Source organism: Proteus sp. G2674 (assembly GCF_009915195.1).
Classification (GTDB): domain Bacteria; phylum Pseudomonadota; class Gammaproteobacteria; order Enterobacterales; family Enterobacteriaceae; genus Proteus; species Proteus mirabilis.
Genome location: NZ_JAABLS010000043.1, coordinates 1 through 57,671 on the forward strand (window position 1 = coordinate 1; position 57,671 = coordinate 57,671).

Below are 57,671 nucleotides of genomic sequence, written 5' to 3' on the forward strand. Positions count from 1 at the left end.
TGCCGACTCACAGCTCTTGTGTGAACGTGATAACGAGGGTGATTGATTCTGTGGTCGGCATATACGAAAAAAGACCGCCTAAGCGATCTTTAAGAAATTTATAACAGATTAAGGTTGAACTTCCTTATCTACTCAGCATCATTTTCTTTAGTTAAACAATAACGCAAATTTTGTCTAATCGCTTCAATTGACCAGATCCAAAAAGCGGTTCCAACAAACTCAGAAATTAATGCTTGATAACCTGCTGTCCAAAGCCAGCCAGACAATCCTAGTAGAGGTACGACTAAACCATGAGCAAAAACAGAAACGCCAATACCAAAACAAATACCGTGTAATAATTTAACCTTTGGCAAGAATTCAGCAATAACACAATATGTCACAGCGATAACTATTGAGAATAATATATGAACACCATTACCGCCCCAATTAATACTATATCCCATCCAATGATAAGTCATAGTATCTATATTTAATCCAAGCTTTTCGAGTAAGACGACTGGCGGGGGTGTCGTTTCAAGTGTTCTCGGGGGAATTAGGTCTTCAAAACCAGATTTAACTAAAGCTGAAAAGATACCCGCTATAATACCAACATATATTGCTATACCAATATGCCTAGAACTTTTTTTCGTTAACTTAAACAAATCAATCATTATATATACTCGCTCTATAAATTGAATATTATGAGTATAGTAGAGATAAGAATACCTGTTTATTATTTTAATTATTAGTTAAACACTGCAGGTTTATTCTTATAGGATAACAATAAATTTCATCTTGAATATAAACAAACAATCAATGAAAACGAAAAACTTCCAACAAATTTTTTAATTAATAATTATAAATATATTTTAAAAAAAACAAAACCCCGCCGAAGCGAGGTTTGAAATACTTACATTTATAATATTATATAAATATTGCATTTAATTTATAGAAAAAAACGGAGTTTTGCAACTTTTTTAATCAGCTTAAAGCGCTAATTTTGAATAGCGAATCTCTATCTAATTGATAGCAACAATCTAATAAACAAATCCAATACAGTTTATAGCTCTTTCGCCAAGCATCAGCACTGACGCCCAACAATTCAGCGAGCTTAACATCCGTATATTTTTTTGCTGTTTGATTAATTTCTGCTTTTACCGCCTGAATGGCTAGTAAGGTAATAGATTGAAGTCGTTGCTTAACTTTTTTCGTTATCCTTTTTTTACTATTTAATCGCTGAAACTCATGCCAAATATAGGGAACAATGAGTATTTGCTCACGATAATATTGATAATCACCATAGCAATAGAGTAACCATAAGCGCATTTCGTTAGGCAATTGATGAATACCTCTGCGCCATGATGAAGTGCGATAAGTAACTTCATTAATTAATGGTTTTGATTTTCCTTTGGCATGTTTTTGCTTAATTTTGAGTGGATGTGAGGGGAGTCTGTATCGAGACTTTCTTTCACCCGCATAGCGTATTGGGTTTCTTTTAAACCTATCGGTTACAAGTATTGCTTGTTCCTCCATGGCACTTAACGGCCCATTTTCTATAATACAAACATTCATCAACGCTGTACTTACTCGCTCGCGTATCCACTCAATATTCACTATCGCACCTCTTGGATAATTATCTGCCCCCTTTTTCCCCACACTTTTGTTACCCGCCCATCCCATACACGTGAATCATCGTCAAAAATAGCATCAAGTAATGCTTTTTCGAGATTATCTTTATCCGGTTTTTGTTGATGGGGTTTACCGTTCATTTCGGAGCGTTTAGTTTTACTCCAACTCTTCGGCATGGGTAGAATGAATGTAATGTGGTAATGTGATTCAGGTAGGGTGATTTTGTTTAACTTTACTTCGTCCTTAAACGCAAAATACTTTAAAACTGGGGGACGTTTTTTCCATTTATCAGCCTGAGTCATCCTTGGTTTAGGTACTGGTTCGATATTAAAGACCTTCACACGTTCAACTTCCCTTCTTGGATCAATATGGCTTGCGTTCTCAAAACACCTTCTAGATGACATTGTTTTGCATACTCCATATCCGTAAATCGTGTTCGTCTATCAACTTCATCGTGACATGCACTACAAGCCCAAGCGCCAAATAAGTCATGCGATTTTATTCCGACGCCACAAAGACCTGACATTCTGTAATGGGCTAAAACAACCGTTTCAGAGTTACCATTACAAACTGAAGGTATTCTAATCTGACATTCACGCCCTTTTGCCTCATTGCGTAAATTCATCATGAGCCTCCTGATTACTATTTTTTATCACTTTAAAATAAAAACGATCATGTTATTAACTGAAATAATCATCACTATTTCCTATTCTTCTTGCTTTCTTTTCAAACTCATATATTCAGAGTTACGAGGAATGATGATCGGAATTCCCTTCTCAATGCACCATTGTTCATGTTTCTCCATCATGTAAAGCATCCTTGCTTTATCCATCTTGCTGGTTTCTTCACGCTCACCGTTTTCATTGCGCCCTAACCAGTGTCCAACGAAATATTCATGCGTTTCCTCATTAGTAATGGGCTTTGATAAAACGATTTCACCGACACCATTTTTAATATCGATAACAACGCCACGTGCACGTAACCACTCGCCTGTGGTTTCCATCCACATACGCCATGTTTTATTCATGGGTATGGTTCTTAAATCACGCCACTCGGTGATTTTGATGCGATAGCGTTTACCTGTTGTCACGATTTCGGAGAGCACTTTGAAAATACTGTTGAGATTGGATTTATGGAGACAGATATCATCTGTCACGAGGTCTCCTTTTTACTTTCATGAGTTAAAACGATTTTTCACAATACCTTTTAGGCTCTCGTTTCGGTTGAGCGCGATAAGCAGCCATATATTGATCAACTGGTGTAATACTCAATCCTTGTTGGTCAACATACACCGTGCCTGTTTTACCGTGCCGATTGAGCCTTAAAATCATCTCGGTCAGCGTTTCATCTGCATTATCGTGGTACACCGCATCACGATAAATGCCTAACCAATAATCACAATCTTGCTCGATTTGTCCTGTGTCTCTTGAATCACTTGGTACGGGGCGTTTATCAGCTCTGTTTTCCAATCCTCGATTCAGTTGTACAAGCAACACAACCACCGTATTGAGCTCTTTTGCTAATATTTTTAGCCCCTTAGTGATTTCACCATAGGCAATGTCATTACGGTCAGCTTTTCCCGCTTGCATCAGCGTGAGGTAATCGACACCAATGAACCCAATATCACCGACTTTGCGTTTAATTTTCCGACTTTCAGAGCGAATATGCTGTAAGGACATACCTGGTGTATCATCCACCCAAATATTGGGCTCATCTTTAAGGCGACCGATGGCATTGCAAAGCCTATCCCATTCATGCTCTTCTAACTTTTGGTAAAATTTATCTGAATTAATCTGGGTTTGTTGGGCTAGTGTCCGTTCAACAAGCTGTTTATCCGTCATTTCCATGCTGAACAGTAATACAGGCTTACCTTGTTGTGAGACATTTTTTGCCATTTCAGTGAGAACGGTTGTTTTTCCCATCTTTGGACGAGCACCAATCACGAACAGTGAGCCTATGACAATCTGTTTCGGGCTTAATAGACGGTCAAAATCTTTAAATCCCGTTTTTAATCCTCGATGTTTCTCTGGGTTATCTTGTCGATCACAAATGTCGGTAAAAACATCATCCAGCACATCATCAATTCGGCGTAACCCTGTTTTTCTCCCCATTTTTCCAAACGAAGTAGCTTCATCAAGCAAGCGTTGTGCTTGTTCAATTTTATCTGTAAAACCTAACTCACTTGGCGCCATCATGAGCTTTTGAATTTCAACCGTCTTTTCGATAACAAAACGCTGTGCGGAACACTCTCGGATTTTTTTCGCATAAGCCATAATGTTAGCAATACTCGGTGTTTCTCTTGCCATCTCAGCAAGATAGGCAAAACCACCTGATTGATTAATTCGGCCTTTTGACTCCAGACAATCCGTCACCGTCATGATGTCTATTGGCATACGTTGGGTATACATTTCTCGCAGGGTGAGATAAATAATTTGATGGTGTCGGGCATAAAAATCTTCAGGTTTTAGCAGTGAAAAAATTGATTGCGCATTATCACTTTGCGGGTCAAGCAGTAGTCCTCCAATAACATTTTGTTCCGCCATTAAATTATTCGGAACTTGGTTCATCACAGTGCTCCTTCCCTTGTTTTGAGTACCGTTTCAGGTCTGAGTAAATAATCAAAATTCGCTCGCCAACCCCGATTATTTTCGCCAAAATACCAAGCACTCGCCGTTTCCATAAAATAATCAAAATAATTTTTAGCTGATTCAACTGTGGGTTCTTTGAGCTCTTTCAGGAATTTGGATATTGCTCGTTTGCGTTTGTCATTCAGTGATTCGGCATTGGGTAATCTATCCCCTACCGATTCGTTGAAGGCTTGCATGATTTCCTGATAAGGAATTTTAGCTTGTCGATTAATTGAAATCTGCTTTGCAGGTTTCGAGTCGTCAGACGATAGTTTTTTAAGGTTAATTGACTGGTTAAAAGACTGACTGGTTCTGGGTAAAAATTTTTGACTACCCCCTAGTCCAACCGTTTGACTACCGTGGTCAAATTCTTTGACTACCTCTGGTACAGAATTTTGACTAGGTGGTACTGTATTTTGACTACCGTCATCAAGAGATTTAGCCTCCAAATCCAGAATATATAAATTGGAAGTATGCACCTTATCAGTTTTTCGCGTAACTTTACGAACAAACCCTTTTTTACATAAACTTTTAATGTGGTTTATCGCACTTTGACGGCTAATTTCGCAATGACGTGCAATAGTTTCATAAGAAGGAAAACACTCACCTTTATCATTGGCATTATCAGCAAGTTTCAGTAGCACCATTTTTTGTGCTGTACTCCCCACCTGTAATTGCATGGCTTTTGCCATGAGAAGCATACTCATTTTCGCTCTCCTAATAACTTATCCCGATGTGCTTTCCTTAATTTTGCGTCTTTCAATGCTTCCTTTAAACGCTGACAACCCAGTGGGGTTATTTCTTGTAACAACCTATTTTCCATGATGTTTTTATGCTCATCACAGCCATTAAATTCATGATTTATTCTTTGTCTCATGGTATAATTTCTCCATTCCAAAGCTGTATCAAAAAAGGGAAACCGAAGTTTCCCCTTGTGATAAAAACTGGATATTGATACAGTGTATTTGTACGTTAAATGGTGAATTCCATTGAACAACACGCCTCGTTTGTTGCCGCAATCGAGGCGTTTTCTTTTATTTTCATTTGAGAAAGTTCACCCATTTGTTTCCACAAAAATCGGTACTCTTCTTCTGAGATTTTTCGTTCTCCTTCCATCACAAAATCAATAATTCCCGATGCGACAAGCGTTTCGCATATTTCAGGATATTTTTCAGTTCGACGTAGGATAGTTGAATCATGAACACCTAACGTTCTAGCCACGGCAGACTGAGTTTTATTTCTCAATGCTTGTAATGCTGAAGCTATTAGGTGGTTAGAGATAAATTGATTGAATTGTTTGCGTGTATTTGCGCATTCCATTGTTTAAAGTCCTTATGAGTTAACTAAGGGACAATAATGATCCGTGACTCATTCCGTATGAGTTGATATTGGGGGAAGAGTTGTCGCTTTATCAGCGACTCCGTAGCAGTCAAGAACCCTGCGGTTGTTAAAGAACGTGGTGAAATCAAGCTACTTTTGGAGGGAAAACGTCGTCTAAAGAACAATTTGCCCCTAATTTTTGTAATGCTTCAACAATAGCTCGGCAGTCATTTAAGCTAGGAGTTCTAATGTTTAACTCATAGTTAGCAATTCGTGACTGCCCCCATCCTATTGATGAAGCTAAAACAGCTTGAGAAATTCCCAGTTTTTTTCGCTGTTCTGCGATATTGTTCATGTGTGTATCCTCCTTGTTTATTCCAATATTACACACAATATGTGATTAACTGTCAACCACAAAACGTTTAAATACATTTATCACGGTTTGTGTTAAAAGGTATACATGAAAAAAGTAAATGAAGTTATTGGCGAAAGGTTAAAATCCATTCGTGAATCAAGAGGGCTAAGTCAAGCTCAATTAGCTAAATTGTGCGGCTACTCTGCTGCGTCCAGAATAGGAAACTATGAGCTTGGAGAGCGCAAGATTAGCGCTGATGATGCGATTGTTATAAGTGAAGCTCTTGGTATATCACCTGCCGAATTAATGTTTGGCAGTCAAAGTGAGCAAGTGATCAAAAATTATGAATACCCTCTATTCACAAAGGTACAGGCCGGCGCTTTCTCAACAGAATTTAACTCATACACCCAGAAAGATGCTGTGTCGTGGATACCTACAGCTAAGAAAGCTAGTGAACGTTCTTTCTGGTTAGAAGTTGAAGGTCAATCAATGACAGCACCACCAGGAGGCAAGCCAAGCTTTCCAGAAGGAATGCTTATCTTGGTTGATCCAGAGGAAGAAGTTGAGTTCGGAGATTTTTGCGTCGCGCGTTTACTGAATGATGAATTCACATTCAAACGATTGATTAGAGATGGTGGAATTGAGTATCTAGAGCCATTAAACCCTCGCTTCGATCTGATCCCTATTAACGGGAATTGCACAATCATAGGTAAGGTAATCAAATCACAATGGCCTGACGACACGTTTTAGGAGGAAATATGGCGTTTAGTAATATTGAGATAGCAAATATTAGACGGTGTATGGAATTTTTCATGGAAAAGCGTCGCCCAGCAGAACACCTAAGGGATGAATTAGATTTACAGTATCGCATCGAGGACGACTCAGTAATTATCTTTGAAATTAGGCAACTAATATGGAGTGATGGCAGAGTAGAAGAACCTATAGCAAAAATCACACATAATAGATATTCGAATTCATGGTCTCTGCTTTGGATGGATAAAAATAGTAACTGGCACAACTACGATGAAATAATGCTAGGTAGTTTCTCTGACGCCATTAGGCTCGTTGAAGATGATGTGCGAGGTTGCTTTTTTGGGTGACGACACGTTTTAGAGTGTGGTTGGTGTGATGCACTTGGAATAATAGGTATAACCGAATTGATATTTTATTTAATCAAACACATACTTATCTTAATAACATAGCGAATAATACATCAAGGCATGCAATGGCTCAGGCATTTATAAACAATAATATACTTACATGGGCGAGATGCCGAGCATCTCTCTCTGTGGATTATATTGCTGAAAAATTCAAAAAGCCTGTCGATGCAATAATTGCTTGGGAAGAAGGTAAGGAACCAATTACTTTTGCCCAAGCTCAAAGGTATGCAAATATAACAAAAATACCATTTGGCTATTTATACCTAAATACACCTCCAGAGGAAAAACTACCTATTCCAGATAGAAGAACGGTAGGTAGCCGGAATAATGAGATAAGCGTAGCACTAAAAGACACTATTAGTGATGTGTTAATTAAACAAGACTGGTACAAAGACTACGCCTTGTCCAACGGCCTTCCTGAAGTAGAGTTGGTAGGAAAGCTTCCTCCTAATAGTAACCCCAAACAAATTGTAGCTACAATTAAAGAGCATATTGATATTCAAATTCCACCAACAAAAGGTAAGTGGAAGGATTTTTTCTCTGCATTAGTAAAAAAGATAGAATCTCAAGGGATCCTTGTGATGAGAAGCGGTGTTGTAAAAAACAATAATACAAGACCGATTAGCGTTGATGATTTTAGAGGGTTCTGTATAGCAGATAAGATAGCCCCTGTTATCTTCATTAACACTAATGATGCAAAGGCAGCTCAAATATTTACGCTGATTCATGAACTTGCTCATCTGGTTTTAGGTCAATCCGCTATATCCGATCTATCTATAAACTCCAGAGAGAAAGAGGAAATGATTTGTAATGCAGCTGCGGCAGAGTATTTAACTCCTGAAGTAATATTCTTAAAAAAATGGAACGAATCCTTATCTATTGAAGAGAACATTGATGATCTAAGAAGCATTTTCAGAGTAAGTAGTTGGGTGATAGTGCGACGAGCCTTAGACTTAAAACTAATATCCAAACATGAATATAGTCGGTACGTAAGTTTAATAAATGAGAAAAGCACCTCTAGTGGCGGTGATTATAATCGAAACCAGAAAGTTAGAAGTAGTGAGAGGCTAACTGTTGCTGTTGTGACTCAAGCATTGGAAGGAAAAATGCTTTTAAGAGAAGCTCAGAGCTTAACAGGAATACAACCTAATAAACTGTATGAATTTGCTCAGAAGGAGTTTGGGCTTTGAGCTATCTAATTGATGCAAACATATTTATTCAAGCGCAACAAGATTATTACTGCTTTGACTTATGCCCTGGATTTTGGGAGTTTATGGGGTCTAAATTCATGGACGGACAATTAATAAGCATTCGAAATGTCTTTGATGAATTACAAAAGCAGGACGATGAAATATGTACTTGGTCAAAAGGTATAATGCATTGTTTTCAAAGTGTTGATGATCAAGAAACTCAAATGAACTTTAGAGCTATAGCTAATTATGTTCAACAAGAATATGCCCCAAGACATAAAAATAGCCTACCACACATTCAAAAATTCTTATCAGTAGCAGACCCATGGATTATCGCTAAGGCAAAAACAACAAATGCCACCGTAGTTACTCACGAGGTTAGAGATAAAAACAATGGATGCAAACCTAAAATACCTGACATATGCGACTATTTTAATGTGAAAACTATCCGGACAAATGAGCTTTTAAGAGATTTTCAGGTTCAGTTTATTCTTTCACAACAGTAATTCCGTACCAGCCCTCCCCGCGAGGGCTTTTTTGTACCCTCTCCCCTCCAAAGAAGTGATCTCCATTCCAATCTTATGTGACAAACAACACATTCCGTGTTTATTTACCATTTATTTTATATTTCAAATCATCGACTTAATTTAAAAACAAATAAATAAACACATTTTGTGGTTGACATTAAAATCACAATTTGTGAATATACTATCCATCAACGGAACACAGCACGTTGATGTTCTTTAACAACGATGATGGCGAGCTGTGTATTAGCTATCAGAACGGTGACGCTGATAAAGCGTCAACCTTCTCAGAAGGTTTTGGGATTGGTGTAGAAGATGGCGTGACGTAGCCACTTTCGCATAGCGGATCATGATTAGTCACATGACTATGCCAATCACCAAAGCCAACTGTTTGGAGGATATATGGCAACTATTACAGTTAAAAAATCACGCAAGCCTGAGTTTTTACGTGGAGCATCTGCAAATAGACGTCACGCCAGACGGAAAGCAGAAGCTATTGCAAAAAAGAATATTGAGTTGAAATTAGAATCAGTATTTCCTCAGGAGAAAAGACTTACATCAGTAGAAAAAACACTGTCATTAAGTCACATACCAGTTACTAGAAGTATTGAACCTAAATACCAACCATCGGTAGATAACTGTTGCTTACCTAATGTAGCAGTATTTTCAGGAGTTAAAACAAAACAGCCGAGCAGTGGGTTCGGGGTTACGGCGAGATAGGATTAAACATGATTAACTTAAAAATGTATGAATATCTAAGAAATGACGGAGCAAGAATTTTCTTTAAGACAGAAAGTATTTCTTCAATAAAGGAAGAGACTTTGTCAGATGGGCAACCAATCACTAAATTAACTCTAAATTGCGGAACAACCATTATGGACTTAGTTCCGCTAGAAGAGTTTTTAAAAATGCATCACATAAAGATAGAGAAATTAAAGTCTTAGATTGTACTTTTTAGCAAAACCCCCATTGGAGGTGGAGTCTCTTTTTTGTATTGCTTTTCAGCCACTTCTAAACACTCAGGATAAAGCGATTCAATTTCAGCCATAAGTTGCTCAGGAGTTTTAATAGAATCCTGTTTAACGGCTAAAGCTAGCGCCATATCAAAAGCAACTCGTTTAACAGGGTTGTCATCAGAAATTACTTTAATACTCATTAGTTCAATCCTTTTCTTTGCATTGGGGTGATTAAATTATACACAAATTTCTTGCATTGGGGAATGTAAGGAACCACCTCGCCTGACGTGGTTAAAAGCAGGCACAGTTAACTAATTACAGTCCATCAAGGTGGGCTGTGGTGAGATAGCTTTTTTAGACCAATAAACCAAAGGCGATAAATCGGTCTCGCCATATTTACTAAGCACCGTTTGAATCGGAGGATTTATGTAAGCTGGCTTGCTAGCCTGAGCGCATCAGGTAATTAACCTACCGCACCAACACCAGAGAAACCAAATAACAATCGCTATCGCAAGATTAGCGCAGATTTCGCACATCCAGAGGTAAGCATGAATATTGATAAATACAAATTACGTGTAGCCCAAAGTAAAGCTGGAATTGCTTTATCTCTCACGGACGAGGACGGATGGAGCGAAGCAAACGAAACATTAAAAACAGCATACGGAGTACAGCATGAACGCAAAGCAGAAACACATAAAACATCAGATATTCGCACTATTGCGAGAGTCTGAAATGACAAATGAGCAAATCGACGACTTAGTTTTTCAATGGAAAATGAAAGTGTCTATGGAGCGCACAAACCTCATTCAGCATGAAATTAACACACGCAAGGAGCGCGCGTTTACCTAAGGAGGCTCTATGTTAACGAATACATACGGACTCAGAAACGACTGGTACGAACGCCAAATGGAACGAGAAGCGTTTGTTAATTCTCAGGAAGATAAAATATCAGTTGATGAGGTTATGGATAGCCTGCCCGAAGAACTACTGTGCATGGATTTGGCAAGGAAGTTAAATCCGGTATTTGAAATTAGCCCCCAAGCACTTGATGCAGTTTTAGATGGAATTAGAACAGCAATACAGATTGGGATAGATAAGGAGGTATTGTGAGCACGTCAATTATTGAGTTTGTGCAGCAACAAGAACCATTGTTTTGTAACGCACTGACAGATCAAACGATCACATGGGCTAAGGAAAGCCAGTTCGCAATCCAAGCGTTTCAACGAAATGATGAGCTAGCAAGAGTGGCTATGGAAAACCCCGCTAGCGCACAGAACGCCATTATTAACGTCGCAGCGATTGGGATCACATTGAATCCAGCAAGCAAACTGGCGTATTTAGTGCCAAGGAAAGGTTTTGTTTGCCTTGATATTAGCTACATGGGGCTTATGCACTTAGCTCAAGCGACTCAAGCTATCGAATGGGGTCAATGCAAGTTAGTGCATGAAAATGACGTTTATGAATCCAATGGTCTAGACACCCCACCAACCCACAAATATAACGCATTTAGTGACAGAGGTAGTGTTATTGGTGGTTATTGCACAGTGAAAACAGCAAGTGGTGACTATCTCACGGAAGAGATGAGGCTAGATGAGATAAAAGCTGTTGAAGCTACAAGTAAATCAAGAAATGGGCCATGGAAAACATGGTGGGATGAGATGGCTCGTAAAACAATCGTGAAAAGAGCAAGTAAATACTGGCCTCGTCGTGAAAGGTTAGATCAAGCCATTGATTATGTGAACACCGAGGCAGGCGAAGGCAATGATTTTGATGTGCCAGCAAATAAAGCAAAGGACATAACGCCAGCAAGTGAAGATCAATTAAAGGCTATCACGGACTTGATGCTTAAAGTTAATGGCGAGTGGAGTGATGCTTTTTTCACATTCATTAGTAAAAAATTCAACCATCAAATATCCCATCCAGAGCAATTAACCGCATTTGAAGCCAATACCATTATCGACATGCTAAGGAAAAAGGCAGAAGGGAAATGATTAGTAATGACATCATTCTAAGCAAAACAGGCATCGATTTAACCAAAATAGAGCAAGGAAGCGAAGAATGGATGTCTATCAGGCTCGGTGTTGTAACCGCCTCTGAGGCATGGAAAGTTATCTCTAAGCCAAAGTCAGGGAAAAAATGGACAGACACAAAGAAAACATATTTAAACACACTTATTGGTGAAGTCTGTACAGGAGTTTACAAGGAAGTATCAGCAAGGACGCTGGACTGGGGTAAAAACTACGAACTAGAAGCAAGGATGACATTCGAGTTTTACACCGGATTAACGGTAAAGGAAGTGCCAATAATATTTAAAGATGAGCAACTACGGATGGCTTGCTCACCAGACGGCATTTGCAGTGATGGCTCTGGATTAGAGCTTAAATGCCCTAATAACACGGACGTATTTATAGACTTGGCATTGAATGGAATCGATGCAATGAAAAAGGAATATGTGGCTCAAGTTCAATATTCCATGTGGGTTACAGGTAAGGATATCTGGCACTTTGCAAATTTTGACCCACGCATGCCGGCAGGGAAAGAAATCGCATATTTCCCTGTTGAGCGTGACGAAAAAATGATGAAAGAATTCGACGAGTTAGTACCTGAGTTCATTGAGGTAATGGATCAGGGGTTAAACAAGTTAGGCATTCAATTTGGCAATCAATGGAGTGTATATGGCAATTAACACAATAACGGCAAGTGGAAACTTAGGTAAAGATTGCGAACAGCGATGGACGCCAAATGGTAAAGCGGTTGCATCTTTTAGTTTGCCAGTGAAACAAGGTTACGGAGAGCACGAAAAAGTATCTTGGGTTATCTGTAAGATGTTTGGTTCTAAAGCTGAAAAGCTACCTGAATACTTAACCAAAGGAACAAAGGTTACGGTTACTGGTGAGTTCGTCATGGAAGAATGGACAAGCCAGAGTGGCGAGAAGAAATCAGCTCCAGTAATTGTCGTTAACCAATTGGATTTTGGCGGTAACGGTGGTAATCAGGCAGGAAGCCAGAAGTCACAGTCTCAAGGATGGGGACAACCACAGCAACCGCAAGCACAGAGTAGTCAGCCACCAATGGATTTCGATGACTCTGATATCCCGTTTTGACCACCCTACCCGTTTAACCAAAGAATATAACCATTACTCAGTGCAAGGATGCAAACAGGAGATAGATATGACAGATAAACTCAAAGAAGAAAATGAAAAGTTGAAAGAAGTGCTTTTTGCTGGCGCTTTCTTAATGGCTAAAGCGGTTCATAAATATGATTTCGGCGTTGGAATGGAAGAGCAAGCCACCGACTTTATGAAGGACGCAGAGGAACTTACAGGTAATAAGCTACCAAAGTTCGCATGATAATTTAACTCGCAGGGATGTAATGAAGAGGAATGAATATGAAAGACAGAATCAAGTTTAACGATGTAATGCTAAAGGCTGTCATAGATGGCAGAAAAACGCAGACACGCAGGCCGATTAAACCACAACCAAAAGTAACCGAAGATGGGTTACGCTATCTTAGCGCATGGCAAGGTGGTTACACACTATCAGAGCAAGTATGCGCAGCATGGCGGCATGGATTTGTTGATGTTGATTGCCCGTATGGTGAGATTGGCGACATTATCAACATTGCAAACAAGGACGGTAATATCAAAGGGAAAATTGAAATTACTGATATTTGGTTGCAGCAAGTAAATGATATCAGCGAAAGCGATGCCAAAGCCGAAGGACTCGATAGGAAATTGAACTCATGCACGTCTGAATTCGCCGCTGTATGGATTAGCATATACGGAATTGATAGCTGGATGAATAAAGATTGGGTATGGGTTATTGAGTTTCACTATATAAAAAAGTAAAGTCATGACAACGTAATCCTGAAAAATATTTATCAATATCATGGAAAATAAACATATAAAATCTTATCGAAAACTATTTTCACATACGCCTTATATGCGAAAAAAGATCGACCTACTTGCCGATGAAAATTATAGAAACAAGGAGTACAATTTTTATTTTATATCATCAGCATCCTTATCAATAATTTCAGCAACTTTTTTTATAGGAATGCTAAGTTTTAATTTTAAATCGGCTGGAGTAATTGAGTTAATAGAAATATATTTATCAATATTTTCATTTTCCATGTCTCTTTCATTAAATTCATTTTTTCTTTTCTCATTATTTATATCATCTAGTAATGAGCTTGATAAAGTAGAAACAATAATAATTTTCAAGTATAGAATTTTTGGTATGTTTAAATTTCTATCATTTACATTTCCGTTTATTGGAATGTTTTTTCTAATATCATATTTCAGTTTTTTAATTGCCTTTTTCTCATTGATAAGTTTTTTTGTTATGAATTATTGTTATGATAAATTAACAAAGAAGGCAAAAAGAAGAGCTAATGAAATTTAAAAATCATCACCCTGCACTAGCAGGGTTTTTTATACCTAAAATTCAGAGTAACAATTCATGCAAATAATTGAATATGTATTACTCATGCTAATACAGGGTTCTACTGTACCTGTAACGGAAGATATATACACGCAATCGGAATACAATAAACGTGCTGAATATTTAATGTCAGTAAGGAATGTTAAAGTTGTTTGTGGAGAGGTATGGAATGAAAGATAAATATTATGCTAGCTTAGAAAATTACAAAGATTGTATTGAGATTGAACCTACAACAAAAGATTGCTTTGTTTTAAATACTCCATCTTGGAATATAGATGTGTCAAAACAAGAGTTAATTGACATCAGAAATACTATTAATGAAATACTAGGAGATGATAATGAATAAATACACCGAACTCTCTGACTTCGAGATTAATAAAAAGGTCTCTGAATTGATATTCATTAGCGATGAGTACGAAGTGGAATCCAGCCTATTCGGGCATGTAACTGTCAATGATGAAATATACGACCCATGCAATAACCCATCAGACGCAATGCCGATTATTATTGAAAATAAAATAGGGTTATCACCAATGTACCATTCTAATAAATGGACAGCTGACTGCCTTGATTATGACTTCATGTCAGTAAATAAAACCCCATACCGTGGCGCTATGGAAGTTTTTTTAATGATGAAGGATACGGAGAATAATCAATGAAACGAATTACATTATCAGAATGGAATAATAAATATTTCGCCAAACCTAGAAGTCCACGGCAATTATCTCGCTATATAAAGGAAGGTAGGTTATACCCTGCTCCAGAAAAGGTTGGTAGAGAATATGAGTTAGAGCCGTGGACAATTCTAACAAATGACAAAATGGTAAGGGAACCGCAATATTTAATGGAGAAAATTAATGGGCAGAAGCAGAAGTGCAAAGAACAAGGGGCTACCGCCTAACTTGTATTTGCGTAAAGGGATTTACTATTACAGGGATGTAAGAACTAAAAAGGAATTTTCTGTTGGCTCAAACAAATCATTGGCAATAACCGAAGCCATACAAGCCAATTTAGCTATTTATAAACCTAAAGAGCCATTAGTTGACAGAATTAATAATGTTCACTGTGTAACATTGCATGAGTGGCTTGATACTTATAGGGGGAAGGTAAACAGCCGGGGGTTAAAAGAGAAGACGCTCTACGATTACGAATCAAGAATAAAGTTAATCAAATTACACTTTAATGACTGTCCAATTGAGAATGTAACACCAAGAGATGTAGCCACATTTATTTCAGAGTACCCTAAAAAGGCAATGGCAAAATTACTAAGGTCCACTATGCTAGATGCTTTTAATGAAGCCATTGCGGATGGTGTGATAAAGGAAAATCCCGTTTCCGTGACAAAGCCGCCAAAAACAAGCGTTCAGCGCTCAAGGTTATCGCTAGAAGAGTTTAAATACGCCTTGGAGCACACAAATGACAAATATAGGCATATGTTTCTACTAGCGGTCCTTACAGCTCAGCGCATTAGCGATATTATCAATATGAAGTGGGATGATATAAAAAATGATAGGCTGTATGTCACCCAAATAAAAACAGGTTCTAAAGTAGCAATACCACTCTCATTAAGACTTGAGTCTATTGGTTATTCTATTAAAGATGTTTTAAATCTCATGAATAGGAACTCAGATAAAATCTGTGGCAATACCACAGCAAAAACATTAAGAGGTAAGTTTATCGAAGCCCTACCTGAGTATTTGGAAAATAAACCAACATTTCATGAAATTAGAAGTTTATCTGCAAGATTATATGAAGAAGAAAAAAGTGCTGAGTTTGCAAAGAAAATACTTGGCCACAAATCTATGAGAATGACAGATAAATACCTTGATGATAGAGGTAATGGCTACGTTGAATTGTGAGTTAATAGTGAGTGATTGTGAGTATCGATATGTATGACATTGATTTATAATACAAAAAAATGAACACCACTATAATCCAATAAGCAGGTTTCATAAATACCCTAGCGAAAGAGAGCGCAGAGATATTTATCAAGATAGGGATAAAAAAACGGGAAGTAGACAACACTCCCCGTTTTATCGTCTTATTTAACCATCTCTTTATAGAGGATTAAATATCTATATGATATTTATTTTAATACTTTATAGATTATGGTGTTATTTGCCGTCACTTGACCGGATGCAATATCACTCACTTTATCAAAGTCATCGATATTACTGATGATAACCGGACTTATCATTGATTTAGCATTAGTGTTTAAATACTCAAGATCTAGCTCTAAGATAGGCTGACCAACTTTAACCTCTGTACCTTCTTCAACCAGACGTTTAAAGCCTTTTCCTCCTAATGCGACCGTATCAATCCCCATATGGACGATAATCTCAACACCGTTATCCGTTTCAATACAAAATGCGTGGTTAGTATCAAAGATTTTTACTACCGTACCGGCAGCAGGTGCCATCACAATATTTGATGTGGGTTTAATAGCAAGACCATCTCCCACAACACCGCTTGAGAAAGCTTCATCAGGCACATCTTTTAATGCAACCACTTCACCATCAAATGGCGCGACCATTTCAAGAATGACTTTGGCATCATTATTAGTCTGTTTTTCTGATGTTTTTTCTGTCGATACCGCGTTATCTGTATGTCTACCAGCATAAGCGGCAACTGGGCCTTGTGCTAATACATCACGCATGGCACTTGCAACAATTTCAGCCCGTGTCCCCACAATCACTTGAACACTTTGTTTATTTAAGCGAATAACCCCTGAAGCACCTAGGTGTTTTGCGTAAGCATCGTTGACTACACTGGCATCTTTTACATTTAAACGTAAACGAGTAATACAAGCATCAATACCACTTAAGTTATCTGAGCCACCAACCGCAGCGATATATTGACGTGCTTCTTGTTGCACTGCTTCTTTGCTATTAGTGGGTACGGCTTTGATATCTTCATCATAGCCGTCTGCGGTTTCATCACCCGCCACTTCATCTTCACGACCCGGTGTTTTCAGGTTAAATTTAGTAATAGTGAAACGGAAAATACCATAGTAAATGAAGAAGAATGCGATACCTTGCACAATCAACATATACCATTTAACCGCCAGAGGGTTGCGTGAAGATAAGAACATATCCACAAGGCCCGCACTAAAGCCAAAGCCTGAAATCCACTCCATACTTGCGGCAATATAAACAGAAATCGCCATTAAGAATGCGTGAATAACATAAAGCACTGGGGCAACAAACATAAAGGAGAATTCAAGTGGTTCAGTGATCCCCGTAAAGAATGCCGCAAATGCCCCAGCCATCATGATACCGGCAACTTTTGCTTTATGCTCTTTGCGCGCACAATGATAAATAGCCAGTGCGGCGCCTGGTAAACCAAACATCATAACGGGGAAGAAACCTGCTTGATAACGTCCTGTCACACCGACCGTTGCCAAGCCCGCATCAATCGCTTGCTGACCAGCAAGGAAGTTAGGAATATCATTAATACCCGCCACATCAAACCAGAACACAGAGTTCAGCGCATGGTGTAAACCAACAGGAATTAATAGTCGGTTAAAGAAAGCATAAATACCGGCGCCCAAAGCTCCCATATCTTTAATGCTTTCACCAAAGCTCACTAAGCCACCGTAAATTACCGGCCAGATATACATTAGAATAAAGGCGACGATAATCATCAAGAATGACGTGAGGATCGGCACTAAGCGACGACCACTAAAAAATGATAATGCACGAGGTAATTCGACACTGCTAAAACGGTTATACAGCTCAGCTGAAAGTACCCCAACCAGAATACCGACAAACTGGTTGTTTATTTTACCAAAAGCCACAGGCACTTCTGCAAGTGGTAGACCTTTGATCATCGATACCGCAGCAGGTGAACAAAGTGTAGTCACCACTAAAAAGCCGACAAAGCCAGTTAAGGCCGCCGCCCCGTCTTTGTCTTTTGACATACCATAAGCAACACCTATGGCAAACAATACTGACATATTATCGATAATGGCAGCACCAGATTTGATCAGTAAAGCAGCTAGCGCATTATCGTTTCCCCAGCCTACCGGATCAATCCAGTAGCCTATTCCCATCAGAATTGCTGCAGCAGGCAATGTCGCAACGGGCACCATCAATGCCCGTCCTATCTTTTGCAGATAACTTAAAATATTCACACACTCCCCCTTGGATAACCCCTATTTGGGATCTTATTTATACTCATTTATATTTATTGATGAGCTAATTATTTAATTCCATTTTAGTCTAAAAAAATTATTTTGTATCGCAAATTAATTAGTGCTAATTTGTGATTAAAGTCACCTATATAGGATATTTTTTAGCTTAAATGCTGGCTAAGTCAGAAAGCTTATTTTATGATTAAAAATATCTTTTGAAGGATTGATGTCTTCATTGACTAAAAATGAAAAGCAATTCGTGTTATAGATGAGTCGCTGATAATCACCATTAGAAACAATACGGTACTTGATTGTCAGATTTGTCTTTTTTCTATGAGGTTATTATGAGGTTAATCCCCCTATCCACGGCACAGCAAGTGGGAAAATGGTCGGCTAATTATATCGTTGAGAAAATCAACGCATTTGCGCCAAGCGCCGATCGTCCTTTTGTTCTTGGTTTACCTACTGGTGGTACGCCATTAGCAACGTACAAAGCGCTAATTGAACTACATCGTGCAGGTAAAGTAAGTTTCCAGCATGTTGTCACCTTCAATATGGACGAATATGTTGGCATTCCAGCAGATCACCCACAAAGTTATCGTACTTTTATGTATGAGAACTTTTTTAATCATATTGATATTAAAGATGAAAATATCAATTTATTAAACGGTAATGCAACAGATCCACAAGCAGAATGTGCACGTTATGAGGCGAAAATAAAGTCTTATGGCAAAATCAATCTGTTTATGGGAGGTGTTGGTAATGATGGTCATATCGCTTTTAATGAACCCGCCTCATCACTCTCTTCTCGTACACGGATGAAAACACTGACTGAAGATACTCGTCTCGCTAATTCACGATTCTTCGACAACGATATCAATAAAGTGCCTAAATATGCGCTAACTGTCGGTGTAGGGACATTATTAGATGCAGAAGAGTTAATGATTTTAGCGACTGGCATCAATAAGGCTCAAGCAGTACAAGTGGCAACAGAAGGTGCTGTTAATCATCTATGGACTATCTCTTGCGTGCAATTACACCCTAAAGCAATTTTAGTCTGTGATGATCCGGCGACAATGGAACTGCGTGTGAAAACACTGCGTTATTTTCAACAAATTGAAGCGCAAGAGCGCCAGCAATACCAAGATTAAGTTTAGTAAATTAAGTACCTACGATAAGTAGTGGAAAACTAAGCTCTCTTACTTATCAGCCAGAATTTGCTGGCTGATATCGGTTTTTTAGATTGACTTCCCTTATATTAGGAGACAAAGGTATGTTTGCCTTAACAAATGCTGTTATTTATACAGGTTATGACCGTTTAGAAGATCACGCCATTATTATTAACGGGTCACGTATTGAGCAGGTTTGCCCACAGGATCAACTACCAAAAGATATAGCCACTCGTGATATGCAAGGTGCGATTGTCTCCCCCGGTTTTATTGATTTACAAGTCAATGGCTGTGGCGGTGTACAATTTAATGACACCGCGGAAAATGTCACAGTAGAAACGCTAGAGATTATGCAAAAAGCCAATGAACGCTTAGGCTGTACTAGCTATTTACCAACATTAATTACCTGTTCTGATGAATTGATGAAAATAGGCATTGAAGCAACTCGCGCTTATATGCAAAAACACCAAAATAAAGTGTTGGGATTACATTTAGAAGGCCCTTATATCAATATCATTAAAAAAGGGACACATGATCCTCAATTTATTCGTCAACCAAGTGCACAAATGATTGACTATTTGTGTGATAACGCTGATGTCATCGCTAAAATTACACTCGCACCAGAAATGGTCGATGAAAAATATGTTCGTCAATTAATCACAGCAGGTATTGTTGTTTCTGCAGGCCACTCAAATGCCACCTATGAAGAAGCGCGTAAAGGCTTTCGTAACGGTATTTCATTGTCGACTCACCTTTATAATGCAATGCCTTATATTTCAGGTCGTGGCCCGGGTCTTGTAGGGGCAATTTATGATACCCCTGAGGTTTACGCAGGGATCATTGCCGATGGTTTACATGTTTCATGGGCAAATATCCGTAACAGTAAGCGCTTAAAAGGTGAAAAACTGTTATTAGTGACAGATGCGACAGCTCCTGCGGGGCTTGATCCAAATAAAAATGAGATGGATAGCTTCGTTTTTGCTGGAAAAACGATATATTATCGCAATGGGCTGTGTGTAGATGCGGACGGTACATTAAGTGGTTCATCACTCACGATGATTGACGCTATTAAAAATAGTGTACTTCATGTTGGTATTCCATTAGATGAAACGTTGCGTATGGCAACACTTTACCCTGCCCGTGCGATTGGTGCAGATAACGAACTCGGTACAATTGAAGCAGGTAAAATAGCAAATATTGCTTCTTTTGATAAGGACTTCAACCTTTGCACAACATTTGTCAATGGTATTGAAATAACAGATAACTAATGGATGTAAATGCTGATGAGTCACAACAACACTGAAACGCAAATTGGCAATATCGATCTTGTTAAGCAACTTAACAGTGCGATTGTATATCGGCTCATTGATCAACACGGGCCAATTTCTCGTATTCAAATCGCCGAGCAGAGCCAACTCGCCCCTGCCAGTGTCACTAAAATTACTCGTCAGCTTCTTGAACGTGGCTTGATTAAAGAAGTTGATCAACAGGCTTCAACCGGAGGTCGTCGCGCAATATCCATTGTTGTGGAACATCGCCGTTTTAATACCGTCAGCGTCCGATTAGGACGCAATGATGCCACTGTTGCTCTTTATGATCTCAGTGGTAAAGCCTTAGTAGAGCAACACTACCCTTTAGAACAAAGCACCCAACAAGAAGTTGAAACCTTGCTTATTAATGCTATTGATGATTTTATTAAACAAAATCAACGTCGTATTAATGAGCTTATTTCAATTTCAATTATCTTGCCCGGGTTAGTTGATCCTAATAAAGGCATTGTCCACTATATGCCTCATATGAAGGTAAATAACTGGGCATTAGTTGATAGCTTAGAAAAACACTTTGATCTGCCTTGCTATGCGGGCCATGATATTCGGAGTCTCGCCTTAGCAGAAAACTATTTTGGTGCCACCAGAGATTGTGAAGATTCTATCTTGGTTCGTATTCATCGTGGCGCAGGGGCTGGTGTTATTATCAACAACAAAATTTTGCTCAACCAGCGTGGTAATCTTGGTGAAATTGGTCATATCCAAATAGATCCATTAGGAGAGCGTTGCCACTGTGGTAACTTTGGTTGTTTAGAGACCATTGCGTCCAATAGCGCAATAGAAGCTAAAGTCCGCTACCAACTTGAACAAGGCTATCCCAGCCAGCATTTATCTGTAACACAATGCCAAATTCAAGATATATGCGATGCAGCGGTAAAAAACGATCCCCTCGCTGTTGAAACCATTAAACAAGTGGGTCTTCATCTAGGTAAAGCTATCGCCATTGCAATTAACCTATTTAACCCACAAAAAGTAGTTCTGGCAGGAGAAGTGACCGAAGCGGCTGAAATATTACTACCGTCGATCCAAAGTTGCATTAATACCCAAGTATTAAAAGAGTTTAGAGAAGCGCTTCCTGTTGTTATCTCCGAACTTGATCATCGCTCAGCCATTGGGGCATTTGCACTTACCAAGCGAGCAATGCTTAATGGAGAGTTACTACAATATTTATTCGACAAATAATCTTTTTGTTACAATAAAACAGCTTTTTAAATGAAGGCTGTTATTTATCTCAATTAAGATTAATTTTAGGATAAATTTCAACCAGTCATCTTTCTTTAAAAGACAACGTGCAACTAAAATAACTGTGCGTTGTTTTATTATGTCACCACCACACCGCTATATCCCCTTCCCTGTGCTATCAAATTATCACCTATTAGGCTGTTTTTTCTTTTTATTCAGACAATCTGTTATTATTTACTTAGTAAGATTTTTCATCAATAAGGTTGTTTTTTGGATCTTTTTTCGACAAAATGATTAACCAGCGAGCAAACGAACACTTTTCTCGAAAATTAATGCAAAAAGCAGTTGACGGATTTGTCTGTAATACGCATAATGCGCCCCGCAACGCCGACGAAGGTTATGCAAAAAAAAGATGGCTATGTAGCTCAGCTGGTTAGAGCACAACACTCATAATGTTGGGGTCACAGGTTCGAATCCCGTCATAGCCACCATCTTTTTTGCGGGAGTGGCGAAATTGGTAGACGCACCAGATTTAGGTTCTGGCGCCGCAAGGTGTGCGAGTTCAAGTCTCGCCTCCCGCACCATTTTAACCGTCGTCAATTTATCAGGTGGGGTATCGCCAAGCGGTAAGGCACCAGGTTTTGATCCTGGCATACCCTGGTTCGAATCCAGGTACCCCAGCCATTTTCCTGATAGATAATATGCGTGTTGACAATTGAATTAGCGGATGGGGTATCGCCAAGCGGTAAGGCACCAGGTTTTGATCCTGGCATTCCCAGGTTCGAATCCTGGTACCCCAGCCATATTTCTGCTAAATTCAATAAATAGTGAGAAATTATCTCCTATTGGCTATGTAGCTCAGCTGGTTAGAGCACAACACTCATAATGTTGGGGTCACAGGTTCGAATCCCGTCATAGCCACCATTTTGGGGTATCGCCAAGCGGTAAGGCACCAGGTTTTGATCCTGGCATGCCCTGGTTCGAATCCAGGTACCCCAGCCATATTCTGAAAGAGAGACTCGTTAAACGAGTCTTTTTTTCTCAAAGGTTGTTGCGGGAGTGGCGAAATTGGTAGACGCACCAGATTTAGGTTCTGGCGCCGCAAGGTGTGCGAGTTCAAGTCTCGCCTCCCGCACCATTGATTAATAGTGTCAAACACTAAATAAAATCAACAAACAAGACTCGCTATGGCGGGTCTTTTTTGTTTTTAGCCTTAAATATCCCCTCACTCTCACCCTTTATCAACACGCTGACGCCTTGTCTATTTCCTCATTACTCTCATACTTATCATTGTTTGCTCGATAATCTACATAGACTCATCGTAACGTTATTTTTTGATCAAGCTGTACATATATTCATACCAATACTATACTCCCCCATAGTATAATTAAGGATTATATATGCCACACTCACCAGCAGAAAAAAAAGCCGCGTTAACCCGTGTAAGAAAAATCAAAGGGCAAATTTTGGCATTAGAAACCGCCCTTGAAAACGAAAATGAATGCGGTCAAGTTTTACAGCAAATTGCTGCCATTCGGGGTGCTATCAATGGCCTGATGGCGGGCGTACTCGAAAGTCATTTACGTGAAGGTCTAATGGACGCCGTCGCTTCTCCTGAAGATCAAAAAAATTCCGTTGATGATGCAATCTCACTAATACGCACTTACCTGCGCTAATAACAACAAGGATATCATTATGAAATCTCGTGCTGCGGTCGCCTTTGGACCAGGAGAGCCTTTAAAAATTGTTGAAGTTGATGTGATGCCACCTCAAGCAGGTGAGGTATTGATTAAAATTAGTCACACTGGCGTATGCCATACTGATGCCTTTACCCTTTCAGGTGATGATCCTGAGGGTGTTTTCCCTGCCATTTTAGGTCATGAAGGCGCGGGGGTGGTGGTTGAAGTAGGTGAAGGCGTCACCAGTGTCAAACCGGGTGATCACGTGATCCCTCTCTATACAGCAGAATGTGGCGAATGCCTATTTTGTAAATCAGGCAAAACGAATCTCTGTGTAGCAGTAAGAGCAACCCAAGGTAAAGGCTTAATGCCTGATGGCACAACGCGCTTTTCCTATAATGGACAACCTATTTATCACTATATGGGCTGCTCTACCTTTAGTGAGTATACGGTAGTAGCTGAAGTATCACTCGCTAAAATCAATCCACAAGCCAACCATGAAGAAGTCTGCTTACTTGGTTGCGGCGTGACAACAGGTATTGGTGCTGTACATAATACGGCAAAAGTACAACAAGGTGACTCGGTGGCTGTATTTGGTTTAGGTGGCATTGGTCTTGCTGTACTGCAAGGCGCTAGACAAGCCAAAGCAGGCCGTATTTTTGCGATTGATACTAATCCTGAAAAATTTGCATTAGCACGCCAATTTGGTGCCACAGACTGTTTAAATCCCAATGATTATGACAAACCTATTCAAGAAGTACTGGTTGAAATGACTCAGTGGGGCGTTGATCATACTTTTGAGTGTATTGGTAACGTCAATGTGATGAGAGCCGCTCTAGAGAGTGCTCACCGTGGTTGGGGGCAATCTATCATTATTGGTGTTGCGGGGGCAGGACAAGAGATCTCAACACGCCCTTTCCAACTCGTCACAGGTCGTTCATGGAAAGGGACTGCATTTGGCGGAGTAAAAGGTCGTAGCCAACTACCCAATATGGTTGAAGATGCAATGAATGGGAAAATCGAACTCAAACCTTTTGTGACCCACACTTTACCTCTTGAAAAAATAAATGAAGCCTTTGATTTAATGCATGAAGGTAAATCAATTAGAACTGTTATTCATTTCGATTAATCACTCTCAGGCCTATTATCAAATAGGTCTGACTTTGTTGTTAAGGAGTCAAAATGAACAACATTGAACGCCATGCCTGTTTTGGCGGTTGGCAAGAGGTTTATCAACACACCTCTACCACCCTCAATTGTGAGATGAAATTTGCTATCTATCTCCCGCCTATGGAAGATGGGCAAAAATATCCGGTTTTATATTGGTTATCTGGATTAACTTGTAATGAACAAAACTTCATTACTAAAGCTGGAGCACAGCAATATGCTGCGCAACACGGTGTTATTTTAGTGGTCCCTGATACTAGCCCTCGTGGTGAAAATGTGGCTGATGATAGTGCCTATGATTTAGGACAAGGTGCTAGTTTTTATCTGAATGCCACACAAGCACCTTGGAATAGTCATTATAAAATGTATGACTACATTGTTAATGAACTCCCTAAATTGATTGAGACACATTTTCCTGCCAATGAGCGACGTGCTATTAGTGGACATTCAATGGGGGGACATGGTGCATTGATGATTGGTTTGCGTAATTTGTCTCGCTATTGCAGTATTTCAGCGTTTTCCCCCATTGTTGCACCAACCCAAGTCCCTTGGGGACAAAAAGCCTTCAGCGCTTATTTAGGCGACGATATGGCACAATGGCAACAATATGACACGATTGAATTACTGAATAAAACACCACAGACAGTGCCCATACGAGTGGATGTCGGTCTTGATGATCCTTTTTACCAACAGCAACTACAGCCAGAACGTTTAGCACAAGTGTGTGATAAAAAACAGTTTGCGTACTGTTTAAATTTACATCAAGGCTACGACCACAGTTACTATTTTGTCGCGAGTTTTATCGGTGAACATATAGCCTTTCATGCTAAGCACTTAAAGGCTTAAACCTAATGCGATGATCGATGAAGACAATTCAGATCATCGCATTGCTCATCATTTAATCCCTAAAGCATAACGTAGCGCGGCTTCTTTCGCTTTTCCTGCATGCTGCGCAGCTAATAATCCGATATTTCTAGCTAATTTTAAGCCTGGTAATTGATGGCTAAAAGCGTGGTAAAAGAGATCCATTCCTGCTTGCATCAGCATATTATCAGGCATACGACGGCGCTGATATTTTTTTAACAATGCCATTGAATGCCAAGGTTCAAAATGCTGTTTCGCTTGCGCCACTAAATTAAGCAAGCAATCCACATCACGATAACCGAGGTTAACCCCCTGTCCTGCTAATGGATTGATAGTATGTGCCGCATCCCCCACTAAAATCACACCATTATCAACATAACGACTGGCATGCTGACGAGTTAATGGGAAAGAGCCTGCTGCAATAGGTGTCACTTTGCCTAAGCGTTCAGGGAAAGCATGTTCGATTTCTTTTTCTAACTGTGCCATTGACATTGTTTGTAGCTTTCTAATTCTCTGCGGAGAATCATACCAAACTAAGCAAGCCCAATTATCAAACAAAGGCAAATAAGCCCGTGGCCCTGAAGGGTAAAAGCGTTGCCATGTACCCTTTTCTGGTGGCAATTGCGTTTTCACGGTGATTAACATACAGGATTGACGATACTGCCAACCATTACTGCCAATCCCCGCCATTTGACGCACTTGCGAATTAGCCCCATCGGCTCCTACAACTAACTGAGTGGTGATTTCCTGACCATCAGCAAGCGTGACTTGCCATTTATTATCTAAGTATTTCATGTTACTTAGACTATTTGGGCATAATAAAGTGATATTGCTATAACGTTCTGCTTCTTGCCACAATGCCAATTGCAAAATGCGATTTTCAACCATATAACCTAATTCAGGTAAACCAAGACTTTTCGCATCAAAAATAACATGGGCATTATCTTCTTCCCATGTTTCAAGGGTTAGGTATGGCGCACTGCGCATCGCTAAAACATGTTGCCATGCACCTAGCTGTTTTAATAAACTAACGGACGCGCAGCTGATCGCAGAAATACGAATATCAGGATGAGATGAGGCATCAAAAGGTGCTGGAGATTGCCGTTCTACCATTGCAACACGCAACCCTTCTTGCGCCAGCCCAATGGCAACGGCTGCGCCAATCATGCCACCACCGGCAATGACTGCATCAAAATCGTTTTTTACATTTCTCATCATTGTTATGCCATAACTCATTGCTTTAAAAATAATAGGTAAGCGCTATATCAGTTTATTAGAAATAAGCAAAACTGAACGCCAGAAAGAATTAGCGCCGACTGACTCTAGTCACTGACCACACAAATGACTACAATAACCGCCTTATTGGCTTATTACACGCAACGTTTTTCAGTGATTAGCTATTATCTCACTGTAAATACCGGATTTATACAATGTCGACGATAAAAAAACTGTACATTAAAACTTGGGGCTGCCAGATGAATGAGTACGATTCATCTAAAATGGCAGACCTACTCGAAAGCACCCACGGTTATCAGTTAACCGATGTCGCCGAAGATGCGGACATTCTACTGCTAAATACCTGTTCTATCCGTGAGAAAGCACAAGAAAAAGTCTTTCATCAGTTAGGACGTTGGAAAAATTTTAAAGATAATAAACCTGATATTATCATCGGCGTTGGTGGTTGTGTTGCCTCTCAAGAAGGTGAATACATTCGTCAACGTGCGCAGTGTGTCGATATTATCTTCGGACCACAAACCTTACACCGCTTACCAGAAATGATTAATCAGGTAAAAGGCACCAAAAGCCCAGTGGTCGATATCAGTTTCCCTGAAATTGAAAAATTTGACCGTCTACCTGAACCTCGTGCTGAAGGCCCTTCTGCATTTGTTTCTATCATGGAAGGCTGTAATAAATACTGCTCATTTTGTGTAGTGCCTTATACGCGTGGTGAAGAAGTCAGCCGCCCTTGTGATGATATTCTATTTGAAATCGCACAACTGGCCGCTCAAGGGGTACGTGAAGTTAATCTATTAGGTCAAAACGTCAATGCTTATCGTGGTGAAACCTTTGACGGGCAAATCTGTAGCTTTGCAGAATTACTACGCCTAGTGGCAGCGATTGATGGTATTGATCGTATTCGTTTTACTACCAGCCACCCTATTGAGTTTACTGACGATATTATTGCGGTTTATGAAGATACCCCTGAATTGGTTAGCTTCTTACACTTACCAGTACAAAGCGGATCAGATCGTATTTTAACCTTAATGAAGCGTAATCATACAGCTCTTGAATATAAGAGCATTATTCGTAAATTACGCAAAGCACGCCCTGATATTCTGATAAGCTCAGACTTTATCATTGGTTTCCCAGGTGAAACGCAAGATGATTTCGAAAAAACCATGAAATTAATTGCGGATGTAAACTTTGATATGAGCTTTAGCTTTATCTATTCAGCCCGTCCAGGAACCCCTGCGGCTGATTTACCTGATGATGTGAGCGAAGAAGAGAAGAAACAGCGTTTATATCTGTTACAACAGCGCATTAATCAGCAAGCAATGAACTACAGCCGTGCCATGCTTAACAGCGTACAACGTATTCTTGTAGAAGGCCCTTCACGTAAAAATGTGATGGAACTTTCAGGTCGTACCGAAAATAACCGCGTGGTTAACTTCGAAGGTACACCGGATATGATTGGTAAATTCGTTGATGTCGAAATTGTTGACGTTTACGCTAACTCATTGCGTGGTAAAGTGGTCAGAACGGAAGATCAAATGGATTTACGTATCCATGAATCACCAGAATCCGTTATTGCCCGTACTCGTAAAGAAGATGAATTAGGTGTAGGTGTTTACCAACCTTAATTGATCAGACTTAACAAAAGGATACTCAGTGACAGTAATAGCCCATACACAGGTAGCGACCCAAGAGATTTTCTTAGAGCCCGCAGATAATGACCGTTTAATGAGTTTATGTGGCCCATTTGACGACAATATTAAGCAACTTGAACGCCGTTTAGGTATCGAGATCAATCACCGTGATAACCGTTTTAAACTAACGGGTAAATCACTGAATGTGAATGCAGCTGCAGGAATTTTGCGACATCTGTATGTGGAAACCTCACCCATTAAAGGTGTGATACCCGACATCGACCCTGAGCAAATTCACCTTGCCATCAAAGAGAGCCGAGTGCTTGAGCAAAGTGATGAGCATGTGCCTGAATTTGGGAAATCGACCAATATTCGCACTAAACGCGGCGTGATAAAACCACGTACGCCTAACCAAGCGCAATATATTGCCAATATCCAAACTCACGATATTACTTTTGGTATCGGGCCTGCAGGTACAGGGAAAACCTATCTGGCTGTTGCTGCCGCTGTCGATGCCCTTGAGCGTCAAGAAGTACGCCGTATTTTACTGACTCGCCCTGCGGTAGAGGCGGGTGAAAAGCTCGGTTTTTTACCCGGCGATTTAAGCCAAAAAGTCGATCCGTATTTACGACCACTTTATGATGCGTTATTCGAGATGTTAGGTTTTGAAAAAGTTGAGAAACTGATAGAGCGTAATGTGATTGAAGTGGCCCCTTTAGCTTATATGCGAGGTCGTACACTCAATGACGCATTTATTATTCTCGATGAAAGTCAAAACACCACAATCGAACAGATGAAGATGTTTTTAACGCGTATCGGTTTTAACTCTAAAGCGGTCATCACAGGTGATATCACGCAAATCGACCTTCCTCGAGGCCATAAATCCGGATTGCGTCATGCCATAGAAGTGCTATCTAATGTCGATGATTTAAGCTTTAACTTCTTCCATAGTGAAGACGTGGTTCGCCATCCTGTGGTTGCTAAGATTGTTGTCGCATATGAAGCTTGGGAAGTTGAAGATCAAAAACGCCGCCAAGCAATTAAAGCAGAAAAAGAGAGACTGCAGAGAGAAAATCATGAGTGAAGTGATTCTTGATTTACAAGTTGCCACTGAAAATACACAAGGGCTTCCGAGTGAAGCCCAATTTATCACTTGGCTGGAAGCCGTACTACCGCAATTTCAACCTATTAGTGAAGTGACTATCCGTATCGTTGATGAAGCGGAAAGTCATGAGTTAAACCTGACTTATCGTGGAAAAGATAGACCAACTAATGTACTTTCTTTTCCTTTTGAAGCACCGCCTGAAGTGGAATTACCTTTACTGGGTGATTTAATTATCTGTCGTCAGGTCGTTGAAAAAGAAGCCGATGAGCAAAATAAAACTGTTGAAGAGCACTGGGCACACATGGTTATCCATGGTTGTCTGCACCTTTTAGGCTATGATCATATTGAAGATGATGAAGCTGAAGAAATGGAAGGTTTAGAGACAGAAATCTTACAAAAATTAGGTTATGAAGATCCCTATTTGATTGAAAAAGAGTAACAGTTCTCTTTATTTTATGATAAATACTATATCTAATAACCATTCAATGAGGAAAAATAGTTAAAACGCCATGAGCGACGACCAATCTTCGAGTAACGATAACCCTGGTCCTAAAAAGGGGTTTCTCACACTGCTTAATCAGTTATTCCACGGTGAACCTAAAAATCGTGATGATCTGATGGAGCTTATCCGCGATTCTGAACAGAAAGAATTAATCGATCCTGATACCCGTGATATGTTAGAGGGGGTAATGGATATCGCTGAACAGCGTGTACGGGATATTATGATCCCCCGCTCGCAAATCGTCACATTAAAACGCAATCAAACCCTTGATGAGTGCCTTGATGTGATTATTGATTCAGCGCACTCTCGCTTTCCTGTCATCAGTGAAGACAAAGATCATATTGAAGGCTTATTAATGGCAAAAGATTTATTGCCATTTATGCGTACTGGTGCTGAGCCATTTAGTATAGACAAAGTTTTACGTTCTGCTGTCGTTGTACCAGAAAGTAAACGCGTTGACCGCTTACTAAAAGAGTTCCGTTCGCAACGCTATCATATGGCTATTGTCATTGATGAATTTGGTGGTGTTTCTGGTTTGGTCACGATTGAAGATATTCTTGAACTTATCGTCGGCGAAATTGAAGATGAGTATGATGATGAGGATGATATTGATATTCGTCCATTAAGTCGCCATACCTACTCAGTGAGAGCATTAACCCAAATAGAAGATTTTAATGAGGCATTTGGTACTCACTTTAGTGATGAAGAAGTCGATACGATTGGTGGTTTAGTTATGCAAGCCTTCGGTCATCTTCCTGCTAGAGGTGAAACTATTACCATTGATAATTACCAATTTAAAGTTGTTATGGCAGATAGCCGTAAAATTATTCAGGTTTATGTGCACATTCCTGACGATGCGCCTGTACCTGAACTAGGTAATGATGTGTAGGATATTAATGAATAATTTCTCTTTATTAAACCGCCAGTGGGTTCGCACCCTACTGGCGGTTTTTTTCGGTGCCAGTGGCACACTCGCGTTTTCTCCCTTTGATTTCTGGCCTGCAGCGTTAATTTCTTTATCAGGTTTGCTACTGATAATAACGCAACGAACCACACGACAAGGGACATGGCTTGGTTTTGCCTGGGGATTTGGATTATTTGGTAGTGGTGTAAACTGGGTATATGTCAGCATTGCTGATTTTGGGGGAATGCCATTTGCTATCAATATTTTCTTAGTCATATTGTTAGCCTTTTACCTATCGCTTTATACCGCCCTATTTGCCGGATTATTAAACAAGTTCTTTCCTAAACCTACCGTTTGGCGTTTTGTCTTTGCGGCTCCCGCTGTATGGCAACTCACTGAATTTTTAAGAGGCTGGGTGTTATCAGGGTTTCCGTGGTTACAATTTGGTTATAGCCAAATTGATGGCCCATTAAAAGGTATTGCACCTATTTTTGGTGTCACCATGATAACCTTTTTGCTGACCATAATTAGTGGACTTATTGCTGTCGCTATCTATCGTAAATCACTATATAGTGCGGTGATCGGAGCAATATTATTACTCTTACCTATCAGCTTTAAATCTTATCAATGGTATCAACCTTTAACTGATGAAACACAAGAAATTGCCTTAGTTCAAGGTAATATCGCGCAATCATTAAAATGGCAACCCGGTACTTTAGAAAGTACGTTAAACACCTATCTCACCTTAAGTCGCCCTTTTATGGGTAAAGCAAACTTAATTATTTGGCCTGAGTCAGCTATCCCTGATGTTGAAATTCAGCAACAAGGCTTTTTAGCGCAATTGGATAAACAATTAAGAGCACAAGACACGCATCTAATGACAGGAATTATTGATGCACGTCCTACCTTAGAAGGCTATCGTTTTTATAATAGTGTTATTACATTAGGTGAACACTATGCTTACCAATATCCGGCAACAGATCGCTATAACAAACATCATCTTGTGCCTTTTGGTGAGTATGTCCCTTTAGAGTCCTTATTGCGCCCATTAGCGCCATTTTTTAATTTACCTATGTCATCATTAAGCCAAGGTGAATACATACAACCTCAACTGACGGTAAATGATGCTAAAATAACCGCCGCCATCTGTTATGAAATTATTCTTGGAGAACAAGTTCGCGCTAACTTTAAGCCGGATACACGTTTCTTATTAACTATTTCAAATGATGCTTGGTTTGGTAATTCAATTGGTCCATGGCAACATTTTCAAATGGCTAGAATGCGTTCATTAGAGTTAGGACGCCCATTATTACGTTCAACTAATAACGGCATTACCGCCTTTATTGCTGCTAATGGTGATGTTATTGCCCAGCTTCCACAATTTAAAGCCGGTGCATTAGCTGAAAAAATGACGCCCACGACAGGATCAACACCTTATTATAAAATGGGGAGTTATCCAGTGTGGATTTTAGCCGGGGTATTTTTAATTCTTGCTTTTATTAAGCGTCGTTCTTAATGTTAAATAAAGCCCTACTCAATTAATCTTAAAACAGTTAATTAAGTAAGGGCTTTTCTAATAAAAGGACTTTTCAATGATCCATTACCCTGAATATATTCTTGATATTATTTGGCAAAGAGCGAAAAAAATATCTGCCGATAATGAAACGAAAGGATTTCGTGAAGATAAAGAAACTAAATGGATCAAGCGCCAAATGTTTAATCAACAAAATGAATTTGGCTGGGTATTATCAAAACAACCCAGTTCGATTCATCAACTTATTGAAGATGAAACAATTGTGCCTTTACATTGGCAAACAGCGAGAGCCTATGAGCAAAAACAAGAAGCAAGATCTAAACGTCTCAATATGATCCCACTTGACCCACCAGCACTATCGCGACTCATTCAATCACCAACAGATGTTTTACCTTATTGGCAACATGCCCATCAGATTTCCAGCGATAATGAAGAAAAAGGTTTTCGTAAAGATTATTACGGTCGTATTATCCAGAAAAATGCGTTTGGAGATAAACAACATCAATATGGTTGGACATTGGCTCAATTAACACCAGCCAATAAGAATAATCAAATCGTTATTCCTATTAATATTGTACCAATACATATTAATACCTCAAAACGCACTTACAATGAAAAGGAATTAATTGTTCAAGGTAGCCAAGAAGCAAAAATAAAACGCAGACGTAAAAAACTTGTCTATGAGATAATCGATTTTATTGTCAGCTTACCTGGTATTATTTTTTCTTCATTTAAATTCTGATAAACAAGTTAAATTGAAGCCCACCATAACCTAAGTTTTAATCCCCAAGAGGATGTCCAGCCACTTGTAAAGTGCACCATTTCACCTTTATAGAGAATAACAAAAGAAGGTGTAGCACTTATCCCCCAACGTTGAGAAATAGCCCCTCTATCATCATTAATAACCGGAAAAACCAGTTGTTTGGAGTTAATGCCACGTATTATTTTGGCATCATCACCAGAGCGGATAACTACAGACGTAACATTATAACCCTGTTGTGCTAAATCATTTACCGTCGGTGTAGTTAACTTACAAATGCCACACCAACTCGCCCAAAAATAGATCAGTAATGGTTTTTCTTGGCTAAGGGCAATCAATGAGACTGGTTTATCATCAACTGTATAAAGCGTAGATAAATCAGTAAGTTCTGGTGGCGTTGGTTGACGCCACCAGTCCATAGCAAATGAAATAGCCACAAAAATAAGGGCGAGAATAATTAATTCTTTACCCCATTTTCGTAAACGATTTGCCATTATTTTTTCACTTTCGCCAGTTGTTCTTTCACAATAATTTCTAACTGATCATAATCAACAGCACCCGGTAAAATAGTATCACCAATTACCGTCGCTGGCGTACCTTGAATACCCAGTTTACGAGAAAGCTCTAAGTTATTTTGCAACGTTTTTAAGCTGTCATCAGTTAACTTAATTTTGCTAGTATTAGTGCTCTTCATTGCATCTTCAATACTTGCATTATCTAGCATCGTTTTCTTCTGCATCAAACGTTGATGAAGTGCTAAGAATGCTTTTGGATCTTCTTTCCAAACAGAAAGCACCGCCTGAGAGGCTTTAGCAGAGCTTTCGCCTTTAAATGGTAATGGTTTAATGATAACCGCCACATCAGGGTATTGTTCGGTGATCTTTTCTAATAATGGGTCAAAGCGTTTGCAATACGGGCAGTTATAATCGGTGAACGACACTAACACTAACTTAGCATCTTTAGCGCCAATACGTGGACTTGCCGCATCGTTGTATAATGCATCATGTTCAGAGGCCAATGCTTGACGGAACTGTGCTTGTTGCTCATCTGCCTTCTTAGTTTGCAATGCCATGATAGCTTCTTCCAAAATCTCAGGATTACTCACTAAAGTATCACGAACTAATGCACGTACTTCTTTTTCTTGAGCTGCATTCAAGGCAGCGGCTTGAACATTTGCACCAAAAAGTAACGAAGAGATAACCAGTACAGAAAGTGTTTTTTTCATTATTGGGCTCCTTTAGCCTCTGAAAGAATAGTTAACATTAGATCTTTATTTAAAAGAGGCGGTAGGATCTCCCCCTCCTTGTTACATGGTCCATAAATCTGGTTAAACGGCACGGCGACTTGACCGCGCTGTTTTAAAAATTGGGTGATCTGTTCTGACGGTTTCGTCCAATCCCCTCTTAATGCGACAACATCAGGCTCTGAAAGTGCCTTTTGCACATCATCGCGTAATAATACATTGTATTTATTTGCTTTGCAGGTAACACACCAATCTGCGGTAACATCAATAAACACTCGTTTATTTTCAGCTAACGCTTGATGAATAGCCTCTTCTGAGAGTGGTTGCCAATTTACATGATCTTGCCCCGCCAAGGTCTGAGTATCAGGCTGAGCAATAAATAGATAGCTTGTACCACCTAAAATAAGGGTGATCACCATTGAAGCAAATAGCGTTTTTTTGCCGTAATGTTTAGCAATAGCAAAAAGCAAGATCAGGGCGATAACCACAAAAATAGCCGCAACAATGCCAATACCAAAATGGGGGATCAATAAAGTGATCAGCCAAATACAAGATAGCAACATCATAAAGCCTAAAACAACTCTTAGGCGATTCATCCATTTACCGGGTTTTGGCAACACTTTGGCAATTGATGGAAACATAGCAACCATGATCCATGGTAAACTCATTCCAAGACCTAATGCGGTGAAAATTAACCATAACTCACTTAATGGTGCTATCAATGCATAAGCAACCGCAGTCCCCAAGAATGGGGCTGAACACGGTGTGGCAAGCAATGTAGCAAAAGCCCCTTCCCAGAAATGTCGACTATAACCTTGGCCTCCTGCTGTCGCTATTTTGGTATTCATATTACTTGATAAACGTAATTCAAATAGGCCAAATAAATTAGCGGTAAAAATAGCCGTGATCAGCACCATAAAGCCGATAAACCAAGGGCTTTGAAACTGTATGCCCCAACCTATTGCTTCTTGACTGTAGCGTAATACGGTCATAAACAGCGCTAAGGCCCAAAATGACACTAAAATTCCCACAACAGAAACAGAAAACTGTTTACGAATAGCCCCTGTATCACGTTTTTCGATATGAAGAATTGAGCCCAATTTCATCGCCAAAACAGGTAACACACAAGGCATTAAATTAAGAATTAAGCCCCCTAACAGCGCAAAGGATAAAATACTCCATAATCCTACCCCCGAGTCAGCAGTAGGCAGAGATACGCTATCGCCTTGGCCTATAGTGTCATTGACTTGACGTGAATAGCCATCGTCAGTCACAACAAAGGAGAGTGGTTTTCCTGTAATGTCACCCGCAGCGTCTCCCCAATCATCGGTTACATCGACAGTAACAGATAAATGATCACCTTTTGCTGTTAACTGTGGAATGCCATATAGCATTCCTTGTGGTGGATCGAGATAAATATTAGGTTGATACCAATCACCTTGTTCTCGTTGTAATGAGAGGGTTAATTGACTATTTCGATAATCAGATGAAACAGCAGAAATTAATCCACTTGTCACAGGTACTTTGGCCATGGCTTGATTATATTGCCATTCAAAGTCAGCGGGAGCAGGCTCGTTTAAATCCAGATTTAATGAGTAATCAGTTAAAATACAGACATTACTACAGGTTGAAAGTGTTAATACCCCATTTAAGTTATCGCTATCGACAGATTTTAGTTCAATGGGGAAGACGACTTCTTTATCATAACCTTGGGTATGAATACCTGCGACATCAAAAGCGGAAGGTGATGGCCAATGCCATATCATATCAGACACAGATTGCGTCCAATTAATTTCAGGTGCTACGCCACCTTCTCCGGGAGAGCGCCAATATGTTTTCCAGCCCGGCGCTAATTGCACCTCAAGCAATATTTTAACATCGCCTGTCGATGACTTGTCAGCCGTAGCCCTAACCTGAGCATGATCATTGTCTGGCATAGTTAGCCAACCTGTATCGGCGGCTAATGAAGATAATGAAAATAGCATCAACATCAATGCTATTAAAAAAGAACGAACCATAGCAACTCCCTAAAAAATCCTCTAACGCTACACATAAAACAACGCCTCAATATAAGACGTATTATTGAGTTAAAGCGCTACTAATCCCTTAGAATACAGTAATGAAGGTGAAGCCTTATTCGTGGAGGTGGGTGATGTTGTTTTTTCTGGCTACGTTGACGAGAAACATAAATGGCAGCCATACCAAATAAAAGTAATACCGCCCAAGTATAAAAAAGCGGTTCAATCGCTAAAGGAGGAATCGATAAGAGTGATTTAGCACTTAATTCGCAGGTTGAAAGTGAATATTTCCCTTCACTTGCATTTTGTTGCTCTGCAATTGGCGTCGAGAATGAGGACTGTGTTTGCGAAACAGCAGATGCTAAGCGCTCACTAATCACATGAGCCCCCATAGAGCGCTGAACAATACAACACAAGATCAGCAATACTGTTATCAACACTAGCCAGCGACCTGACCGCCAATTATGCATAGATTTCCTCATTTGTTGACCTGCTATCTTAACGGTAATCTACAGACAAACAACTCCTTAAGATAAACTTTACAAATTCTTTTCTTTTTTAGATTAACGCCTTTTTCTTCTTTGTTCTTTTTAACCTTTAACTTCTCATGGTTATTACTATAATAATTTTAAATATTGAAAATCACTTCCAAAAAACATTGAACAATTTTTTATTTCATCCTTTTATTGAGAGATAGCTCTCTTATTTGGAATATTGCACTTCCCAACCGTATGTTATTTGTTCTATTTATTAACATTATCAAAACAAATTAAAACAAAAAAGTAACACAAAGCAACACATCAATATCACCACGACAGGAGTTATTATGCGCATGCGTAAACTAGCATTATCATTAATGATTTTAGGGGCTGCAGGAGCTGTGCAAGCAGAAGAACTCACTGGTACCTTAAAAAAAATCAACGATAACGATATTATTATTGTTGGTCATCGTGAATCCTCTGTTCCTTTTTCATACTACGATAATCAACAAAAAGTGGTCGGATACTCTCAAGACTATTCCAACCTAATTGTTGAGGCAGTAAAAGAAAAATTAGGCAAACCTAACCTACAAGTTCGTCTTATCCCTATCACTTCTCAGAATCGAATTCCACTATTACAAAATGGTACATTTGACTTTGAGTGTGGCTCAACGACCAATAATCTCGCTCGCCAACAACAAGCTGATTTCTCGAATACTATTTTTATTGTTGGTACACGTTTACTTGCGAAAAAAGACAGTGGAATTAAAGATTTTGCTGATCTTGCGGGCAAAAATGTGGTTGTTACGTCAGGCACCACATCTGAAATGTTACTCAACAAGCTCAATGATGAGAAAAAAATGAATATGCGCATTATTAGCGCAAAAGATCATGGCGACTCATTCCGTACACTTGAATCAGGGCGTGCTGTTGCTTTTATGATGGATGACGCCTTATTAGCGGGTGAACGAGCTAAAGCGAAAAAACCTGCGTTATGGGAAATTGTGGGAACACCTCAATCGGAAGAAGCTTATGGCTGTATGTTACGCAAAGGTGATACACAATTTAAGTCGTTAATTGATGAAACCATTGCTAATGCGCAAAAATCTGGCGCAGCAGAAAAATCGTTCAACCGTTGGTTTAATGCCCCAATTCCACCGAAAAACCTCAATTTAGAATTCACTATCTCGGATGAAATGAAAGCACTCTTTGCATCACCAAATGATAAAGCATTGAACTAACAATGCATATAAGTAATTGATGCAAAATTAATAATTATAAAGTATCTGTTGGACAGACAGATCAGTGAAGTTTGGGGCAGCCGTTCCCTGCCCCATTTTTTTCACCGGAGGTGAAATCATGTCGATTGATTGGGATTGGGGGATATTCTTCCAAGAAGCCCCTTTTGGAAATACCACTTACTTAGGTTGGCTTATTTCAGGCTTTCAAGTTACTGTCGCTTTATCTCTTTGTGCTTGGATCATCGCTTTTATTGTCGGCTCTTTTTTTGGTATTTTACGAACCGTACCTAATCGCTTGCTCTCTAGTTTAGGGGCTATCTATGTTGAACTATTTCGTAACGTCCCCCTGATTGTACAATTCTTCACATGGTATTTAGTGATCCCTGAACTCTTACCACAAGCTATTGGTGATTGGTTCAAAATGGACTTAACGCCGAATATCCAATTCTTTGTCTCTTCAGCACTCTGTTTAGGTTTGTTTACCGCAGCGCGCATGTGTGAACAGGTGCGGGCGGCAATCAATTCATTACCAAGAGGACAAAAAGCAGCAGGCTTAGCACTAGGCTTAACACTGCCACAAACCTACCGCTATGTTTTATTACCTAATGCTTATCGCGTCATTATTCCGCCAATGACCTCTGAAATGCTGAACTTAGTCAAAAACTCTGCAATCGCCTCAACGATTGGCCTGATTGATATGGCTGCGCAAGCGAATAAATTATTAGATTATTCAGCTAAAGCTTATGAATCCTTTACCGCTATCACGCTAGCCTATGTCTTTATTAACGTCATTATTATGTTGATTATGCACTGGTTAGAAAAACGGGTGCGTTTACCTGGCACAGCAGGAGGTCAATAATGTACGAGTTTGACTGGAGTTCTGTTGTTCCTAGCCTACCTTTTTTAATGGATGGCATGGTCATTACTTTAAAAATCACCATAACAGCAATTGTTATCGGTATTTTATGGGGAACAATACTTGCAGTGATGCGCTTATCTACTTTTAAGCCCATCAGTTGGTTTGCGGCCGCTTACGTTAATACCTTTCGTTCTATTCCTTTAGTGATGGTATTACTGTGGTTCTATTTAATTGTGCCTAACATATTACAAAATGTTCTAGGCCTTTCACCAAAAAGTGATATCCGTTTAATTTCAGCAATGGTAGCGTTCTCTCTATTTGAAGCTGCTTATTACTCTGAAATCATCAGAGCAGGTATACAAAGCATCAGTAAAGGCCAGTTTTCAGCATCCTTAGCTTTAGGAATGACAAAATCACAAACGATGCGTTTAGTGATTTTACCTCAAGCATTTCGTGCCATGATCCCTTTATTGCTCACACAAGGTATCGTTTTATTTCAAGATACCTCACTCGTGTATGTATTAAGTCTGACCGACTTTTTCCGAACAGCGGCAAATATTGGTGAGCGTGATGGCACACAGGTTGAAATGATCCTTTTTGCTGGTTTTGTCTACTTTATAATTAGTTTCTCCGCTTCAATGTTAGTGAACTTTCTTAAAAAAAGGACTACTTAGATGATTTCCCTAAAAGATGTATCCAAATGGTATGGTCAGTTTCAAGTACTGACAGATTGTTCCACTGAAGTGAAAAAGGGGGAAGTTGTTGTTGTCTGTGGACCTTCAGGCTCAGGTAAATCGACGCTTATCAAAACCGTTAATGGTTTAGAGCCTATACAACAAGGTGAAATCCTAGTAAATGATATAAAAGTCAATGATAAACGAACTGATTTAGCTAAGTTACGAGCCAAAGTTGGTATGGTGTTTCAACACTTTGAATTATTTCCTCACCTTTCCATTATTGAAAATCTTACACTAGCGCAAGTGAAAGTCCTTAATAGAGAGAAAGGTGCAGCAAAAGAGAAAGGGCTAAAATTATTAGAGCGCGTAGGCTTAGCCAACCACGCTAATAAATACCCTGCTCAACTTTCTGGTGGTCAACAACAACGCGTTGCTATTGCTCGTGCTTTATGTATGGATCCTATTGCGATGCTATTTGATGAACCCACATCCGCACTTGATCCTGAAATGATTAATGAAGTTCTTGATGTTATGGTTGAGCTGGCGAATGAAGGCATGACCATGATGGTGGTTACACACGAAATGGGCTTTGCTAAAAAAGTTGCTGACCGTATTATTTTTATGGATGAAGGTCGTATTGTCGAAGATAGCCCGAAAAATGATTTCTTTGATAACCCTAAATCAGAAAGGGCTAAAGATTTCTTAGCTAAAATCTTACATTAATCTTCAATTTTCTTTTTCATCCCACTCACTTTTCCCCTTTGCTGGCATGAATTATTACATGCCAGCAAAATATCGCTAAAAATAATCATCAACCTTTGATGACGCAACACAGTAGCAATTAATTCATTTTTCTTGCAATAATTAGGCTAAGCGGTTGAAAATCTCGCATTTATCATTAACAAAAAAATGCTGTTTTCGCGCTATCTCGCCATTGTGGCAAAAAAGTTATGCAAACAATGGCTTTCATTGAGATCAATAGTTGTGGCTATTAGACAAAATCAGCTATGCTATGCAAGTCTTAATTCATCATAGCGGTTACCCTTCGGTAGCCATTAATTCACCATAGGATTATCGGTGCCATGCAAGAACAATATCGTCCCGAAGATATAGAGCAAACTATCCAGGAACACTGGGAAAAGAACAATACATTTAAAGTGACAGAAGATAATAACAAAGAAAAATATTACTGCCTGTCAATGCTACCTTATCCTTCTGGTCGACTACACATGGGACACGTCCGTAACTACACCATTGGTGACGTGATTTCCCGTTATCAACGTATGTTGGGTAAAAACGTCTTACAACCTATTGGTTGGGATGCGTTTGGTTTACCCGCAGAAGGTGCTGCCGTAAAAAATAACACCGCACCTGCACCGTGGACTTATGAAAATATCAATTATATGAAAGGCCAGTTAAAAAAACTGGGCTTTGGTTATGATTGGGATCGTGAAGTCACCACCTGTACACCAGAATATTATCGTTGGGAACAGTGGTTTTTCACTAAGCTGTATGAAAAAGGTTTAGTGTATAAAAAAACCTCTGCTGTAAACTGGTGCCCACACGACTTAACCGTACTGGCTAACGAACAAGTCATCGATGGTTGTTGCTGGCGTTGCGACACCCCTGTCGAGCGCAAAGAAATTCCACAGTGGTTTATTAAAATCACCGATTATGCTGAAGAGCTGTTAAACGACTTAGATACGTTAGATGAATGGCCAGAACAAGTTAAAACCATGCAACGTAACTGGATTGGCCGGTCTGAAGGTGTAGAAATTACCTTTGATGTCGCAGATAGCGACGATACCATGACCGTATATACCACACGTCCAGATACCTTTATGGGTGTCACTTATGTTGCTGTGGCCGCCGGTCATCCATTAGCTCAAAAAGCCGCTCAAAATAATCCTGAAATTCAGCACTTCATTGATGAATGCCGTAACATGAAGATGGCAGAAGCTGAAATGGCAACCATGGAGAAAAAAGGTATTGCTACAGGTCTGTATGCTATTCATCCATTAACCCAAGAGAAAGTCGCTATTTGGGTCGCTAACTTTGTCTTAATGGAATACGGTACAGGTGCGGTTATGGCCGTTCCAGGCCACGATGAACGCGACTGGGAATTTGCCACTAAATATGGTTTGCCGATTAAAGCGGTTATTGCTGATGCTGAAGGTAACCAACCTGACTTATCAACAGGCGCTCTGACTGAGAAAAATAGCCTGATTAACTCTGGTGAATTCTCAGGACTTGATAACCAAGCTGGTTTTAATGCTATTGCAGATAAACTTACTGCAATGGGTGTGGGTGAACGTAAAGTGAATTACCGTTTACGTGACTGGGGTGTTTCTCGTCAACGTTATTGGGGTGCGCCAATTCCAATGGCGACCTTAGAAGATGGTACCGTTGTTCCAGTTCCTGATGACCAATTACCGGTTATTTTACCAGAAGATGTGAAAATGGACGGCATTACCAGTCCAATTAAAGCGGATCCTGAGTGGGCTAAAACAACGATTAATGGTCAACCAGCGCTACGTGAAACAGATACTTTTGATACCTTTATGGAATCTTCTTGGTATTACGCACGTTATACCTGCCCTGATTACGACAAGGGAATGTTAGATCCAAAAGCTGCTAACTATTGGTTACCGGTTGACTGGTACATTGGTGGTATTGAACACGCTATCATGCACCTGATGTATTTCCGTTTCTTCCATAAATTGATGCGTGATGCTGGTTTAGTTAATTCTGATGAACCTGCTAAACGCTTACTGTGCCAAGGTATGGTATTAGCAGATGCATTTTATTATACCGGTGAAGATGGCGCTCGCCATTGGGTCTCTCCTGCAGAAGCGATTGTTGAACGCGATGAAAAAAATCGCATCATCAAAGCAACTGACAGTGCAGGCCATGAACTGACTTACGCTGGTATGAGCAAAATGTCTAAATCAAAAAATAACGGCATCGACCCACAAACCATGGTTGAGCGTTATGGTGCTGATACCGTACGTCTATTTATGATGTTTGCTGCACCACCAGAATTAACACTTGAGTGGCAAGAATCAAGTGTTGAAGGTGCGAACCGTTTCTTACGTCGTTTATGGCGTTTAGTTCATGAGCATACCGAAAAAGGAACGACTCAATCACTTGATTTGGCAACATTAACCACAGAGCAGAAAGACTTACGTCGCGATTTACACAAAACTATCGCCAAAGTTTCTGATGATGTAGGTCGCCGCTTAGCATTCAATACGGCTATTGCTGCGATTATGGAGTTAATGAATAAATTAACACGTGCACCACAAGAGACTGAGCAAGATCGTGCTTTAATGCAAGAAGCATTAGAAGCGGTGGTACGTATGCTTTCTCCTATCATTCCACATGCTTGTTTTGTTATGTGGCAAGCGTTAGGTGGTAAAGAGGATATTGATGTTGCACCATGGCCTGTTGCTGATGAAGAAGCGATGGTCGATGACACGAAACTTATTATTGTTCAAGTTAATGGTAAAGTACGTGGTCGTATCACTGTTCCTGCTAATTCAGAAAAAGATTATGTTCAGGAAATGGCAACAAAAGAGTACAGTGTTGCTAAATATTTAGAAAATGTCACCGTACGTAAAGTGATTTATGTACCGGGCAAATTACTGAACATCGTTGTTGGCTGATAAGGAGGCTTAGTGCGATATCTATTTTCGCTGTTTTTTGCGTTAGCGGTGTTGGTCACCGCTGGCTGCGGTTTTCACCTACAAGGTAAAACCCAAGTTCCAGCTGAATTAAAAACGCTTTACCTAAGCTCTGGTGACCCATACGGGCCACTGTCTCGTGTAATGCGTCAACAATTGAGATTAAGTGGAGTTCAACTGGTTGAAACGCCAAAAGCAGATATTCCTGTTCTCAAAATTGTTGGATCTTCAGAAAATAAAGAGACTGTCTCTGTGTATCAAGACGGTAAATCGGCTGAACGTCAGCTCACTTTTGTCCTAGATGCACAAGTGATTATGCCTGATGGAACCATCTACCCTATTTCATCACAGGTTTCACGTCCATTCTTTGATAACCCATTAGAAGCATTAGCTAAAGATGCCGAAAATGATATTATCAAACAGGAAATGCGTGAACAGGCTACCGCTATCTTAGTACGTAAATTATTGGTGGTTCACAATGCTGAACGCCAAAAAGCGTCAGAGGCAGCTAAAGCGAAACAGATAATCTCACCAGCCAAATGATCCGCCTTTATCCAGAACAACTTAATGCGCAACTCCAAGAGGGGTTGCGCCAAAGTTACCTACTTTGGGGTAATGAACCGCTATTACTCCAAGAATCTCAAGATGCCATTCAAACGGTGGCAAAATCACAAGGCTTTACGGAACATTATCAATTTACCCTTGATAACAGCACTGATTGGAATGAAATATATTCACTCTGCCAGTCACTGAGTCTTTTTTCACAAAAGCAATCTATCTTACTCCATCTTCCTGAAAATGGTCCTAATGCGGCAATGTCAGAAAAGCTCTTACGCTTATCTCACGAATTGCATGAAGATCTCTTGTTAATTTTACGTGGACATAAATTAACCAAGGCACAGGAAAATAGCGAATGGTTTAAAACACTCAGCCAGCAAGGTATTTATGTGACTTGCTTAACCCCTGAGTTAGATAAATTACCAAATTGGGTAGCGAGACGCGCCAAGCAAAAAGGCCTTGAGCTTGATGAACAAGGTAATCAATTACTGTGTTACTGCTATGAAGGAAATTTACTCGCTTTAGCTCAAGCAATTGAACGCCTCTGTTTGCTCTATCCTGATGGTAAATTAACCCTGCCAAGAGTTGAAGCGGCTGTCAATGATGCCTCTCATTTTACTGCTTATCATTGGATTGATGCATTATTAGCAGGCAAAACCCAACGGGCATGGCATATCTTGCAGCAACTAAAAAGAGAGGATACTGAACCCGTTATTCTGCTTAGAACATTGCAACGCGAATTAATGCAATTAATTACCTTACATCGTAGCGCTAAAACGGCCTCCTTAAAATCCGTTTTCGATCAACATCGGATATGGCAAAACCGACGTCCGATATTTACCGCCGCGTTACAACGTTTGTCAGAGCATCAATTACTCACAGCCATGCGATTACTTACCCAGATTGAAATAACCCTTAAACAGGATCACGGACAAAACGTTTGGCCTGAACTTCATGCCCTTGGCTTATTATTATGTGGAAAAGCATTACCGGAAGGATTTATTCGCCATGGCTAGCACCAATAATAACCCCCCTTTAATTCATCAAGCCATTGCTCTATATGGTGGTACTTTTGATCCGATCCATTATGGGCATTTACGTCCTGTAGAAGCCCTTTCTGGCTTGATAGGGCTAAAAGAAGTGATTTGGTTGCCTAATAATATTCCCCCTCATCGCCCCCAACCAGAAGCCTCTTCACAACAGCGATTAGCCATGGTGCGGCTCGCATTACAACCTTTTAGTGCTTTCAAAGTCGACACTCGAGAGTTAGAGAAACCAACTCCCTCTTATACCATTGAGACATTAAAAGCGTTTAGACAAGAAATTGGTGAGAAACAGCCATTAGCCTTTATTATTGGACAAGATTCATTACTTTCAATTGATACTTGGCATAAATGGGAAGAGTTGTTAGATGTGTGTCACTTATTGGTTTGCGCTCGCCCGGGTTACCAAACCACATTTACATCACCACAAATGCAAACCTGGCTTGAACAACATCAAACCAAACAGCAAGCAGATATTCACTGTTTACCCGCCGGGAAAATTTTTCTTGCTGATACTCCTTTATACAATATTTCAGCTACCGATATTAGAGCTAGACATAAAGCAGGATTAGATTGTCATGATCTTCTGCCTGAGTCTGTTGAAAACTATATCAAACAGCATCAGTTGTATCGATAACAGATCTTAGAGATTAAAATTGCGCTCTTAAGTCATCAAATACCGCTGGATAAGGTGAAAAATAGCGTTGAGAAAGTAGATAATTATCAGGATAAAACGCCAAGTAGTTTTTCAACCGTGACAAAGGAGCCGAAAGACTCGTTTTTCCTTGCCGATAAGATAAAATCTCTTGTGTTAACAACTGTTTTTGCTCTGCGCTAAGTGCTCGCTTAAAATATCCCGCCATATGCATTAATGCATTGGTATGCCCTTCTCGAGTTGCTGGTATTGATAGTGCTTTCATTAAGGCCTTTTGATACTGCTCGGCAAATTGTAACAGCGGTAGCGAATTAGGGATATTGGCCATATAACGCCCCAATTCTCGATAAGCGACTTGAGAATAAGCCATTAACAAATATTTATATCGACTATGAAATTGGATCAGTGCTTTTTTGCTCAACTTAGCATTTACCTGCTGTTGATAATCAATTAAGGCAAAAAACTGTGTCAGAAAATGTTCCAATCCACGAGGTTGAGAAAATTGTTCAAGGGTTAATTGTAACTCTCCTCCCCCCAAAATCTGCGTGAATAAGGTTGATGAATAGTCCCCTTTCATTTTAACCCGACAAATCACTGCCTTATTTTGTCGTTTTTGATCATTATTTTGTTTAATTTCAATGCCTTCATAGCATAACAATTGACAAAATCGTTGCCAATCTGCCTGTAACAATGCGTTTTTGTTACTCGCTATTTCTGAAGTTTGCTCCAAATAATAATAATTTTCTTTCATTCGTCTGTTTCTCTTAGTCACTATCTCAACATTACACCGTATAATGATACAATCATTGACGTGATGATACCGTTATCAGGTATTTCACGAGCATTGACAGACATTGTTTTACTGTTATTCTCACCCTCGGCTCCCATTAAGGGAACTGTGGAGTAAAACTGTCGTCTAATTGGAAAGTTCTTATCTGCCGGCTTTTATTATTTATTATGGCGCAATAAATAGGCATATATGAATTTTTCTAAATCAAGCGTCGAATAGCAACCATACTTGATAGATGTTTTTGCTATCGACAACTGGAATAAATCATCGAGTAAAATAGATTTATTGGTATAAATTCCTTTAAAATAGCGCTTTGTTATTTTCTCGATTGAGTTAACTAAATAGAAAAAGGTGACCCTTTTGCAAGGCTCAGAATTACAGCAATTTATTATTGATAAACTTGAGGATTCTAAAGCTCAAGACATTATCGCATTAGATGTTCGTGGAAAATCAAGTGTCACTGATTACATGATCATCTGTACGGGAACTTCAAACAGACACTTAATGTCTGTCGCCGATAATCTGGTTGATGACTGTCGTGAAGCAGGATTACAACCTTTAGGCATCGAAGGACAAGGCGTTTCTGATTGGATTGTTGTTGACCTTGGTGAAGCCATGGTACACGTAATGCAAGAAGACAGTCGCCGTATGTACGAACTCGAAAAACTCTGGAGCTGAGTTTGAAATTACAGCTCATCGCCGTTGGTACAAAAATGCCGGACTGGATCCAGACCGGCTTTATGGATTATCTTAACCGCTTTCCCAAAGATATGCCCTTAGAACTCATCGAGATCCCCGCGGGTAAACGAGGGAAAAATGCTGATATTAAACGTATTCTCGAAAAAGAAGGCGAACAGATGTTAGCAGCGGTAGGTAAAGGAAATCGTATCGTCACCCTTGATATTCCTGGCGCCCGTTGGGATACCCCAAAACTTGCCGAGCAACTCGATCGCTGGAAGTTAGATGGAAGAAATGTCAGCTTATTAATTGGTGGCCCTGAAGGTTTAGCCCCCGCTTGTAAAGCAGCTGCAGAACAAAGTTGGTCTTTATCTCCATTAACTATGCCACATCCGCTAGTACGTGTAGTGGTAGCAGAAAGCCTTTACCGTGCATGGAGTATTACCACAAACCATCCTTATCATCGGGAATAATAAATTGGCGGGTAAGTAAGTGAAATCAACTAATGGGATGAAGAAAAGAAAACGCACCCCGTTTCGAGATTATACAGCGGAGTCAAAACTCTTTATCCGCCGTGTTATTGTCGCATTTTCAGGGATCTTAGTTTTAACGGGCATCTTAGTTTTTAACTTGTATCACTTACAAGTCGCTCGCCACGATGATTATCAAACTCGCTCGAATGATAACCGGATCAAATTAGTTCCCATCCCACCGAGCCGAGGCATTATTTACGATCGTAATGGGGTTCCACTTGCCCTAAATCGTACTATCTATCAATTAGAAATCGTACCGGAGAAAGTGGCTAACATCCAAGAAACATTGGAGAGTTTACGAGAGGTCGTTGATTTAACTGACGACGATATTGCTGCATTTGAAAAAGAGCGAAAACGCTCTCGTCGTTTTAGTTCTATTCCGCTTAAAACGTCACTTGACCAAGTGCAAGTGGCACGTTTTGCCATTAATCAATATCGCTATCCCGGATTAGAAATCAAAGGCTATCAACGTCGCTATTACCCTTATGGTTCAGCTCTTACTCATGTTATTGGTTATGTTGCAAAAATTAACGATAAAGATGTAGAACGTCTTGAAAAAGAAGGGCTATATCCTAATTACGCAGCAACCCGAGATATCGGTAAATTAGGTATTGAACGCTATTATGAATCTGTTTTGCATGGTAAAACCGGTTATGAAGAGGTCGAAGTTAATAGCCGTGGCCGTGTGATCCGCCAATTGCATGAGCAACCACCACAAGCCGGTAAAGATATCTACCTAACTATTGATCTTGAATTACAAACCTATATTGAAACGCTACTAACCACTAGCCGAGCGGCTGTGGTCGTCACAGATCCTCGTAACGGCGAGATATTAGCACTGGTTTCTAATCCAAGTTATGACCCTAACCTATTTGTTGGGGGAATATCTAATACAGACTATCAAGGCCTACTTAATAATCCCGATAGACCATTAATAAACCGGGCAACCCAAGGGCTCTATCCTCCGGCATCAACGGTTAAACCCTTTATGTCTGTTGCAGCCCTAAGTGAAGGGGTTATTACTCCTAACACAACTATCCATGATCCGGGCTGGTGGCAACTGCCCGGCTCTGAAAAACGCTATCGTGACTGGAAACGTTGGGGTCATGGAAAACTCAATGTTACTAAATCCATTATTGAGTCAGCAGATACTTTCTTCTATCAAGTTGCCTATGATATGGGTATTGATCGTATTTCCACATGGATGTCCCGCTTTGGCTATGGTGAATACACGGGGATTGACCTTTCTGAAGAGCGTAATGGCATTATGCCAACCCGAGAATGGAAACAACAACGATATAAAAAACCTTGGTATCAAGGGGATACCATCCCTGTTGGTATAGGTCAGGGTTACTGGACGGCGACCCCAATCCAAATGTCAAAAGCGTTAATGACCTTAATTAACGATGGTCAGGTTAAAACCCCTCACTTACTTTACGGCACCAAGTTAGGTAATGAAATGCTACCTTACGTGGATAAAGAGACACGCCAAATTGGCGATATCAACTCCGGTTATTGGGAGTTAGCGAAGTACGGTATGTATGGTGTTGCCAATCTACCCAATGGTACAGGGCGACGTAGCTTTGCTGATGCCCCTTATAAGATTGCCGCAAAATCAGGTACAGCACAGGTATTTAGTTATGAAACCTATAATGCTAGCCAATTAGCAGAACATCTTCGTGATCATAAATTAATGATTGCTTTTGCGCCTTATGAAAACCCTACCGTTGCCGTCTCTATAATTTTAGAAAATGGTGGTGCTGGCCCATCTGTTGGGGATATTACTCGCCAAATACTTGACCACATTATACTTGGAGACAACAACACCGAGTTGCCTATTTCCCCGCCTTCACCGCGTGGCTCAGAGGAATAACCCAATGACAGAAAATAACAAGAAAAAATCACTCTGGACGCGTTTACATATCGATCCATTCTTTATGCTCTGCATTATTGCCTTATTATGCTATAGCGCATTTATTATGTGGACAGCAAGTGGGCAAGATCCCGATATGATGGAACGCAAGCTCGGACAAATTGCTACGGGTTTTATCGTTATGATTATCATGGCGCAGATCCCTCCTCGGGTGTATGAAAACTGGGCTCCTCACCTTTACGTATTTTGTGTTGTATTACTTATTTTTGTTGATGTCTTTGGGCAAATTAGTAAAGGTGCACAACGCTGGCTTGATTTAGGTATCATACGTTTTCAGCCTTCTGAAATTGCCAAAATTGCCGTTCCTCTAATGGTAGCTCGCTTTATGAACCGTGATGTTTGTCCGCCAACATTACGTAACACAGCAATAGCCTTAGTGCTGATCTTCGTCCCCACCCTTTTAGTGGCAGCACAACCTGATTTGGGTACCTCTATTTTAATTGCTGCTTCAGGAATTTTTGTTATCTTCCTTGCCGGTATGAGTTGGCGTTTAATTACTGTCGCAACACTATTAATTGCTGGATTTATTCCGATACTCTGGTTTTTCTTGATGCATGATTACCAACGAACACGGGTCATGATGTTACTTGATCCTGAAATTGACCCCTTAGGAGCCGGATATCACATTATCCAATCTAAAATTGCTATCGGTTCTGGTGGATTACATGGCAAAGGTTGGTTACAAGGGACTCAGTCTCAACTTGAATTTTTACCAGAGCGCCATACCGACTTTATTTTTGCCGTACTCGCAGAAGAATTAGGACTGATTGGTGTTTTAATCCTACTAACGCTCTATATACTCTTAATTGCTCGAGGTCTTTATCTCGCGACAAAAGCACAAAATACATTTGGCAGAGTCATGATTGGTGGATTAATGCTGATCTTCTTTGTTTATGTTTTCGTCAATATTGGTATGGTGAGTGGGATCCTCCCAGTAGTCGGCGTGCCATTACCACTGGTAAGCTATGGGGGATCGGCATTAATTGTACTAATGGCAGGATTTGGCATTGTTATGTCAATTCATACACACCGAAAACTATTATCAAAAAGTTTATAATGAGGTTTCTATGCGTTTGCAATGGGTTTTGATGGGTGTCAGTGCATTGCTACTTGCAGGATGTGTTGCTGATAAACCTGTGAATAATAATCAGCCAACCACAAGGTTGCCAAATGTACCTACACAACCCGTATTAGGTATAGAGCCTCGTTATGAGCCTTATCACCCGACTGCGAATCAAGATTATCGTAAAAATGGGGTAATTTATCGCATAGTCAAAGATCCGGCGAACTTTAGTGAACGGGGACAAGCGATTGTTTACGACAGCTTAGCAATGAGTCGCTTAACAACCATAGGTGAACGAGTCAACCCTTATGAGTTTGCTGCGGCACACCCAACATTGCCTATTCCAAGTTACGCGAAAATAACAAACTTAATCAATGGACGCACAATGATTGTGCGAATTAACGATCGTGGCCCTTATGTTGAAGGCAAACAAATACAGGTTACACCTGCCGTTTATAACAGTTTGCAGTTAATGCCAACAACCCCTATTCAAATTGAAGGTATTGTCGTTGATCAAAATGGCCAAATAAGTGGTATTGGTACCCAAGGTGCACAAATAGAGAAAAGAGCCACTACATTACCTGAGCGTCCTAACTTTAATACTCAGCCATCGACAATGGCTCCCCAACCCTCTGTAACAGCACCGTCTCCCATAACAGTGACTCAACCAGCTCCAGCTCCAGCTCCAGCTCCAGCTCCAGCTCCAGCTCCAGCTCCAGCTCCAGCTCCAGCTCCAGCTCCAGCTCCAGCTCCAGCTCCAGCTCCAGCTCCAGCTCCAGCTCCAGCTCCAGCTCCACAGCCAGTATCTTCATCTAGCGCAATAGCGCAAGGCTACTATGTACAAGTAGGTGCTTTAAGTAATCAAACTAATGCACAAACATGGTTAACTGAATTAACCAATGCTTTAAATACCCAAGGTGTCATTAATACAACTGATGGACTACATAAAGTGCAATTAGGCCCCTACTCATCAAAAACGCAAGCCGAAACAATAAAAAGTGCTTTGAAACAAAGTAAAAATATCGATGGGTTTATTGTTAGCCAATAAAGGGTAATAATTCGTAAAAACTCTTTTTCTAAAAGCAAATTCAGGCATAGAATCACCTGAGTTTGCTGATATTTTTCTTATCAACTTTTATTTATTTTCCCTGAATTTCCGGAACAGACAAACAGAATGAAACAGACACGCCCAGTGAAATTACTAAGAACACGTCTATTTAGTGCAACCTTTATATTATTAGCTATTAGCCATCATGCTATTGCTGATGACACATTAAAAACAATGATACCCGCTGTTCCTAATATCGAAGCCGAATCCTATATTCTTATCGACTATAATTCTGGGAAAGTCCTCGCGGAAAAAAATGCAGATGTCCGTCGTGATCCAGCCAGTTTAACCAAAATGATGACCAGTTATGTTATAGGTCAAGCCATTCGTGCAGGAAAAATATCGAACAACGATATTGTTCCTATTGGTGAAGAAGCATGGGCAACGGGCAACCCTGTCTTTCGCGGTTCATCATTAATGTTTTTAAAACCCGGTGATAAAGTCACCGTTTCACAATTAACACGCGGTATCAATCTACAATCAGGTAATGATGCCTGTGTAGCAATGGCCTCTTATGTTGCGGGAAGCCAAGATACCTTTGTCACTATGATGAATGACTATGTTAAGCGTCTAGGTTTACAAAACACACAATTTCAAACTGTACATGGTTTAGATGCACCTGGGCAATACAGTAGTGCACGAGATATGGCATTGATTGGCGCCGCATTAATTCGTGATGTTCCAGAAGAATATGCCATTTATAAAGAAAAAGAGTTTACCTACAATAATATCCGTCAAACTAACCGTAATGGTTTACTTTGGGATACTAGCCTCAATGTTGATGGTATTAAAACAGGTCATACTGAAGCTGCGGGTTATAATCTTGTTGCCTCTGCAACAGAAGGAAATATGCGCTTGATTTCTGCTGTGATGGGGGGACACTCATCTAAAGGCCGTGATGCTGAAAGTAAAAAACTACTTACTTAGGGTTTTCGCTTCTTTGAAACGGTAAAACCGCTGCAAGTGGGTAAAGAGTTTGCCGCTGAACCTATCTGGTATGGTGATACTGATAAAGTGCAATTAGGGGTTGATAAAGATGTTTATCTCACGATCCCCCGTGGCCGACTCAAAGATCTAAAGGCCAGTTATGTATTAGATAATGTTGAATTACATGCGCCAGTCAGTAAAAACCAAGTGGTTGGCACCATTAATTTCCAACTTGATGGGCAAGTCATTGAACAACGTCCACTTGTTGTTATGAATGAAGTGAAAGAAGGTGGCATTTTCAGCCGCTTGATTGATTACATCAAATTATTATTTTCACGTTGGTTTGGTTAAGGCTTGAAAAGGATAAATGTGTCCATATATAAAGATTATATCGATATTGGAATAAACACATTTACCCATTCTATATTTACCCTAACTATCAGTATCGCATTCCTCATTATAGGAGGAATGCGCTTTTTATTTGTGCTGATGAGGTGTAAAAGAGATTATTAAAACAACATCGCCTGTTGTCTTAAGGATTACATTATGATGAAAACAAAATTAAACGAACTATTAGAGTTCCCTTGCTCATTTACTTACAAAGTCATGGGTCATGCTAAACCCGAATTAGTTGACCAAGTCGTTGAAGTGATCCAGCGTCATGCACCCGGTGATTATACACCTTCAGTAAAACCAAGTAGCAAAGGTAACTATCACTCAGTCTCTGTGACTATCAACGCAACGCATATTGAACAAGTAGAAACCCTCTATAAAGAGTTAGGTGAATTAGAGCTTGTTCGCATGGTGTTATAATTTTTACCACTGCCCTCTTTTTTATAAGAGGGCATTTTTAATAACCATTAGATAGGATATCACTCTTTTATTTCATCTTCGCTCATCTAATATTAATTCTTATTCTCATCACTTAATAAGCCCCCTAAACACTACTTATTTATACGTATTGACTTCTAATATCATATTAATAAATATTAACTAAGAAAAGAAAAGTAATTTAATTTAACTTTTTGAAACATTTTAATTACTCATATTGTTTGTACATGTTAAAAATCTACTCTATTCTTAATAAGGGATTAATTTTTACTATTTATTACAGTGGTCGTTATGGATAATTTTTTATTAGAAAAACTACGTAAGAATAAATTTATTTCTTATCTATTAATTATGGTACAGTTTTTATTTCCTACTGTATTGTCATTAACACCAACAGTACATGCCTATGCCTCCGCAACAGAAAATAAAAACACAAATAGTGAACGCTGGTTAGCTCAACAAGCAAGTCAAGCAGGGGCAATATTATCAAGTGAGAATAGTAAAGATTCCGCTTCACAGTATTTTTTTAATCAGGCTAATAATAAAATAAATCAAGAAGTTGAAAATTGGTTAAGTCAATATGGTAAAGCTCAAATAAATCTAGGTGTAGATAAAAATTTCACTCTAAAAAATACAGAAGCAAAGATAATTATTCCGTTATATGAGAATAATAATTATCTTCTTTTTAACCAAACAGCATTCCATCGCAGTTATGATAGAAACCAAGGTAATATAGGATTTGGTATTCGTAAATTTGACGATACCCAACTATATGGTTTTAATACCCATTTTGATCACGATTTTACTGGTAATAATAGCCGTATCGGTATTGGCCTTGAATATCGTCGCGACTATTTTTCAGTGAGTTCAAATTATTATAATAGGCTAACGGGCTGGAAGGACTCTAGCATCAAAAAAGGATATGACGAACGCCCTGCAAACGGTTGGGATATTAGAACTCAAAGTTATCTTCCTGCATACCCTCAATTGGGTTTAAAAGCTAATTTTGAGCAGTACTATGGTGATAATGTTGATTTATTCAATAATACATCTAATTTAACAAAAGATCCTTTTGCATTTACTGCAGGACTAAATTACACCCCATTTCCTCTTATCACCTTTAATGCCGAACATAAATTAGGTAAAGGTGGTGATAATGATACTCAACTTAGTCTCTCCTTAAACTATCAATTTGGTACACCAATTAAAACGCAATTAGATCCTAGTAATATTAAGCCATTGCGTCTACTTGAAAATAGCAAATATGATTTTGTTGATAGAAATAATAACATTGTTTTTGATTATAAAGAGCAAACTTACCTTTCTCTCAAAACCCCTGATTTAATCGAAGGATATAGTAATGAGCAAAAAGTCATTACCATTAGTGTAGAATCAAGTGCAGGGCTTGATTATATTGATGTTAATGGCGCTGATTTTATTCAAAATGGCGGTAAAATTATTAAACAAGCGCCAAATAGCTATTTACTCTATTTGCCTTACTATAACCAACAGAAAGGGGCTACAAATACCTATAATATTGTCGCTATTGCATACGATAAAAAAGGCCGCTCATCATCGCCAGAAACAACAAAGATTGTTGTATTAAAAGATAATAACGCTGAAAATGCGACTATTTCTGCCACACCACAAAAAATAGGTATTGATGAATCATCAATCATTACTTTAAGCTTTACAAATCATGAAGGTGAATTGGTTGAAATAAATGATGCCCGTATCGTTCTTGATAATGGTGTTAACGGAGTATTATCTGATACACAATACAATGCCAAAAATAAAACTTACCAGGCTAAGTTTATTGGCGTAATACCAGAAACAGCTCGTTTTTATGCTTTCTATAATCAAGTAATTCATCAAGATATATCAACAACGGTTAGCGTAGAAAAAAATACTTCTCGTTATCAGCAAGTCACATTAAAAGCAGATAAAAATGCCATTACACTAGGCAATTCAACACTATTACGCCTTACTTTCTTTGATAAAAATAAGCAACCAATCGAGGTAGATAATGCACAAATTTTATTAACAAATAGTGAGCAAGGTGATATTTCAAACACAACCTATGATCCTACCACGAAACAATATACGGCTACATTTGTAAGCAAAAATGTCGGGGATGCGATTTTCCAACCGTCATTAAATAATGAAGTTATTTCTGATGTTAAAGAAATAGTGAACGTTTCTACCTTCAAAAATATTAATTTAACTACAGTTAATGAAATGTATGTAGGGGATTCATCTAAAGTTGTCATGACCATCTTGGATGATAATAATCAGCCAATGGAAGTCGATAATGCAAAAATTCAGATGATTAGAGTCAATAATCAAACAGGTAACGGCGTTATCTCTGAAACAATCTATAATGCTGCAGATAAAAACTATTCGGCTCAATTTCAGGCAACAGAAACAGGTAAAGTGACTTTCTACCCTTATGTCGCGAATACCCCTTACCCTGATAGTAAAGCTGAGACATCCATTCTTTCTCATTCAGAGAAATATAAAATTGTTTCCTTAACGACTGAACCAGAACAAATTATCCAAAATCAAACTTCAGTGATCACGGCAGTAGTGCAAGATAATCAAGGTCAACCCGTTACTGATAAAACCGTCGAAATTGTTTTAATCACAAATAGCGGAACCTTGACTAAAACGACGAAAGTATCAGGAAAAGCGGGGGTTTACCAAGCCTCTTATACCGGAACTGAACCAACAACGGCAACTTTTACCGTCAATGTCGATGATATACAAAATAATGATACTAAAGTAAATGTAATTGTTTGGGGAAGAAATGATGTCAATGCAACACTTGTTGCCAATAACCCGTCATTGGATCTAACACAGGTAGAGCATAACTCGTTATTAACACTTACACTAACAGATAAAAATAATAATCCATTACCTACGGATAACGCGGTTATTTTACAAGAACAACCCAATTACGGGATCCTAGATGCGACTAAAAAAATTAGTGCAACCCAATATACAGCCAATTTTAATGCAACTAAGGTAGGTACGGCTAAATTCTTTGTTGAATTAGAAGGATTTCGTTTAAAAACAACAGCAGAAATTAACGTTATTGATAGTAAACCTACAATTGATTTGAATAATGCCACCATTGCGTCCAATCCTAGCCATATTTATAGCACAGAAGAAAAGCAAAATGGCCATACACGTAGTAATGACAATAACAATTGGCGTACATCCACTATTACTTTAGATATAAAAGATCAATATGGGAATTTATTCTCCCCTGATGTCCCTATCGATATCGTGATTAAAAATACCCAAAATGGACGTGTAAGCGAAGCCAAAGAAGTCAAACCTGGAGAATATCAAGTTGTTTATACGCCGACTGAGCAAAATATACCTTTTACCGCGACTTTCTATGCGGTAATAAACAATGTACAACAAAATCAAATTTCAACCACCGTTGATGTTGAACCGTTAATACATAATGTAAAAATGGGCGCAAGTTTAATTCCAATCCCTTCACATATTACTGTGGGTAATGCATCAATATTAAATGTGATCTTCTATCAAGACAATAAACCTTACATTCCTTCCGGCACCGTTGAAATTAGACTCGCTGATGATTCAAAAGCGTTAGGCCATATGGAGGCAACAACGAAAAGTGGCCATATCTTTCAGGCTAAATTCATCGGTGAAAATGTAGGTAAAGCTAACTTTGAAATATTTGTTGATAAGCAGCAGTATACTGAAGGTAATATCAACGCAACCGTTAATGTAACAGAATCTTATCGAGGAAAATTGAATGCGGAGCCGAGTTCTATTCCGGTAAAACAAACTTCTGTATTAACTTTACAAATTCAAAATCATCTTGGTCAATCAATAAAAGTCAGTGATGATGATGTACAAATCATTATGTTGCAAGGTGATGGTAATACCGCAGAAGGTACTATTAGTGAAACAACTTATGATGCCAATACAAAATCATATC

General features: G+C 39.4%; 63 protein-coding genes, 7 tRNA genes and 1 pseudogene (1 of these 71 running past the window's edge). 52 read left to right on the forward strand and 19 right to left on the reverse strand.

The features are described from left to right. Positions 1–128: 128 nt before the first annotated feature. The 10 genes from GWI58_RS17230 to GWI58_RS17270 all read right to left on the reverse strand — a co-directional run bounded on the left by GWI58_RS17230 (position 129) and on the right by GWI58_RS17270 (position 5,910). Positions 129–650, reverse strand: a complete 522-nt coding sequence (locus GWI58_RS17230) for a YagU family protein (protein WP_004247148.1) — start codon at positions 648–650, stop codon at positions 129–131. Between the two features lie 310 nt (positions 651–960). Next, positions 961–1,593 (reverse strand): bacteriophage antitermination protein Q, encoded by a 633-nt coding sequence (locus GWI58_RS17235; protein ID WP_036976678.1) that lies wholly within the window; start codon positions 1,591–1,593, stop codon positions 961–963. Further along, the gene (locus GWI58_RS17240; protein WP_004245983.1) at positions 1,593–1,949 is read right to left on the reverse strand and encodes a RusA family crossover junction endodeoxyribonuclease; all 357 of its coding nucleotides are present in this window, start codon (positions 1,947–1,949) and stop codon (positions 1,593–1,595) included. Before GWI58_RS17240 ends, GWI58_RS17235 begins: the two co-directional genes overlap by 1 nt. After that, positions 1,946–2,236 carry a DUF1364 domain-containing protein gene (locus GWI58_RS17245; RefSeq protein WP_004245984.1) on the reverse strand — a complete coding sequence of 97 codons (291 nt, stop codon included), beginning with the start codon at positions 2,234–2,236 and terminating at the stop codon, positions 1,946–1,948. The genes GWI58_RS17240 and GWI58_RS17245 overlap by 4 nt, the downstream gene beginning before the upstream one ends. 78 nt (positions 2,237–2,314) lie before the next feature. Next, positions 2,315–2,764 carry a YbcN family protein gene (locus GWI58_RS17250; RefSeq protein ID WP_012367619.1) on the reverse strand — a complete coding sequence of 150 codons (450 nt, stop codon included), beginning with the start codon at positions 2,762–2,764 and terminating at the stop codon, positions 2,315–2,317. Between the two features lie 25 nt (positions 2,765–2,789). After that, on the reverse strand, positions 2,790–4,175 hold the full coding sequence (locus tag GWI58_RS17255) for a replicative DNA helicase (protein ID WP_012367618.1): 1,386 nt from the start codon (positions 4,173–4,175) through the stop codon (positions 2,790–2,792). Further along, complete coding sequence (locus GWI58_RS17260; RefSeq protein WP_012367617.1) at positions 4,175–4,942, reverse strand: helix-turn-helix domain-containing protein; 768 nt, start codon at positions 4,940–4,942, stop codon at positions 4,175–4,177. Before GWI58_RS17260 ends, GWI58_RS17255 begins: the two co-directional genes overlap by 1 nt. Further along, positions 4,939–5,112, reverse strand: coding sequence for a hypothetical protein (locus GWI58_RS17785; protein ID WP_004247479.1), 174 nt, complete (start codon positions 5,110–5,112; stop codon positions 4,939–4,941). The genes GWI58_RS17260 and GWI58_RS17785 overlap by 4 nt, the downstream gene beginning before the upstream one ends. A 95-nt stretch (positions 5,113–5,207) precedes the next feature. Next, complete coding sequence (locus tag GWI58_RS17265; protein WP_004247478.1) at positions 5,208–5,555, reverse strand: hypothetical protein; 348 nt, start codon at positions 5,553–5,555, stop codon at positions 5,208–5,210. 145 nt (positions 5,556–5,700) lie between these two features. Further along, positions 5,701–5,910: a helix-turn-helix transcriptional regulator gene (locus GWI58_RS17270; protein WP_004247477.1), complete on the reverse strand. Its 210-nt coding sequence runs from the start codon at positions 5,908–5,910 to the stop codon at positions 5,701–5,703. A 105-nt stretch (positions 5,911–6,015) separates the two neighbouring features. On the opposite strand from GWI58_RS17270, the gene GWI58_RS17275 reads away from it, so the two are divergent. The 6 genes from GWI58_RS17275 to GWI58_RS17300 all read left to right on the forward strand — a co-directional run bounded on the left by GWI58_RS17275 (position 6,016) and on the right by GWI58_RS17300 (position 9,728). Beyond that, on the forward strand, positions 6,016–6,660 hold the full coding sequence (locus GWI58_RS17275; protein WP_004247476.1) for a LexA family protein: 645 nt from the start codon (positions 6,016–6,018) through the stop codon (positions 6,658–6,660). 8 nt (positions 6,661–6,668) lie between these two features. After that, positions 6,669–7,010: a DUF3024 domain-containing protein gene (locus GWI58_RS17280; RefSeq protein ID WP_004245991.1), complete on the forward strand. Its 342-nt coding sequence runs from the start codon at positions 6,669–6,671 to the stop codon at positions 7,008–7,010. 125 nt (positions 7,011–7,135) lie between these two features. Then, the gene (locus GWI58_RS17285; RefSeq protein WP_004247475.1) at positions 7,136–8,260 is read left to right on the forward strand and encodes an ImmA/IrrE family metallo-endopeptidase; all 1,125 of its coding nucleotides are present in this window, start codon (positions 7,136–7,138) and stop codon (positions 8,258–8,260) included. After that, positions 8,257–8,766 (forward strand): DUF4411 family protein, encoded by a 510-nt coding sequence (locus tag GWI58_RS17290; RefSeq protein WP_004247474.1) that lies wholly within the window; start codon positions 8,257–8,259, stop codon positions 8,764–8,766. The genes GWI58_RS17285 and GWI58_RS17290 overlap by 4 nt, the downstream gene beginning before the upstream one ends. 420 nt (positions 8,767–9,186) lie before the next feature. Next, a complete protein-coding gene (locus GWI58_RS17295) occupies positions 9,187–9,504 on the forward strand; it encodes a transcriptional antitermination N peptide (RefSeq protein ID WP_036976676.1) in 318 nt (105 codons plus the stop codon). Between the two features lie 8 nt (positions 9,505–9,512). Then, complete coding sequence (locus GWI58_RS17300) at positions 9,513–9,728, forward strand: hypothetical protein (protein WP_036976675.1); 216 nt, start codon at positions 9,513–9,515, stop codon at positions 9,726–9,728. Here GWI58_RS17300 and GWI58_RS17305 read toward each other — a convergent pair. Beyond that, positions 9,725–9,940: a hypothetical protein gene (locus tag GWI58_RS17305; RefSeq protein WP_049254977.1), complete on the reverse strand. Its 216-nt coding sequence runs from the start codon at positions 9,938–9,940 to the stop codon at positions 9,725–9,727. The two genes, GWI58_RS17300 and GWI58_RS17305, sit on opposite strands and share 4 nt — an antisense overlap. A gap of 348 nt (positions 9,941–10,288) precedes the next feature. Here GWI58_RS17305 and GWI58_RS17310 point away from each other — a divergent pair, with 348 nt between their 5' ends. The 7 genes from GWI58_RS17310 (at position 10,289) to GWI58_RS17340 (ending at position 13,588) form a co-directional block, all read left to right on the forward strand. Beyond that, positions 10,289–10,471 (forward strand): host cell division inhibitory peptide Kil, encoded by a 183-nt coding sequence (locus GWI58_RS17310; RefSeq protein ID WP_036976674.1) that lies wholly within the window; start codon positions 10,289–10,291, stop codon positions 10,469–10,471. A gap of 127 nt (positions 10,472–10,598) precedes the next feature. Next, entirely contained in the window at positions 10,599–10,850 is a 252-nt protein-coding gene (locus GWI58_RS17315; protein WP_036976673.1) for a hypothetical protein, read from the forward strand. After that, complete coding sequence (locus GWI58_RS17320) at positions 10,847–11,731, forward strand: RecT family recombinase (RefSeq protein ID WP_036976671.1); 885 nt, start codon at positions 10,847–10,849, stop codon at positions 11,729–11,731. Before GWI58_RS17315 ends, GWI58_RS17320 begins: the two co-directional genes overlap by 4 nt. Further along, a complete protein-coding gene (locus GWI58_RS17325; RefSeq protein ID WP_080047825.1) occupies positions 11,728–12,426 on the forward strand; it encodes a lambda exonuclease family protein in 699 nt (232 codons plus the stop codon). Before GWI58_RS17320 ends, GWI58_RS17325 begins: the two co-directional genes overlap by 4 nt. Then, entirely contained in the window at positions 12,416–12,844 is a 429-nt protein-coding gene (locus GWI58_RS17330; RefSeq protein ID WP_036976670.1) for a single-stranded DNA-binding protein, read from the forward strand. Before GWI58_RS17325 ends, GWI58_RS17330 begins: the two co-directional genes overlap by 11 nt. Positions 12,845–12,911: 67 nt before the next feature. Further along, entirely contained in the window at positions 12,912–13,091 is a 180-nt protein-coding gene (locus GWI58_RS17335) for a hypothetical protein (RefSeq protein WP_036976668.1), read from the forward strand. Positions 13,092–13,129: 38 nt separating this feature from the next. After that, complete coding sequence (locus GWI58_RS17340; RefSeq protein WP_036976666.1) at positions 13,130–13,588, forward strand: ASCH domain-containing protein; 459 nt, start codon at positions 13,130–13,132, stop codon at positions 13,586–13,588. A gap of 153 nt (positions 13,589–13,741) precedes the next feature. Here GWI58_RS17340 and GWI58_RS17955 read toward each other — a convergent pair whose 3' ends face one another. Further along, complete coding sequence (locus GWI58_RS17955; protein ID WP_259679287.1) at positions 13,742–13,873, reverse strand: hypothetical protein; 132 nt, start codon at positions 13,871–13,873, stop codon at positions 13,742–13,744. A 479-nt stretch (positions 13,874–14,352) separates the two neighbouring features. On the opposite strand from GWI58_RS17955, the gene GWI58_RS17790 reads away from it, so the two are divergent. The 4 genes from GWI58_RS17790 to GWI58_RS17355 are packed head-to-tail and all read left to right on the forward strand — an operon-like array spanning position 14,353 to position 16,042. Beyond that, complete coding sequence (locus tag GWI58_RS17790) at positions 14,353–14,529, forward strand: hypothetical protein (RefSeq protein WP_193389236.1); 177 nt, start codon at positions 14,353–14,355, stop codon at positions 14,527–14,529. After that, a complete protein-coding gene (locus GWI58_RS17345) occupies positions 14,522–14,842 on the forward strand; it encodes a phage protein NinX family protein (protein WP_161769421.1) in 321 nt (106 codons plus the stop codon). Before GWI58_RS17790 ends, GWI58_RS17345 begins: the two co-directional genes overlap by 8 nt. Continuing rightward, positions 14,839–15,084, forward strand: a complete 246-nt coding sequence (locus GWI58_RS17350) for an excisionase (RefSeq protein ID WP_004246013.1) — start codon at positions 14,839–14,841, stop codon at positions 15,082–15,084. The genes GWI58_RS17345 and GWI58_RS17350 overlap by 4 nt, the downstream gene beginning before the upstream one ends. Next, positions 15,041–16,042 (forward strand): tyrosine-type recombinase/integrase, encoded by a 1,002-nt coding sequence (locus GWI58_RS17355; protein WP_026164649.1) that lies wholly within the window; start codon positions 15,041–15,043, stop codon positions 16,040–16,042. Before GWI58_RS17350 ends, GWI58_RS17355 begins: the two co-directional genes overlap by 44 nt. Before the next feature lie 227 nt (positions 16,043–16,269). On the opposite strand, the gene nagE is transcribed toward GWI58_RS17355, so the two are convergent. After that, positions 16,270–18,273 (reverse strand): N-acetylglucosamine-specific PTS transporter subunit IIBC, encoded by a 2,004-nt coding sequence (gene nagE / locus GWI58_RS17360; protein WP_202608574.1) that lies wholly within the window; start codon positions 18,271–18,273, stop codon positions 16,270–16,272. 386 nt (positions 18,274–18,659) lie between these two features. Between nagE and nagB the strand changes: the two genes are divergently transcribed. From nagB to fghA, 13 genes are all read left to right on the forward strand, one after another. Next, the gene (gene nagB, locus GWI58_RS17365) at positions 18,660–19,466 is read left to right on the forward strand and encodes a glucosamine-6-phosphate deaminase (RefSeq protein WP_004246018.1); all 807 of its coding nucleotides are present in this window, start codon (positions 18,660–18,662) and stop codon (positions 19,464–19,466) included. Between the two features lie 122 nt (positions 19,467–19,588). Beyond that, positions 19,589–20,752: an N-acetylglucosamine-6-phosphate deacetylase gene (gene nagA, locus GWI58_RS17370; protein WP_020945346.1), complete on the forward strand. Its 1,164-nt coding sequence runs from the start codon at positions 19,589–19,591 to the stop codon at positions 20,750–20,752. Positions 20,753–20,761: 9 nt separating this feature from the next. Further along, entirely contained in the window at positions 20,762–21,994 is a 1,233-nt protein-coding gene (nagC, locus tag GWI58_RS17375; RefSeq protein ID WP_110229832.1) for a DNA-binding transcriptional regulator NagC, read from the forward strand. Positions 21,995–22,408: 414 nt separating this feature from the next. Then, positions 22,409–22,485, forward strand: a tRNA-Met gene (locus tag GWI58_RS17380). Between the two features lie 8 nt (positions 22,486–22,493). Further along, positions 22,494–22,578, forward strand: a tRNA-Leu gene (locus GWI58_RS17385). A 25-nt stretch (positions 22,579–22,603) separates the two neighbouring features. Then, positions 22,604–22,678 (forward strand) — tRNA-Gln (locus tag GWI58_RS17390). A gap of 44 nt (positions 22,679–22,722) precedes the next feature. Beyond that, positions 22,723–22,797: transfer RNA gene (locus GWI58_RS17395), tRNA-Gln, on the forward strand. Between the two features lie 44 nt (positions 22,798–22,841). Beyond that, positions 22,842–22,918: transfer RNA gene (locus tag GWI58_RS17400), tRNA-Met, on the forward strand. Positions 22,919–22,921: 3 nt separating this feature from the next. Continuing rightward, positions 22,922–22,996: transfer RNA gene (locus GWI58_RS17405), tRNA-Gln, on the forward strand. A 51-nt stretch (positions 22,997–23,047) separates the two neighbouring features. Beyond that, a tRNA-Leu gene (locus tag GWI58_RS17410) sits at positions 23,048–23,132 on the forward strand. Between the two features lie 262 nt (positions 23,133–23,394). Beyond that, entirely contained in the window at positions 23,395–23,670 is a 276-nt protein-coding gene (gene frmR / locus GWI58_RS17415; protein WP_004246023.1) for a formaldehyde-responsive transcriptional repressor FrmR, read from the forward strand. A gap of 19 nt (positions 23,671–23,689) precedes the next feature. Next, positions 23,690–24,802, forward strand: coding sequence for an S-(hydroxymethyl)glutathione dehydrogenase/class III alcohol dehydrogenase (locus GWI58_RS17420; RefSeq protein WP_012367592.1), 1,113 nt, complete (start codon positions 23,690–23,692; stop codon positions 24,800–24,802). A gap of 53 nt (positions 24,803–24,855) precedes the next feature. Continuing rightward, complete coding sequence (fghA, locus tag GWI58_RS17425) at positions 24,856–25,686, forward strand: S-formylglutathione hydrolase (RefSeq protein ID WP_161769423.1); 831 nt, start codon at positions 24,856–24,858, stop codon at positions 25,684–25,686. Between the two features lie 48 nt (positions 25,687–25,734). On the opposite strand, the gene ubiF is transcribed toward fghA, so the two are convergent. After that, the gene (ubiF, locus tag GWI58_RS17430; RefSeq protein ID WP_017827457.1) at positions 25,735–26,922 is read right to left on the reverse strand and encodes a 3-demethoxyubiquinol 3-hydroxylase; all 1,188 of its coding nucleotides are present in this window, start codon (positions 26,920–26,922) and stop codon (positions 25,735–25,737) included. 212 nt (positions 26,923–27,134) lie between these two features. Here ubiF and miaB point away from each other — a divergent pair, with 212 nt between their 5' ends. The 6 genes from miaB to GWI58_RS17460 all read left to right on the forward strand — a co-directional run bounded on the left by miaB (position 27,135) and on the right by GWI58_RS17460 (position 33,358). Then, positions 27,135–28,565, forward strand: a complete 1,431-nt coding sequence (gene miaB, locus GWI58_RS17435) for a tRNA (N6-isopentenyl adenosine(37)-C2)-methylthiotransferase MiaB (protein ID WP_004246028.1) — start codon at positions 27,135–27,137, stop codon at positions 28,563–28,565. Positions 28,566–28,593: 28 nt separating this feature from the next. Beyond that, on the forward strand, positions 28,594–29,655 hold the full coding sequence (locus GWI58_RS17440) for a PhoH family protein (protein ID WP_004246031.1): 1,062 nt from the start codon (positions 28,594–28,596) through the stop codon (positions 29,653–29,655). Further along, on the forward strand, positions 29,648–30,115 hold the full coding sequence (ybeY, locus tag GWI58_RS17445) for an rRNA maturation RNase YbeY (protein WP_004246032.1): 468 nt from the start codon (positions 29,648–29,650) through the stop codon (positions 30,113–30,115). The genes GWI58_RS17440 and ybeY overlap by 8 nt, the downstream gene beginning before the upstream one ends. Before the next feature lie 70 nt (positions 30,116–30,185). After that, positions 30,186–31,067: a CNNM family magnesium/cobalt transport protein CorC gene (gene corC / locus GWI58_RS17450; RefSeq protein WP_004246033.1), complete on the forward strand. Its 882-nt coding sequence runs from the start codon at positions 30,186–30,188 to the stop codon at positions 31,065–31,067. Between the two features lie 7 nt (positions 31,068–31,074). Next, positions 31,075–32,598 carry an apolipoprotein N-acyltransferase gene (gene lnt / locus GWI58_RS17455; protein WP_110229830.1) on the forward strand — a complete coding sequence of 508 codons (1,524 nt, stop codon included), beginning with the start codon at positions 31,075–31,077 and terminating at the stop codon, positions 32,596–32,598. Positions 32,599–32,674: 76 nt separating this feature from the next. Continuing rightward, positions 32,675–33,358: a hypothetical protein gene (locus GWI58_RS17460; protein ID WP_110229829.1), complete on the forward strand. Its 684-nt coding sequence runs from the start codon at positions 32,675–32,677 to the stop codon at positions 33,356–33,358. 8 nt (positions 33,359–33,366) lie between these two features. On the opposite strand, the gene GWI58_RS17465 is transcribed toward GWI58_RS17460, so the two are convergent. The 4 genes from GWI58_RS17465 to GWI58_RS17480 all read right to left on the reverse strand — a co-directional run bounded on the left by GWI58_RS17465 (position 33,367) and on the right by GWI58_RS17480 (position 37,107). Beyond that, positions 33,367–33,870 (reverse strand): protein disulfide oxidoreductase, encoded by a 504-nt coding sequence (locus GWI58_RS17465; protein ID WP_004252236.1) that lies wholly within the window; start codon positions 33,868–33,870, stop codon positions 33,367–33,369. Beyond that, on the reverse strand, positions 33,870–34,601 hold the full coding sequence (locus tag GWI58_RS17470; RefSeq protein ID WP_004247442.1) for a DsbA family protein: 732 nt from the start codon (positions 34,599–34,601) through the stop codon (positions 33,870–33,872). The genes GWI58_RS17465 and GWI58_RS17470 overlap by 1 nt, the downstream gene beginning before the upstream one ends. Then, positions 34,601–36,637 carry a protein-disulfide reductase DsbD family protein gene (locus GWI58_RS17475; protein WP_161769424.1) on the reverse strand — a complete coding sequence of 679 codons (2,037 nt, stop codon included), beginning with the start codon at positions 36,635–36,637 and terminating at the stop codon, positions 34,601–34,603. Before GWI58_RS17475 ends, GWI58_RS17470 begins: the two co-directional genes overlap by 1 nt. Before the next feature lie 80 nt (positions 36,638–36,717). Further along, positions 36,718–37,107 (reverse strand): hypothetical protein, encoded by a 390-nt coding sequence (locus GWI58_RS17480; protein WP_004246039.1) that lies wholly within the window; start codon positions 37,105–37,107, stop codon positions 36,718–36,720. Between the two features lie 356 nt (positions 37,108–37,463). On the opposite strand from GWI58_RS17480, the gene GWI58_RS17485 reads away from it, so the two are divergent. From GWI58_RS17485 to nadD, 8 genes are all read left to right on the forward strand, one after another. Next, positions 37,464–38,357 carry an amino acid ABC transporter substrate-binding protein gene (locus GWI58_RS17485; protein WP_004246040.1) on the forward strand — a complete coding sequence of 298 codons (894 nt, stop codon included), beginning with the start codon at positions 37,464–37,466 and terminating at the stop codon, positions 38,355–38,357. Between the two features lie 118 nt (positions 38,358–38,475). Continuing rightward, positions 38,476–39,216 carry an amino acid ABC transporter permease gene (locus GWI58_RS17490; protein WP_004247440.1) on the forward strand — a complete coding sequence of 247 codons (741 nt, stop codon included), beginning with the start codon at positions 38,476–38,478 and terminating at the stop codon, positions 39,214–39,216. Next, positions 39,216–39,890 (forward strand): glutamate/aspartate ABC transporter permease GltK, encoded by a 675-nt coding sequence (gene gltK, locus GWI58_RS17495; RefSeq protein WP_004246042.1) that lies wholly within the window; start codon positions 39,216–39,218, stop codon positions 39,888–39,890. The genes GWI58_RS17490 and gltK overlap by 1 nt, the downstream gene beginning before the upstream one ends. Continuing rightward, the gene (locus GWI58_RS17500) at positions 39,891–40,616 is read left to right on the forward strand and encodes an amino acid ABC transporter ATP-binding protein (protein ID WP_004246043.1); all 726 of its coding nucleotides are present in this window, start codon (positions 39,891–39,893) and stop codon (positions 40,614–40,616) included. It begins immediately after the preceding gene. Between the two features lie 359 nt (positions 40,617–40,975). Further along, positions 40,976–43,558, forward strand: coding sequence for a leucine--tRNA ligase (gene leuS / locus GWI58_RS17505; RefSeq protein WP_004246044.1), 2,583 nt, complete (start codon positions 40,976–40,978; stop codon positions 43,556–43,558). Between the two features lie 12 nt (positions 43,559–43,570). Then, positions 43,571–44,119 carry an LPS assembly lipoprotein LptE gene (gene lptE, locus GWI58_RS17510; RefSeq protein WP_004246045.1) on the forward strand — a complete coding sequence of 183 codons (549 nt, stop codon included), beginning with the start codon at positions 43,571–43,573 and terminating at the stop codon, positions 44,117–44,119. Next, positions 44,116–45,150, forward strand: a complete 1,035-nt coding sequence (gene holA, locus GWI58_RS17515) for a DNA polymerase III subunit delta (RefSeq protein ID WP_004246046.1) — start codon at positions 44,116–44,118, stop codon at positions 45,148–45,150. The genes lptE and holA overlap by 4 nt, the downstream gene beginning before the upstream one ends. Further along, the gene (nadD, locus tag GWI58_RS17520; protein WP_004252240.1) at positions 45,143–45,814 is read left to right on the forward strand and encodes a nicotinate-nucleotide adenylyltransferase; all 672 of its coding nucleotides are present in this window, start codon (positions 45,143–45,145) and stop codon (positions 45,812–45,814) included. Before holA ends, nadD begins: the two co-directional genes overlap by 8 nt. A gap of 13 nt (positions 45,815–45,827) precedes the next feature. Here the strand turns inward: nadD and GWI58_RS17525 are convergent, their stop codons facing one another. Further along, positions 45,828–46,583: a YbgA family protein gene (locus tag GWI58_RS17525; RefSeq protein WP_094960044.1), complete on the reverse strand. Its 756-nt coding sequence runs from the start codon at positions 46,581–46,583 to the stop codon at positions 45,828–45,830. Positions 46,584–46,973: 390 nt separating this feature from the next. Here GWI58_RS17525 and rsfS point away from each other — a divergent pair, with 390 nt between their 5' ends. The 8 genes and pseudogenes from rsfS to GWI58_RS17565 form a co-directional block, all read left to right on the forward strand. Further along, positions 46,974–47,300, forward strand: coding sequence for a ribosome silencing factor (gene rsfS / locus GWI58_RS17530; RefSeq protein WP_004246049.1), 327 nt, complete (start codon positions 46,974–46,976; stop codon positions 47,298–47,300). Positions 47,301–47,302: 2 nt separating this feature from the next. Beyond that, the gene (gene rlmH, locus GWI58_RS17535) at positions 47,303–47,773 is read left to right on the forward strand and encodes a 23S rRNA (pseudouridine(1915)-N(3))-methyltransferase RlmH (protein ID WP_004246050.1); all 471 of its coding nucleotides are present in this window, start codon (positions 47,303–47,305) and stop codon (positions 47,771–47,773) included. 37 nt (positions 47,774–47,810) lie between these two features. Beyond that, positions 47,811–49,706, forward strand: a complete 1,896-nt coding sequence (gene mrdA / locus GWI58_RS17540) for a peptidoglycan DD-transpeptidase MrdA (RefSeq protein ID WP_004246051.1) — start codon at positions 47,811–47,813, stop codon at positions 49,704–49,706. Positions 49,707–49,710: 4 nt separating this feature from the next. Next, complete coding sequence (mrdB, locus tag GWI58_RS17545; protein WP_004246052.1) at positions 49,711–50,823, forward strand: peptidoglycan glycosyltransferase MrdB; 1,113 nt, start codon at positions 49,711–49,713, stop codon at positions 50,821–50,823. Positions 50,824–50,833: 10 nt separating this feature from the next. Then, entirely contained in the window at positions 50,834–51,877 is a 1,044-nt protein-coding gene (gene rlpA / locus GWI58_RS17550) for an endolytic peptidoglycan transglycosylase RlpA (RefSeq protein ID WP_161769425.1), read from the forward strand. A 207-nt stretch (positions 51,878–52,084) separates the two neighbouring features. Beyond that, positions 52,085–53,215: pseudogene (gene dacA / locus GWI58_RS17555) on the forward strand (D-alanyl-D-alanine carboxypeptidase DacA); the annotation flags it as partial. Positions 53,216–53,413: 198 nt separating this feature from the next. After that, positions 53,414–53,677 (forward strand): DUF493 family protein YbeD, encoded by a 264-nt coding sequence (gene ybeD, locus GWI58_RS17560; RefSeq protein WP_026090527.1) that lies wholly within the window; start codon positions 53,414–53,416, stop codon positions 53,675–53,677. A gap of 309 nt (positions 53,678–53,986) precedes the next feature. Next, positions 53,987–57,671, forward strand: the 5' portion of a protein-coding gene (locus GWI58_RS17565) for an inverse autotransporter beta domain-containing protein (RefSeq protein WP_161769426.1). Its footprint extends 2,174 nt past the window's final position; the window shows 3,685 of its 5,859 coding nt (coding positions 1–3,685); it begins with the start codon at positions 53,987–53,989; its stop codon lies beyond the right edge, outside the window.

Coding starts and splice junctions, on each gene's coding strand:
- GWI58_RS17230 (WP_004247148.1), bottom strand. CDS start 650: ATGATTGATTTGTTTAAGTTAACGAAAAAAAGTTCTAGGCATATTGGT.
- GWI58_RS17245 (WP_004245984.1), bottom strand. CDS start 2,236: ATGATGAATTTACGCAATGAGGCAAAAGGGCGTGAATGTCAGATTAGA.
- GWI58_RS17255 (WP_012367618.1), bottom strand. CDS start 4,175: ATGAACCAAGTTCCGAATAATTTAATGGCGGAACAAAATGTTATTGGA.
- GWI58_RS17260 (WP_012367617.1), bottom strand. CDS start 4,942: ATGAGTATGCTTCTCATGGCAAAAGCCATGCAATTACAGGTGGGGAGT.
- GWI58_RS17785 (WP_004247479.1), bottom strand. CDS start 5,112: ATGAGACAAAGAATAAATCATGAATTTAATGGCTGTGATGAGCATAAA.
- GWI58_RS17265 (WP_004247478.1), bottom strand. CDS start 5,555: ATGGAATGCGCAAATACACGCAAACAATTCAATCAATTTATCTCTAAC.
- GWI58_RS17270 (WP_004247477.1), bottom strand. CDS start 5,910: ATGAACAATATCGCAGAACAGCGAAAAAAACTGGGAATTTCTCAAGCT.
- GWI58_RS17275 (WP_004247476.1), top strand. CDS start 6,016: ATGAAAAAAGTAAATGAAGTTATTGGCGAAAGGTTAAAATCCATTCGT.
- GWI58_RS17280 (WP_004245991.1), top strand. CDS start 6,669: ATGGCGTTTAGTAATATTGAGATAGCAAATATTAGACGGTGTATGGAA.
- GWI58_RS17285 (WP_004247475.1), top strand. CDS start 7,136: ATGGCTCAGGCATTTATAAACAATAATATACTTACATGGGCGAGATGC.
- GWI58_RS17295 (WP_036976676.1), top strand. CDS start 9,187: ATGGCAACTATTACAGTTAAAAAATCACGCAAGCCTGAGTTTTTACGT.
- GWI58_RS17300 (WP_036976675.1), top strand. CDS start 9,513: ATGATTAACTTAAAAATGTATGAATATCTAAGAAATGACGGAGCAAGA.
- GWI58_RS17305 (WP_049254977.1), bottom strand. CDS start 9,940: ATGAGTATTAAAGTAATTTCTGATGACAACCCTGTTAAACGAGTTGCT.
- GWI58_RS17310 (WP_036976674.1), top strand. CDS start 10,289: ATGAATATTGATAAATACAAATTACGTGTAGCCCAAAGTAAAGCTGGA.
- GWI58_RS17315 (WP_036976673.1), top strand. CDS start 10,599: ATGTTAACGAATACATACGGACTCAGAAACGACTGGTACGAACGCCAA.
- GWI58_RS17325 (WP_080047825.1), top strand. CDS start 11,728: ATGATTAGTAATGACATCATTCTAAGCAAAACAGGCATCGATTTAACC.
- GWI58_RS17330 (WP_036976670.1), top strand. CDS start 12,416: ATGGCAATTAACACAATAACGGCAAGTGGAAACTTAGGTAAAGATTGC.
- GWI58_RS17335 (WP_036976668.1), top strand. CDS start 12,912: ATGACAGATAAACTCAAAGAAGAAAATGAAAAGTTGAAAGAAGTGCTT.
- GWI58_RS17340 (WP_036976666.1), top strand. CDS start 13,130: ATGAAAGACAGAATCAAGTTTAACGATGTAATGCTAAAGGCTGTCATA.
- GWI58_RS17955 (WP_259679287.1), bottom strand. CDS start 13,873: ATGGAAAATGAAAATATTGATAAATATATTTCTATTAACTCAATTACT.
- GWI58_RS17790 (WP_193389236.1), top strand. CDS start 14,353: ATGAAAGATAAATATTATGCTAGCTTAGAAAATTACAAAGATTGTATT.
- GWI58_RS17345 (WP_161769421.1), top strand. CDS start 14,522: ATGAATAAATACACCGAACTCTCTGACTTCGAGATTAATAAAAAGGTC.
- GWI58_RS17350 (WP_004246013.1), top strand. CDS start 14,839: ATGAAACGAATTACATTATCAGAATGGAATAATAAATATTTCGCCAAA.
- GWI58_RS17355 (WP_026164649.1), top strand. CDS start 15,041: ATGGGCAGAAGCAGAAGTGCAAAGAACAAGGGGCTACCGCCTAACTTG.
- nagE (WP_202608574.1), bottom strand. CDS start 18,273: ATGGTGCCCGTTGCGACATTGCCTGCTGCAGCAATTCTGATGGGAATA.
- nagB (WP_004246018.1), top strand. CDS start 18,660: ATGAGGTTAATCCCCCTATCCACGGCACAGCAAGTGGGAAAATGGTCG.
- nagA (WP_020945346.1), top strand. CDS start 19,589: ATGTTTGCCTTAACAAATGCTGTTATTTATACAGGTTATGACCGTTTA.
- nagC (WP_110229832.1), top strand. CDS start 20,762: ATGCTGATGAGTCACAACAACACTGAAACGCAAATTGGCAATATCGAT.
- frmR (WP_004246023.1), top strand. CDS start 23,395: ATGCCACACTCACCAGCAGAAAAAAAAGCCGCGTTAACCCGTGTAAGA.
- GWI58_RS17420 (WP_012367592.1), top strand. CDS start 23,690: ATGAAATCTCGTGCTGCGGTCGCCTTTGGACCAGGAGAGCCTTTAAAA.
- fghA (WP_161769423.1), top strand. CDS start 24,856: ATGAACAACATTGAACGCCATGCCTGTTTTGGCGGTTGGCAAGAGGTT.
- ubiF (WP_017827457.1), bottom strand. CDS start 26,922: ATGATGAGAAATGTAAAAAACGATTTTGATGCAGTCATTGCCGGTGGT.
- miaB (WP_004246028.1), top strand. CDS start 27,135: ATGTCGACGATAAAAAAACTGTACATTAAAACTTGGGGCTGCCAGATG.
- ybeY (WP_004246032.1), top strand. CDS start 29,648: ATGAGTGAAGTGATTCTTGATTTACAAGTTGCCACTGAAAATACACAA.
- corC (WP_004246033.1), top strand. CDS start 30,186: ATGAGCGACGACCAATCTTCGAGTAACGATAACCCTGGTCCTAAAAAG.
- lnt (WP_110229830.1), top strand. CDS start 31,075: ATGAATAATTTCTCTTTATTAAACCGCCAGTGGGTTCGCACCCTACTG.
- GWI58_RS17460 (WP_110229829.1), top strand. CDS start 32,675: ATGATCCATTACCCTGAATATATTCTTGATATTATTTGGCAAAGAGCG.
- GWI58_RS17465 (WP_004252236.1), bottom strand. CDS start 33,870: ATGGCAAATCGTTTACGAAAATGGGGTAAAGAATTAATTATTCTCGCC.
- GWI58_RS17470 (WP_004247442.1), bottom strand. CDS start 34,601: ATGAAAAAAACACTTTCTGTACTGGTTATCTCTTCGTTACTTTTTGGT.
- GWI58_RS17475 (WP_161769424.1), bottom strand. CDS start 36,637: ATGGTTCGTTCTTTTTTAATAGCATTGATGTTGATGCTATTTTCATTA.
- GWI58_RS17480 (WP_004246039.1), bottom strand. CDS start 37,107: ATGCATAATTGGCGGTCAGGTCGCTGGCTAGTGTTGATAACAGTATTG.
- GWI58_RS17485 (WP_004246040.1), top strand. CDS start 37,464: ATGCGCATGCGTAAACTAGCATTATCATTAATGATTTTAGGGGCTGCA.
- GWI58_RS17490 (WP_004247440.1), top strand. CDS start 38,476: ATGTCGATTGATTGGGATTGGGGGATATTCTTCCAAGAAGCCCCTTTT.
- gltK (WP_004246042.1), top strand. CDS start 39,216: ATGTACGAGTTTGACTGGAGTTCTGTTGTTCCTAGCCTACCTTTTTTA.
- GWI58_RS17500 (WP_004246043.1), top strand. CDS start 39,891: ATGATTTCCCTAAAAGATGTATCCAAATGGTATGGTCAGTTTCAAGTA.
- leuS (WP_004246044.1), top strand. CDS start 40,976: ATGCAAGAACAATATCGTCCCGAAGATATAGAGCAAACTATCCAGGAA.
- holA (WP_004246046.1), top strand. CDS start 44,116: ATGATCCGCCTTTATCCAGAACAACTTAATGCGCAACTCCAAGAGGGG.
- nadD (WP_004252240.1), top strand. CDS start 45,143: ATGGCTAGCACCAATAATAACCCCCCTTTAATTCATCAAGCCATTGCT.
- GWI58_RS17525 (WP_094960044.1), bottom strand. CDS start 46,583: ATGAAAGAAAATTATTATTATTTGGAGCAAACTTCAGAAATAGCGAGT.
- mrdA (WP_004246051.1), top strand. CDS start 47,811: ATGAAGAAAAGAAAACGCACCCCGTTTCGAGATTATACAGCGGAGTCA.
- mrdB (WP_004246052.1), top strand. CDS start 49,711: ATGACAGAAAATAACAAGAAAAAATCACTCTGGACGCGTTTACATATC.
- rlpA (WP_161769425.1), top strand. CDS start 50,834: ATGCGTTTGCAATGGGTTTTGATGGGTGTCAGTGCATTGCTACTTGCA.
- ybeD (WP_026090527.1), top strand. CDS start 53,414: ATGAAAACAAAATTAAACGAACTATTAGAGTTCCCTTGCTCATTTACT.